This is a genomic window from Mycolicibacterium gilvum (genome assembly GCF_900454025.1).
Taxonomy (GTDB): domain Bacteria; phylum Actinomycetota; class Actinomycetes; order Mycobacteriales; family Mycobacteriaceae; genus Mycobacterium; species Mycobacterium gilvum.
The window spans coordinates 3,216,237-3,273,907 of record NZ_UGQM01000001.1; the positions used below are offsets into that span (position 1 = coordinate 3,216,237).

The window sequence follows — 57,671 nt, forward strand, 5'->3', positions numbered from 1 at the left end:
CGCGCGTCGGCACACTGCGGGTCACCTCACGCCTGGAACGGTTCGCCGAAGGCGGCGGCTCCACGATCGTGTTCTTCGACGTCGTGTGCACCCAGGACGACGACGTGGTGATGACCATGAAGACGGCCTTCGGCTTCTTCAGTCCCGAAGCTCTCCGGAACCAGGTCGGTCTGCGGGTGGAAACCGGTGCGCTGGAGGCGCTCTCGGCCCAGGCACCGGTCTCGCTGAGCTATCGTGACGAGACGCTGACCGGCAAGCCCTGGCTCACGCAGGGTCGACTCCAGGTCATCGACCGGGTCAACTTCTGGCCCTCGGGAGGCGAGGGCGGTCTCGGACGTCTGGTCGCCGAGTACGACGTCCGGCCCGAAGCGTGGTTCTTCAAGGCGCACTTCTTCCAGGACCCGGTGCAGCCCGGCTCCCTGGGTCTGGAGGCGATGCAGCAGGCAGCCCGTGCGGCGGTCAAACTGGCCGGTCTTGCCGCTGACGGATCCACGTTCGAGCCGGTCGCCGCTGACCAGTCGTTCAGCTGGAAGTTCCGCGGCCAGGTGATCCCGACCAACACCCGCACCCGCTCGGAGATCGAGATCACCTCGGTGACAAGAGAAGACGACAGTGTGCTGGTCGTCTTCAACGGCAGGTTCTGGGTCGACGAGCTGTGCATCTACGAGACGACGCAGATGGGTGTGCGGGTGCGCTGAGCCACAAGCGCGGTCAGCGCGGCTGCGCTCCGGGCGACGGAACGCTCACGATCGCCGCTTGGGCAGAGTGGCGACCGCTCCCTTCGGAATGGGAGCTGTGATGGAGTCGTCGAAGTCGGGCAGGTCATCGTCGTGACGGATGCGGGTGCCGGCGAGGTCGGCGGTGTGTCGCTCTCGCACCAGCGTGTGTGCGGCGATCGGACGCGAACTGACCGCGTGCAGCCGCGGGCTCGGCCGGGGCCGTACGACGATGGGCCACCAGAACCAGCGCCCGATGAGCGCGGCGATGGCGGGCGTCAGGAACGCCCGGACGACAAGGGTGTCGAACAGAAGCCCCAGTCCGATGGTCGTACCCACCTGGCCGATGACCATCAGGTCGCTGAACACCATCGCGGCCATGGTGAACGCGAACACCAACCCGGCGTTCGTCACGACCTTGCCGGTGCCGCCCATGGCGCGGATGATGCCGGTGTTGATACCGGCCCCGAGCTCCTCTTTCATCCGTGACACGAGCAGCAGGTTGTAGTCCGAACCGACGCCGAGAAGGACGATCACCGCCATGGGCAGAACCATCCAGTGCAGCGGGACACCGAAGATGTACTGCCAGATCAGCACCGAGAGCCCGAAGGACGCGCCCAGCGACAACGCCACCGTGCCGACGATCACGACGGACGCCACGAATCCCCGGGTGATGAGAAGCATGATCAGGAAGATGAGGCACAGCGCGCTCACCGCGGCGATCAGCAGGTCGTACTTCGAGCCTTCCTCGAAATCCTTGAACGTCGAGGCACTTCCGCCCATGTACACCTGCGCGCCGCGCAGCGGCGTCGTCTTCAACGCCTCCTGGACCGCATCCCGGATGGGTTGGATACCGCCGATGCCTTCGGGGGAGCCTGGATCGTTCTTGTGCGAGATGATGAACCGCACGGCCTTGCCGTCGGGGGACAGGAACGAACTCATGGCCCGTTGAAAATCGGGGTTGCTGAACACTTCCTGGGGCAGATAGAACGAGTCGTCGTTGTTCGCCGCATCGAAGGCCTGACCCATGGCCGTCACGTCCTGCGTCGAATTGTCCACCACACCGAAGGTGCCCTCCATCGTGCTGTGCATCGTCAACAGCATGGAACGCATGGACTCCATGATCTCGATGGTCCGAGGTAGCTGCGCGAGGAGCTCGGGCAGTAGAACCACGAAGTTCTCGAGATCACCCTGCAGCTCGTGCATCTTGGCGGCGATCCGATCGATCCCGTCCAGGGAGTCGAACACGCTCCTGATCGAGAAGCACAACGGGATGTTGTAGCAGTGCGGTTCCCAGTACAGATAGTTGCGGATCGGCCGGAAGAAGTCGTCGAAGTTCGCCATGTTGTCCCGCAACTCGTCCATGACGACGACCAGTTCCTTCACCAGCGCAACGGATCTCAGCGTCGTGTCGGTGAGTTGGCCCTGCAGGTCGTACATCCGCCTGGCCAATTCGATCTGTCTGGCCAGCATGTCGGCCTGTGCGCCCATGTCGTCGACACGGTCCTGCATGTGCTTCATCATCTGCTGCTGTCCGGCGTTCTGCATGCTGATGAGAAACGGTATGGAGGTGCGTTCCAGCGGCGTCCCCTCCGGCCTGGTGATGCTCTGGACGCGCGAGACACCGGGAACCTCGAAGATGGCCTTGGCGATCTTGTGCAGCACGATGAAGTCCGCCGGATTGCGCATGTCGCGGTCGGATTCGACGATCAGGATGTCCGGCATCATCCGGGCTTGCGAGAAGTGGCGGTCCGCGGCAGCGTATCCCGCGTTGGCGGGGACGTCTTCCGGAATGTACTGCCGATCATCGTAACTCGTCTGGTATCCCGGCAGCGCGACCAACCCGATCAACGTGACCGCCAGTGTTGCGACGAGAATCGGGCCGGGCCAGCGAACGATCGCCGTGCCGATCCGTCGCCACCGACGCACGTTGATCGCACGGGTGGGATCGAACAGACCCGCCCGACCGCCGAGAGCCAGCACCGCGGGAACCAGCGTCAGTGCCACCGCGACGGCGACGAGCATCCCGACCGCGCACGGCAGACCGATGGTCTGGAAGATCGGCATGCGGGTGAAACTCAGACACATCAACGCCCCGGCGATGGTGAGACCGGACCCGAGCACAACCGGAGCCACCCCGCGGTAAGTGGTGTAGAACGCCGTTTCGCGGTCCTCTCCCGCGTTGCGCGCTTCCTGATACCGGCCGAAGAAGAAGATCCCGTAATCGGTGCCGGCCGCCATCGCCAGCGCCACGAGCAGATTGATCGCGAATGTCGACAGCAGAAAGACTTCCTGATCGCCGAGAAACGCGACGATCCCGCGCGCGGCGAACAATTCGATGCCCACGGTGATCAACAGCGCGATCACGGTGATGACCGACCGGTAGACGATCATCAACACGACGAAGATGATCACTGCGCCGATCAGTGTCATCTTGAGGATGGAACTCTCGCCGCTGTGCTGCATGTCGGCCAGCAGCGGCGCGGCACCGGTGACGTATACCGAGACTCCCGGGGGCGGCGGCGAACGGTCGACGATGGCGCGCACCGCGGCGACCGATTCGACACCCGCCGACGAGCCCTGGTCGCCGACGAGGTTCAACTGCACGTAGACGGCCTTGCCGTCGGGACTCTGCGCACCCGCCGCCGTGAGCCGGTCGCCCCACAGATCCTGCACATTCTCGATGTGCGCAGAATCCTTCTTCAACTCGCCGACCAACTGGTCGTAGTACCGTCGGGCCGAGTCGTCCAGCGGCTCTTGCCCTTCGAGCACGATCATCGCGGTGCTGTCGGAACTGGACTCACCGAACAGCTGTCCCATCTGTGCCATCGCCTGGACCGAGGGCGCGTCCTTGGGGCTCATCGGCACGGACTGTTCGCGGCCGACCTGCTCGAGGGAGGGGACCGCGAAGGTGACGAGGAGGGTCAGCGCCACCCAGCCGACGATCGTCACCGGCGCGAGCATCCGCAGCGAGCGGGCGATCAGGGGCCGACCCTTGTGCAGCTGGTGGTTGCTCATGCGGTGTTCACCACGCGCGCATCCGAGCGGGCTCCGATCACTTCGGCGGTGGGTTCTGCAACAGGGCGCGGACGAGGGGCCTGGTTCCGGTGCTCCGCAGGAACGCGCTCGTGGGCCGCGGACGTACCTGCTGCGGCCACCAGAACCACCGACCCAGCAGCGCGGCGATCGCGGGGGTCATGAACGCGCGCACGATCAGGGTGTCGAACATCAGACCGAGGGCGATGGTCGTGCCCACCTGACCGATGCTGCGCAGGTCGCTGACCACCATCGAGCCCATGGTCGCCGCGAACACCAGGCCCGCCGTCGTGACCACCTTGCCCGTTCCGCCCATGGCCCGGATGATCGCGGTGTTGATACCTGCGCCGAGTTCGTCCTTGATGCGGGCCACCAGCAGCAGGTTGTAGTCGGACCCGACCGCCAACAGGGTGATGACGGTCATCACCAGGACCGCCCAGTGGATCTGGACGCCGATGACGTACTGCCACACGAAGATCGACACGCCGAACGCGGCGCCCAGCGAGATCAGCACGGTGCCGACGATCACCGTCGCGGCGACCAGACTTCGCGTCATGATCAGCATCACGATGAAGATCAGACAGATCGCCGCCACCACCGCGATCATGAAGTCGTATTCGGAGCCGACCACCATGTCCTTGGTGATCGCAGCAGTCCCCGTCAGGTAGATCTTCGAGCCCTCCAGGGGAGTGCCCTTGAGCGCCTCCTCGGCCGCACTCTTGATCTCCGCCACCCGGGCGATGCCCTCGGGTGAGGCGGGGTCGCCGTTCTGCAGCACCAGCATCCGAACCGACTTGCCGTCCGGCGAGATGAAGATGTCCATGACACGCTGAAAGTCTTTGTTCTGGAAGACTTCCGGCGGAATAAAGAATGTGTCGTCGTTCTGGGCCTCGTCGAACGCCTTGCCCATCGCGGTCGGACTCTCCCCGGTGCTGCTGTCCATCTGACCGAAGATGCCGGACATGGTGCTGTGCATGCTCAGCATCATGGTGCGCATGCTGGACATGATCGCGATCATCTCCGGGAACTGGTCGACGATCTGGGGCAGCAGCACATTGAGTTGGTCGAGATTCTCGACGAGTCCGTCGAGCTTCTCCGACACCTGGTCGACACTGTCGACCACCTCGAACACGCTGCGAATCGAGAAGCACAGCGGAATGTTGACGCAGTGCGGCTCCCAGTAGAGGTAGTTGCGGATGGGTCGCCACATGTCCTCGAAATTGGCGATGTTGTCCCGCAATTCGGCCGTGATCTCCTGCACCTCGTGGGTGGTGGCGACCATGTCGCGGGTGGTGTCGACCATCTGCCCCATCAGGCCGTGCATCCGCTGCATGATGGCGACCATCTCTTCGAGCATGTTCGCCTGGACCAGAAGATCGTCCATCCGCGACTTCTGGAACTGCATGTACTGCTGCTGACCCGCCTGCTGCATGCTCAGCATGTACGGGATCGTGGCGCGGGCCATCGGAATTCCCTCAGGGCGCGTCACCGCCTGCACGTTGGAGATGCCGGGCACCGCGAGGATCGCTTTGGCCAACCTGTTGAGCACCAGGAAATCGGCGGGGTTGCGCAGGTCGTGGTCGGTCTCGACCATCAGCACCTCGGGCGTCATCATCGCCGACTCCGGGAAGTGCCGCTTGGCCGCAGCCATGCCCTCGTTGGCCGGAATGTCATGAGGAAGGTACTTCTGATCGTTGTAGCTGGGTTTGAACCCCGGCAGTGCCAGCAGACCGAGCAGGGTGACCGCCATCGTCGCGACCAGGATCGGAGCGGGCCAGCGGACGATGGCGGTGCCCAACCGACGCCACCCACGAACCTGAAGGTTGCGTTTCGGGTCGAACAGGCCGATCCGGCTCCCCGCCACCAGAACCGCGGGGAACAGCGTCAAGGCGACAGCGACCGCGACCAGCACACCGATCGCGGTCGGCAGAGCCAGCGCGTTGAACAGCGGAAGCCGGGTGAAGCTCAGACAGTACAGCGCTCCGGCGATGGTCAGCCCCGACGCCAGCACCACCTTCGCCACGCCGTGGTAGGTCGTGAAGTAGGCCGAGATCCTGTCTTCGCCGGCCTGCCGGGCCTCCTGGTAGCGCCCGATGAAGAAGATCCCGTAATCGGTTCCCGCCGCGATGCACAGCGCGACGAGAAGGTTCACCCCGAAGGTGGTGAGCCCGAGCATGCCGTGATGGCCCAGCAGCGCGACGACACCGCGGGCCGCTTGAAGCTGAATGCCCACCACCAGGAGGAGCAGCAGGACGGTCCAGATCGAGCGATAGACCAGCAGCAGCATCACGAAGATCACCGCGACGCTGACAGCGGTGACGAGAATGACCGTCCTGTTGCCACTTTCGCCGACATCGGTGGCGATCGCCGACGGGCCCGTGACGAACGCCTCGACCCCCGACGGTGGCGGCGTGTTCTCGACGACATGCCGGATCGCAGCCACCGACGCGTTCGTCGATGCCTGATCCGATCCACCGGGCAGAGTGACCTGGACGTAAGCTGCCTTGCCGTCGGAGCTCTGGGCGGCGCCCCGCGTCAGCGGGTCGCCCCAGAAGTCCTGGATGTCCTGCACGTGCTCGGTATCCGCCCGCAGCTGGCGGATCATGTGGTCGTAGTACCGGTGAGCATCGTCGCCGAGCGGCTGCTGCCCTTCCAGGACGATCATCACCACGCCGCCGCCGTCGGCGGAACCGAATGCCTCGTTGATCCGTTCCGAGGCCTGGATCGAGGGTGCGTCAACGGGATTCAGCGACACCGAATGCTGTTGTTCGACCTGCTCCAGCGAGGGCACGCCCATCGTCAGGGCGACGACGACGGCCAACCAGGCCAAGATGATCAGCGCGGAGTACCGATGAATCGTCCGCGCGATGAGCGGACGACCGCTGTGCAGAGAATGGTTGCTCATGCGGCCTTCAGCAGACAAGCAGTGAATGTGCTCGCCTCGTGGGTGGCGATCTCCTCGGCCTTGATCTCATCGTCGACCAGGATGCGGCAGCCGAGGCTCTCGCTGTCACCTTGTGCCGCGATGCTTCCCACGCCCGCGGCACCGGTGATCGGAAACTCGAACGACCACGGTAGTGGCACCCCTTCCAGGAACTGCGGATCACCGTTGCCGTTGAAGAAGCTGATCTGGGCGACCGTCCCTGGGGGACCGAAGATCTCGTACCTCAACATCTTCGGGTTGACCGGTTTCGCCGTGTCGGTGGCGGTGTCACCGTAGGTCAGCGAATCGTCGGAACCGAAGACGCCGTGAAGCCGCGACACCGTGAACCCTCCCGCAGCCACCACGATCACGATCACAAGCGGGATCCACAACTTGCGCAGCAAGGTGAACAGCGCGAAACCCAACCCACGGCGACGCTGTCGCGGCACCGGTCCCGAGGAGGGCGGCTGCGGTCGCCGGTCGCGCGCGAAGAATCCTCGACGCGGCCCGTCGGCGTCGGGACGGTCTGTTCCGGCGACGTCTGACGGTGTCCGCTCGACCCTCGATTCCCCGGTTCGACCGTCTACGTCAGGCAAGCTGCCGCCGACCACCGGACCCACCTCTCACCTTCTTCCCGGATCGTCCCGCCGCCGCCGGGCCCAGAGGACTCACGCCGCAGTCCTCGACGTCGCCCTCCGCGTCCCGGCGAGCGGCCCACGTGACAGCGCGGCGACAGGCGACATACATTTGACGCCAGAGTCAATCATGCCGACAGCCACCATAGGGCGGTTTTCCGCAAACGCACAGGTGCCGTGCCGTACACCCCGGGCGAGTCGCCCCGTCCGTGACAGCCACCCGCCCCGACGCGGCGACAATCACTGGCGCCGAGGGGTGCTGAACTGCGAATATGCCCCGCAGTGCCACAGAGGGGACGCGGTCACCGCGGCCCCGCGGCGGACCGCAAGGCACCATTGCTCGGCGCCGGCGTCCGGTCGCCGCGCCCCTGACGCCGCCGGTGGTGGCAATGCCGAACGTCTACGCCCGAGGACTCGCACGACCCCTCGGGCGGGCCGCGTCAAAAAATATGCGTTGGCGTTATTTTAAGGGCCACCCGGTGACGACCAACTGCTACAGTCGGGCGCTACGGCGGCAGTACTCGACGCAGAGCGGGGCACACATCGATGTCGGCTGAAGCGACCGCGCTGCAGACACCAGGACGGTTACCTCCGGGTTGGCTGCGCTCTCGACACTTCCTGGGGCCGGTCCTCGCGATCGGTGGAGTCCAGTTGGTGGCGGCGATGGACGGTCCCGTCGCGGTGTTCGCCCTTCCCAGGATCCAGAATGAGCTGGGCCTCTCGGACGCGACGCGCGCGTGGGTGATCACGGCCTACCTGTTGACGTTCGGCGGCCTGATCCTTCTGGGCGGGCGTCTCGGCGACGCCTTCGGCCGAAAACGCGTATTCCTCGCCGGCGTCGCGCTGTTCACGTTCGCGTCGATACTGTGCGGCATCGCCTGGAATGGCCACTCGCTCGTCGTGGCCCGCCTGTTGCACGGCGTCGCCGCGGCGATCGTCACGCCCACGTGTACCGCCCTGCTGGCCACCACCTTCCCGAAGGGGCCCGCGCGCAATGCGGCGATAGCGGTGTTCGGTGCGCTGGCCAGTATCGGCGCCGTCCTGGGCCTCGTGGTGGGCGGACTGCTCACCGAGGTGTCCTGGAGACTGGCGTTCCTGGTCAATGTCCCGATCGGCATCCTGGTGATCTTCGTGGCCCGCCACATGCTCAGGGAGACCCAGAAAGAGCTGCTGCGGCTGGACGTCGCCGGGGCGGTACTGGCGACGTTGACGATCACGGCCACCGTCTTCGGCCTGTCGATGGGACCGGAGAAAGGGTGGCTGTCACCGACCACGATCGGCCTGGGCCTGGCCGCGCTGGTCGCGCTGACCGCCTTCGTGATCGTGGAGAGGACCGCGCAGAACCCGATCGTACCGTTCAGCCTCTTCCGGGACCGGGACCGGTTCGCGTGCTTTCTCGCTGTATTACTTTCCACGGGAACGAGTTTCACACTGACCGTCCTCGTCGCGTTCTACGTGCAGAACATCATGGGCTTCAGCCCCGCCCAGGCCGGCGTGGGCTTCATACCGATCGCTGTCGCGATGGCCCTCGGGACCGCGGTGTCCTCGCGGTTGGTGATGTCCCTGGCTCCCCGTGTCGTCGTGATCGCGGGGGCCACCCTGGTCCTCGGCGCGATGGTCTTCGGCGGGCTGACGCTGCACAGTGACATGCCGTACTTCCCGGATCTCGTCGTACCGATCGTGATCGGCGCCTTCGGCATCGGCATCGTGAACGTACCGCTCGGCCTGTCACTGATCGCCAGCGTCGGCCCTGACCGCATCGGTCCCACCGCAGCGATCATCGTGATGCTGCAGAGTGTCGGCGGCCCTACCGTGCTGGTCGTCATCCAGGCCGTCATCACCTGGCGCACAATCCAGTTGGGCGGTACCACCGGCCCCGTACCCGGAATGTCCGAACGTCAACTCGATGCGCTCGGCCAGAGTTACACGCACGGGGTGCTGTGGCTCGGGGGAGTCGCCGTCCTTCTCGCGGGGGTGGCGCTGTTCATCCGGTACACCTCCGCCCAGGTCGCGCACGCACGCCAGGTGCAGAAGGAATTCGACGACGGGGCCGCCGGCTGAGGGCTACTCGATCCTGCCCAGCAGCCCGAAGTCATCCGAGACCTGCGCGACGAGTGCGCTCAGGTCGGCCCTGGTGTTCACCACACCCGGCCGGAAGGCACAGACGTAGATGGTGACCATGTTCATCTCTGCCGCCGTGCCGTAGTAGACGTGCACCTGACTGCCGATGCGGTCGAGCCAGCGCTGGGTCAGGTGCTGGCTCGCGCCCCTGGCGAACGCGGCATCACACAGCGACCCGTCGGGGCGGATGGCCGCAGGTCCGGTGTCCCCGAGATTCGAACAGACCGCGGGCTGCTCGGGGGCGTCGCGCGCGTACTCCGCGAGCCGGCGCCAGGTCCGCTTCGGCGTGAACGGGGTGAGCGCGACCAGTTGTGTTGCGTCGTCGACTGTTTCCTGCGCACGCTGCAATGCGTCTTTGATGGCCGCGCGCGCAGGCTTGAGATCCGAGGTGACCCCTGCGGTGCAGATCCGTGCCCGGACGAATTTCACCGCGATCGCGCGCGCATCGTCCGCAGTGGTCCGGTCGTTGACCGTGAGGAGCACCGGCACACCGTCGGACCCACCGTGTTCACGACCCATACGTTCGTCGAGTCGTGCGGTGAACGCGGCGGCGAGCGTGCTGTGGCTGCCGCCCAGTGCAGCCGCCCGGGCGTTCCACTCGTCCTGCGGGAAACGGATCCAGACACTCGGTGCGATCACCGGTTGATCCGAATCGCGTTCTGCGACGGCCCGCGGGCGCAACGCTGTCGATCGCCCGTCCTCATCCCGGCGCCGGCGGGCCTCCCGGATCGCTGCCACGAACGCGTGCGCGACCGCAGGTATCTCGCGGGCGGCCTCGCGCGCGTCCTGGAACACCGCCTGGCGGCGGGTGCGGCTGCGCGGCGGCGGATAACCGAGATGGCGGGGCATGTCCAGGATCGCCTCGGTCACCGCGAGCGCACCGCCGATACCGTCGATCACATAGTGGGACAGGACCAGGCTGACTGCGGTGGAGCCGTCTGTCAGGGGCTGGACGTCGATACGAAACCCGGGGCCGGCTTCGGGGTCGACCGGCAGCTGTGTGCATTCGTCGAACCAGTCACCGACCTCCGCCCGTGCGCGAGGGCCGGCGGCGATGCGAATCGGCCGGGGCGCCGGCGCCGTGACCCAGCGATGCCTGCCGAACGGCAACGGCGAGCGCTCGATGAGACGCCCCAGCAAGCCGCCCGCGAGACTGTCCTGGAAGCGGCGCAGACGGTCGAGGTCGACGGGACGCTCGTAGACCCACCCGACCTGCATGACCTCTTTCTGGCCTGCGGCGCGGTGCCCTTCGTAGAAGGCCTGGTCCAGCAGCGCGAGTCGATTATCGGACAGTGTCTTGTCTCCCGACCCTCCGTCATCGAAACGTGAACGCGCCGAATGCATCCCGACTGCCACCAGCTAGCCTCCGATGCTCTCAAGATCTGCCCGTGTCGTCCGGACATGCGGCGGGCGGGGCGTACCGCCTGTCACGCCAGAGAGTAGCCGACCGCGGTCACGACCTCGGGTAAAATTTGCATTGCCGTCAAGATGGCCTACGGTAACGGTTTTCGTCTCACTACGCCCGGTTGCCGGGTTGCCTTGCCGAATGATGCGCGGTGTCCCTATCCTGTCGACGTGAGCAGGAGGGGACGCAATCTCGCGGGCGGCACCGCGGCGAACACCGTGGCGGCCGGGTGGACAGCGTATGGGACACCGCGGCACGCCGGCGCGCGTGACGCGTGTCGCTGACGATGGACCTGGAGAGTTCGAGCGTCCGACCCGAGACGCCGCCACGCCCCGTAGCACTGTTCGTCCTGGGATTCGGGCGGTCCGGGACATCGGCGCTGGCGCGGGTCCTGTCGCTGTGCGGCGCAGCGCTGCCGCCGAATCTCCTCGGCGCCACGGCCGAGAACTCACGCGGATTCTGGGAACCACGCGCCGCGATCCACCTGAACGAGGTGATCCTGCGCAGCAGGGGAATGTCGGCCTACGACCTGGCCCTGCGCCCCGGTGCGCAGCCGGCGTCGGGCCACGGAGACGACGCCGCGTTGGACAGGATCCGGGATTTCTTCGCCACGCTGCCCTCCGCGCCAGTGGTCGTGATCAAGGAACCGAAGATCACCGCGTTGATCGACCTCTGGTTCGACGGTGCGCGGCGAGCGGGATTCGACGTGGCTGCGGTGGTCGCGATGCGCCACCCGGAAGAGGCATCGGCCTCGATCGGCAAGCGCGCGAGTCGGCAGAATTACGTGCGGCCGTCGCCGGAGCTCAGCAGCGCCTGGTGGCTGAAGTACACGCTGCTGGCCGAAAGGGACACCCGCGACGTGCCCAGGGTGATCGTCGACTTCGCCAATCTGCTCGATGACTGGCGCCGCGAGATGAAGCGGATCAGCTCGGCTCTGCAGATCGATCTGGACCCGCAGGACGACGCCGCGATCGACGAATTCCTCACCCCGACTCTGCGTCATCATCGACATTGCGGATCCGTCAGCGAGCCGTTCGGCACCGACTGGGTGAATGCGGTGCACACCGAGCTCACCGCCGCGGCCTGTGACGATCCCTGGGATCCCGGCGTCCTCGATCGCGTCTTCGACGCATATCAGGTGTGCGAGCGGGGTTTTCGCACCGCCCTCGAGGATTCGCAGCGCTACCGCAACCTGAATCGGCTCATGGTGCCGGCGCTGGTCAAGGTGGGCCTTGAGGTCCTGGCGCTGGCCCACCTGCGTCGCGGCACCTGGGCCTAGGGCTCGGCCGGAGGAGTGTGGCCGTGAGGACACGATGAACATCGTGCTGGCGTTCTACGGAACCCGCGGCGATGTCGAGCCGGGGATCGCCCTCGGTCGCGAGCTCGTCCGCCGGGGGCACCGGGTCCGCATCGCCGTCCCACCCGATCTCGTCGCGTTCGCCGAGTCCGTCGGCCTCGATGCGGTCGCCTACGGACCGGACAACCAGGCCTGGCTGGAGTCGACACGAGACTTCTGGGCCCGCTTCTTCCGCAATGTCTGGCGGCTCGGCGAGCTCAGGGAACTGCTGCGGCAGGCCCGAGAGCCCGGCACCCGCGCGTGGGCCGACATGGGCTCGTTGCTCGCCGAACTCACCGACGGCGCCGACCTCCTGGTCAGCGGCATGAGCTATCAGGAGCTCGCGCTCAATGTCGCGGAGTTCCGCGCGATGCCGATGGCGACCCTGCTGTGGTTTCCGATCCGGGTGAACGGACACCTGCTGCCGCAGGTCCCGGCGCCCGTCGTCCGCGCGGCGATGACGGCCTACGAGTGGGTGGTGGGACGCGGCGTGAAGACCAGCGAGGACACCCAGCGCCGCACGCTCGGACTTCCCGCGACGACGCGGTCGGCCCCGGCACGGATCGCCGCCCGAGGGGGACTGGAGATCCAGGCCTACGACGCGGTGTGCTTTCCCGGCCTGGCAGCCGAGTGGGCGCAGTGGAACACCGCGACACCTCCGCGGCGACCTTTCGTCGGAACGCTGACCCTGGACCTGCCCACCGATGACGACGACGACGTCACCTCATGGATAGAGGCCGGGACACCGCCGATCTTCTTCGGCTTCGGAAGCATCCCGGTCCAATCGCCGACCGAAACGATCGCGATGATCGCCGCAGCCAGTGCCCGCCTGGACCGACGGGCGCTGGTGGGCGCCGGCTGGAGTGACTTCGACGCCACTTCGGTGCCGGAGCACGTCAAAGTCGTCGGCGCGGTGAACTTCTCGACGGTCTTCCCGGCCTGCTGCGCGGTCGTCCACCACGGCGGCGCAGGGACGACCGCCGCGAGCCTGCGCGCCGGTGTACCCACCCTGATCCTGTGGATGGCGGACGTCCAGATGGTATGGGGTGCAGCCGTCAAGCGGCTCGAAGTGGGCACCGCCCGGCGCTTTTCGAGCACCACCGAGAAATCTCTGGTTGCCGATCTGCGCACGATACTCGACCCCGGGTACCGCGTCCGCGCACGTGAGGTCGCCTCGCAGATCACGCCGTCCGCACTCAGCCGCGCGCAGGCGGCAGATCGGATCGAGGAGTACCTGCGCGTGCAGCGGTGAGGCAACCCGGCGCCAATTCCACCATTAATAACTTCTCCGTCAATATCAGAACGTAGACTGCGCCCCGTGTTCAAACTCTGCCCGGAAGCAGGGATGCGAGATAGGGGCGCCTCTTGACTGTGACCGACTACGACGTCCGATCGCTGTACCTGGATCTCCTCAGGCGCAACCTGACCCGATACGGGATGCACGAGCGTGTGCCGTCGCGGTGGCCACTGCGGAGGCGCCTCCTGTTCAAGGCCATCAACACCGTCAGCCCGCTGCGGCTGGGATTGAGCCCGTTCACCGAGAACAAGCGCGACCTGGGCCTGGACTGGCCGGCCGAAGCCGAGACGATGATCGGCATGAAGCGGCTCACGAATCTGCAGGAGTGCGTCGAGACGGTCCTGCACGACGACGTCCCCGGGGACCTCATCGAGTGCGGTGTCTGGCGCGGTGGCGCGTGCATCCTCATGCGTGCGGTCCTCGCCGCGTACGGTGACGAGACTCGTCAGGTCTGGCTCGCCGACTCATTCCAGGGCGTGCCGCGCTCCGACCCTGACAACTATCAGGCGGACAAAGGAATTCGGGCGGACTTCGCAGCAGGCATTCTCGGGGTCTCGGAGGACGAGGTGCGGGCGAACTTCGAGCGATACGGCCTCCTGGACGATCAGGTGCGCTTCCTGCCGGGCTGGTTCAAGGACACCCTCCACGACGCCCCGATCGACAGGATCTCGGTACTCAGACTCGACGGCGACCTCTACGAGTCGACGATCCAGGCGCTCGACGCCCTGTATCCGAAACTCTCGCCCGGCGGGTTCTGCATCGTCGACGACTACCGCGCCGTGAAGGCCTGCGAGCTGGCGGTCACCGACTACCGCGACAAGCACGGGATCACCGCCCCCATCGTCGACATCGACGGCACAGGAGTGTTTTGGTGCGCGTGAGAACCGACGCCGACCCGATGCGTGCCGGCCTTGCCTGAAAGCCGGACACCGATACGGGTCGGCATCCTCGGGGCTGCCCAGATCGCACCCATGGCCCTGGTCGCTCCCGCGCGGGACAACCCGGACATCGAGGTGGTCTCGATCGCGGCCCGCGACATCTCGCGCGCGAAAGCCTTTGCGGACAAACACGACATCGGCCACGTGCACGACAGCTACGAGGCGCTGATTGCGGATCCCGAGGTGGATGCGGTGTACAACCCGCTGCCGAACGGCCTGCACGGTAGGTGGACCCTGGCCGCACTCGACGCCGGTAAACACGTGCTGTGCGAAAAGCCGTTCGCCGCCAATGCCGCCGAAGCCCGGCACCTCGCCGAGGCGGCAGCCGCGTCGGACCGGGTGGTGATGGAGGCGTTCCACTACCGCTACCACCCGCTGATCCGGCGGGCGGAGGAGATCATCGCCTCCGGGGAGCTCGGGACGCTCACACACGTCGACGCGAACTTCTGCTTTCCACTGCCGCGGTTCTCCGACATCCGCTATGACCATGCGCTCGCCGGCGGTGCGACCATGGATGCGGGCTGTTACGCGATCCACATGGTCCGCACATTCGGTGGGTCGACCCCGAAAGTCCTCGCCGCGCAAGCGAAGTTGCGCGGACCGCAGGTCGACCGCGCCATGACGGCGACGTTGCGGTTCGCCCAGGGACACAGCGGACGGATCCGCTGTTCGATGTGGTCGACGAGCCTGCTTCGCGTGAGCGCCACCGTGGTCGGTGAGCGCGCGACATTGCGGTTGACCAATCCCGTGCTGCCGCATCTGTTCCACCGCTTGAGCGTGCGGTCCGCCGAAGGCCGACGGGTGGAACGGTTTTCTCGCCGAACGTCGTACGCCTATCAGCTCGACGCCTTCGCCGCAGCGGTGATCCATGGTGAACCGGTGCCGACGACAGCCGAGGACGCGGTCGAGAACATGTCCGTCATCGACGAGATCTACACCGCCGCCGGTCTCTCGCCACGCCAACCGTCATGACGGGATGTTGGCCCGAAAGTGTGATCTGTACGCCACTTCTGGCGAATCCAAACCGTGCCGTCGCTGCGGATCTACTGCTAGCGTCGATCCATGCCTGACAGCGTGGCGCCGGTGCGTATCGGCATTCTGGGCGCTTCGAGTTTCGCTCCGACGACACTGATCAACCCGGCTCGCGGCAACCGTGAGGTGGACGTGGCGGCGGTTGCGGCACGCGACGACGCCAGCGCGAAGGCCTTCGCCGCCAAGCACGGAATCGCACGCGCGTACGGAAGCTACGAGGCGCTGATCGACGACCCCGATCTGGATGCGATCTACGTGCTGGTGCCGACGAGCATGCACGGTCGATGGACCAGGAAAGCGCTCGAGGCCGGAAAGCACGTGCTGTGCGAGAAACCGTTCACCGCCAACGGCGCCGAAGCCCGGGAGATAGCCGACCTGGCGGCCCGGTCGGATCGGGTGGTGATGGAGGCGATCCAGTTCCGGCATCATCCGCTGACGCTGCGGGTGCAGGAGATCATCGCCTCGGGGGAACTGGGAACGCTCGAACTGGTCGACATCGCCCTGTGCGTGATGCTGCGACCCTTCACGGCGAACTGCTACAACTACTCTCTTGCCGGCGGCGCGATGATGGACGCCGGCAGCTACGTGGCCAACATGGCACGCACCTTCGGCGGATCGACACCGAAAGTCGTCTCCGCACAGGCGAAGCTGAAGGACCCTCGGGTGGATCGCGCCATGAGCGCGGAATTGCAGTACCCGGAGGGGCACACCGGCCGGCTGCGCTGCGCGTTGTGGTCGGCGGACCTGTTCCGGGCGCGGGCGAAGGTGGTGGGCGACAAGGGTGAGCTGCGGGTGCTGAGTCCGGCTGCGCCACATCTTTTTCCCCGACTCTCGATCCGCTCTGCGGCAGGAAGGCGCGTGGAGCGTTTCTCCCGGCGACCCACGTACAGCTATCAGCTCGACACTTTCGCAGGCGCGGTATTACGGGGGGAGCCGGTACGGACGACGCCGCAGGACGCCGCCGAGAACATGGCCCTCATCGACGACATCTACCGGTGCGCCGGCCTGCCTGTGCGCGAACCCAGCTGAGTCCGACAGCACCGCACCGCGGATCACTCACACCGCGAAATCGACCCGATCGATGTGATCGGCCACCCGTAACGCGTTGGCCGCGACGGTCAGACTGGGATTCAGTCCGGCGCTCGACGGGAAGAACGACGTGTCGACGACATAGAGGTTCTCGACGTCATGGGCCCGGTTCTGCGGGTCGAGAACACTGGTCGCCGGGTCCGTACCGAAACGGCATGTGCCACAGACATGACCGAGGTTGGCGTTGTTCCTGCCGCTACCCAGCGCACGGGTGCGAAAGGGTTCGAGCACCTGGGTGAACAGCCGCAGGAACTCGGCGTGCCGGCGGATCTCACCGGGGTGCAGGCGGTACTGGATGCGCATCCGCTGGCGGCCGTCGGACGCCGTCCGGCCGGCCGGTGTCACGCGGTTGTCCAGATAGGGCAGATCCTCCATCATCGCTGCCAGCACCAGGCCGCCGGTGAAGAATCTCTCGTAGATCTCGCGAACGATCGGTGCCATCAGCCGCAATGCCCTTGCCTGCGGACCAGGCCGGTTGATCACCCACTCCATGGGTGGGATGGCGCCGAACGACTGGATGGTGCCGTACTTCTGACCTTGCCAGAAGTAGAAGTCGTTCAGGCCGATCTCCTTGTTGGCGTGCGTGATCGCGGAGTCACGTTCCGGCCAGATCTCGATCGGGTCGAGCAGGTGGCGCATCAGATTCCGGCCGACCCAGTCCGAACCGTTGGCCAATCCGCCGGGCCAGTCCCCGGAGCGGGAGTTGAGCAGGATCAGGGGCGTGGCCAGCGCCCCGGCGGCCAGCACGACCACGCGGCCTTTCAGCGCAAGCGTGGTACCGCGATGCTCGCAGATCACAGTGCGCACCCGGCGGCGATCGGCATCCAGGTGCACCACGCGGCACTCGGTCAACAGCCGGGCGCCGTGCTCGGTGACAGCGGGCAGCACGCAGTTGCGGGCCGCCTCGTTCTTGCAGGGCCGGTCACACAGGAATGTCTGGCACGTCATGCACCCGTCGGTGTAGTCACACGCCATCGGGAGGTGGTAAGGGTTCAATCCCCGATCGGCCAGATGGGCGACGAGAGGGCGGTTGTCGGGGGAGAACGGCGGTGCCGAAGGCAAACCGACAGCAGCTGATTCAGGTCGGAGGGGATCTGCTTGGCCCCGTACCTTGAGCAGTCTTTCCGCCTCCGAATACCACGGCGCCATCTCGTCATAACTGACCGGCCAGGCGTCCGGGACCGTGGAATCGCCGGGATCGGTGAAGTTCTGTCGGGGTGTGAAGTCCTGAGCGAAGAAGCGTTCGCACACCATTCCGTAGAGCGCCGAAGACCCGCCGGTCCCGCTGCCGATGAACGGCACGAAACGTTTCGGACGCCGACCGCTGATGTCCTCGACTTCGTCGGTGGATCGCCCCGCACGGGCGAGCGCGTCGAAGTAGGTCTCGGCGGATCGGCCGGCGCGAGGCTCGGCCAGTTCCGGAACCGCGGCGCGAATCGTTCCGGCCGTACCCGGCAGCGTCGACCGCCCCTTCTCCACGAACAGCACGCGACGACCCGCGCGGGCCAACCGATGGCCGAGGACGCCCCCACCCATGCCGGCGCCGATGACGATCACGTCCCAGGTGGCGGCTTCGGCTTCGCGCGCGTCCACCTCGGTGTCAGGCACGTCCCACTCCTCAGCGGTCAGGCCCAAAGAGGCGCACCGCCTGGGCAATTCGGGATCCTATCAACGTCGGGGCGCCGGCCGCCGCTGAACACTTACCTGGACGTCAAAAACCGGTCATAATGACCCCGACGTGCGTGCGCACGCGACCGAGAGGCCGGAAACCGCGATGAACCGGGAAAGACTGACATGAGATTCGTGATGTCGAGCTACGGAGGCCGGGGAGACGTCGAACCCGCCGTCGTCGTAGGGCGGGAACTGCAGCAGCGCGGCCACGATGTGCTGATCGCCGTTCCGCCGAACCTCGTGGGTTTCGCCGAGTCGGCCGGCCTCGCGGCAGTGGCGTACGGCCTGGACTCCGGTCCTGTCCTGGAACTGCAGCGGCGGTACTTCACGTGCTATTCGCGGACGCCGTGGAAGCTCAGGGAGATCAGCAGGATGGCCCGCGAGACCGAAGCGTTCGCCGCCGAATGCTGGACGGAGATGACCAGAACGCTGCATTCGGTCTGCGCCGACGCCGATCTTCTGCTCACCGGACTGATCTTCGAACAACCCGCCGCCAATGTCGCTGAGGCACTGGATATCCCACTGGCCACCCTGCAGTATTTTCCGTGCCGCCCCCACGGGCGGTTGCTGCCCTTCCTCCCGCCGTTGTTGAGCCGGCTGGCCATGACGGGTAACGACTGGGCGGCGTGGCGGGGGACACGCACGGCCGAGGACACCCAGCGCCGCGAACTGGGACTGCCCGGCAGCACCGGCCCCGCACCGCGGCGCATCGTCGACAGGGGGGCGTTGGAGATCCAGGCTTATGAGCAGGTGTGTTTCCCGGGCCTGGCCTCGGAGTGGGCGGATTGGAACAGTCGACGCCCGCCGCGCAGACCGTTTGTCGGCGCTCTGGCGATGGCGTCGCCCACCGAGTCCGATGAACAGACCGCGGCGTGGATTGCCAGCGGGGAGCCGCCGCTGTTCTTCGGATTCGGCAGCGTCCCCCTCGGATCCCCGGCCGAGACCGCCGCGATGATCGCGGGGGCCTGCTCGGCGCTGGGGCTGCGCGCCGTGGTCGGCGCCGGCGGTACGGATTTCGGCGGGGTGCCCGAGTACGACAACATCAGGCTCGTCGGACAGGTGAACTACGCGACCATCTTCCCGATGTGTCGCGCCGTGGTGCATCACGGGGGCTCCGGTACGCTCGCCGCCTGTCTGCGTGCCGGGGTCCCGCAGCTGGTTCTGTGGACCCTGCCCGATCAGCCGTTCTTCGCAGCACAGCTCAAACGCCTCCACGTGGGCACCGGCCGCCGCTTCTCCGCCACCACGGAGAAGACCCTGATCAAAGATCTGCGCCGGATCCTGGCGCCGGAGTACGTCGCAGGCGCGCGCACCCTCGCGGCGCAGACGAGCACACCGGCCCAGAGCGCGGCCGCCGCGGCCGATCACGTCGAGGAGTTCGCCCGCCTGCGCAGCGCCGTCTGACGTCTCGGGCGTCCATCGCGCCGCGGACGAAGTTTGCCAGAATTGCGTACCGCGGCGGAGGACGTGAGCTCTAGTTGCGGATCAGAAAACCGTTCGGAGCGAATGTGAATCCGAACTTGTCCTCTCGCATCACATCGTGGGTGTAATCGTCGGGAAACTCATTTTCGTACGCCTTGATGGCCTCGTAGGGCCCGGGCCCCCATCCTGGGAGGACCGGATGGCCGTTCACGCACGAATCTTCCACCAGTAGGTAATCGCCGGGGGACAAGAGCGGCCGGAGAAGCTTCATCTCCGCCAGCACGTGATCCTTGGAGTGGTCGCTGTCGAGAATCGCGAAGATCCTGCCCGGGAACTCCTCTTTGAGTTGCGCTATGCGGTCGGCCACAGCCGGGACGATGGACGAGGATTCGACGAAGACGATGTCAGGGTCGTTGGTGGTGGCGGGGTCGAGGCGCTGATGGCTGATGTCCACCGACAACACCTTGAACGGTGTGCCTACGCGCTGCATGATGTGGGCGAAGAACAGCGCCGATCCGCCGCGGTTCGAACCGAATTCGATGATCAGCGACGGCTTCAGGTCGAAAAGGATCTCCTGGTAGTTCCACATGTCGGCGACCGATTTCCAGCATTCCACACCGAGCCACGTGGTCTTGTTCCACACAAAGGTGTTGTAATACCACTTGTGGTATTCCTCGCCCTCGGAACCGGTGGGCTGATAAAGCACTATGGACAGTGCCGAATTCATCACTCGTCGCAATGATTTCGCGGTAGCGACGGCAAGTTGGCCGATCGATTTCCGATCTTTGTCGTTCGGGCCGTAGGAAGGTAACTCGCGGCGTAGCGCAAGGTTGGTGCGGCCCTGATTCCGCTCTTCGTTGTTTTGACGCCTCTGCACGGGCGCAGAGTAGCAGCCAAAAGTCTTGTCGAGCGGCCGTCTGGACGAACTCCGATCCCGCGGGAATCCGGTCGATCCACCGCCGCGACGAGGCATGCGCCGTGGACACCCGATGTTCGCGAGAATTCGCAATACCGAACGGATTGACGTTCGCGTTAGTTAGACTGCGGCCGAGGTGAGTGGTGGGAGGCCCTCGCTGTCGTCGTCGCCGGAACTTCGCAGGGGGACTGAAAGGGCTTGGTACCGCATGGCTAGGGGAGCGTTCGTACGCAGCGACGCCGAGATCGATCTGCTGGTCCGCGGTATGCGGTCGGGAATCGCGGTCGTTGGCTTCGGTTACATCGGCACCGTCATCGGAGCAGTGCTGGCCGACCGCGGATGGCCCGTGACCGGGATCGACGTGCGCCGCAGCGTTGTCGACGACATCAACCAGGGCCGGACGTCGGTCGCCGAACCGGGCCTCGGCGAAATGGTCGCCAACACCGTGCGGATCGGCCGGCTCCGCGCCACAACGGATTTCGGGGCCATCGCGGACACCGATTTCGTCATCGTCAACGTCGGCACGCCGCTGGGTCCCGACTACGAGCCGATCGTCGACGACATCAAGGCCGCCGCACGAGCTGTCGGAGAACACCTGCAACCCGGGCACGTCGTGATCCTCAAGAGCACGGTTCCGCCGGACACCACCGAGACCCTGGTCCGACCGATCCTCGAAGAGGCCTCGGGCCTGCGCGCCGGCCTCGACTTCGGGTTGGCGTTCTGCCCCGAACGCCTCGCCGAGGGTCAGGCCATCCACGAGCTGACATCGATTCCGGTCGTGGTCGGGGCCGTCGACGAATGCAGCGCCAGGGCATGTGCCTCCCTGTGGCGACATGCCCTGGGAGTCGAGTCCGTGATCGTCGAGGATCCGAGAACCGCCGAGATGGTCAAGCTCGCCGACAACGTGTGGGTGGACCTCAACGTCGCGCTGGCCAACGAGCTCGCGAAGGTCTGCGATCGACTCGGAATGGATGCGCTCCAGGTCATCGAGGCGGCCAACACGATGCCCAAGGGTGGCCATCCGGTCAACATCCTGCGGCCGAGCATGGGTGTGGGCGGTTACTGCCTCACCAAAGACCCGTGGTTCGTCAACCATCTCGGGCAGTCCCTCGGACTCGAGCTGTCGATTCCGCGGACATCACGGACCGTCAACGACACCATGCCCGGCTACACCTACGGTCTACTCGGACAACTTCTGGCCGATCAGGGAAAGACCATCGAGGGCAGCAAGATTGCCGTGCTCGGGATCGCGTTCAAGAACAACACCGGCGACTGCCGGCTCACCCCGACCAAGTACATCGTGTCGATGCTCGAAGATTCGCGGTGCCAGTTGTCGATCCACGACCCGTGGGTGCACGACGACGAAGCCCTCTCGGTGACCACGATCCCGTTGACCCCGGACATCGAGTCGGCGATCAAGGACGCCGACGCACTGGTGGTTCTGGCGGGGCATCGAGAGTTCCACCAGGTCCCGTTGACCCGGCTGGCAGATCTCACTGCCGACGGGTGCGTGTTCCTCGACGGGCGCAACAGTTTCGACCCCGCAGCCGTGCGGGCCGCCGGCTTCGTCTACAAGGGCATCGGCCGTTGACCGGGGCCTGAAGCCCTTCGAACACCCAGAGGAAAAGAGAGCAACCATGTCCAATGTCGTCGTGACGGGTGGCTACGGCTTCGTCGGTTCACATCTGGTCACCGCACTGCTCGACCGCGGGGACACGGTCACGGTGTTCGACTACGCGAAGAACACCCATGACACGAGCATCGAGTTCGACCGGCACCCCGGCTTCCGGTTCGTCCAGGGTGATGTGACCGATCTGGCCGCACTGGAGGCGGCGATAACGCCTGATGTCGACACCGTCTTCCACCTCGCGTCGGTGGTCGGGGTCAACAAGTATGTCGAGGACCCGATGCGCGTCGTCGACGTCAGCGTGATCGGCACCCGGAATGTGTTGACGCTGAGCCACCGTCACGGCGCCCGCCTGGTTTTCACCAGCACCTCGGAGGTGTACGGGAAGAATCCCGGCGTCCCGTGGAAAGAGGACGACGATCGCGTGCTCGGATCGACACGTACCGCCCGCTGGAGCTACAGCACGAGCAAGGCGATGGCCGAGCACATGGTCTTCGGTATGCACGACGCGTACGGCCTACCCGTCACCGTTGTCCGGTTCTTCAACGTGTACGGACCGCGCCAGAACCCGATCTTCCTGTTGTCGAAGAGCATTCACAGGATCCTCAACGGTCGCGAACCGCTGCTCTACGACTCCGGCGACCAGACCCGGTGCTTCACCTACGTCGACGACGCCGTGGCGGGCACCCTCCTCGCCGCCGACAGCGACGCGGGAATCGGTGAGGTGTTCAACATCGGCAGCATGACCGAGACGACGATGCGCGACGCGGTCGATCTCGCGATCAAGATCGCCAAGGTGGATGCCGTGTCGAGCACTGCCGCGTTCGACACTGTCGAGCGTTACGGCGCCCGCTACGAGGACATCCCGCGCCGCGTTCCCGACTCGACGAAGGCGCAGCGGATGCTGGGCTGGCGACTCGAGGTGGACCTGGAGGAGGGGATTCGCCGCACCATCGACTGGGCGCGGGCCAATCCCTGGTATCTCGACTGAGGACCCGGACACGCCGACGACGCAGCGGCGGCACGGATTCCGTGCCGCCGCGGTGTCGTTTGAGCGTCAGGTGCCCGCAGGCACGCGTTCCGTTAGTTGCGGATCAGGAATCCGTACGGCGCGAAGGTGAATCCGAACTTGTTCTCCCGAGCCACATCATGGGTGTAGTCGTTCGGGAACTCTTCCTCGTATGCCTCGATGGCTTCGTAAGGGCCCGGCCCCCATCCGGGAAGGTTGGGGTGACCGTTGAGCATGGAGTCCTCCACGATCAGGTAGTCACCCTTCTTCAGGAGCGGCCGCAGCAGTTTCATCTCCGCGAGCACGTGTTCCATCGAGTGGTCGCTGTCGAGGATCGCGAAGGTCTTGCCCGGGATCTCGTTCTGGAGGCGCCGGATGTGCTCGGCCACGGCGGGTACCGTCGAGCGCGACTTGACGAACTGGACGTCGGGGTCGCGCTGAGCGATCGGGTTGAGCAGTTGGTGGGTGACATCGACGGAGAGAAGGTTGAACGGTTCGCCGATGCGCCGCATGGTGTCGGCGAAGAACATCGCGGATCCGCCGTGGGCGGTGCCGAACTCGATGAACAGGGACGGCTTCAGGTCGAACAGGATCTCCTGGTAGTTCCACATGTCGCTGACCGACTTCCAGCAGTCGACCCCCATCCATGTGGTCTGCTTCCACACGTTCGTGTTGTAGTACCACTTGTGGTACTCCTCGACCTCCGCGCCCGTCGACTCATAAAGGAAGGGCGCCAGCACACCGCTCGCCAGCCTTCTGCCCAGACCTGACGGAGTCGGCCGTTGCTCGTAGAGGGCCGTAGCGATGCGAAGGACTGAATTCCTGTCCACGAAACTGGCTTTCGGCGCGGAGTCCTCGCGGCTCAGCGTTCCCAGATTCCGGTCCCCGTGTTCTTTCTGCACCGCAGCAGGCTAGCTGACCGGCCGCTCACCCGGAGGAAGAATTGACATATACGTTATTTAATTTCTCACCGGGTCAGGACGCCCAGATCGCCTGATCTGAGCGTTCTTTCGCCGGCGTCGTCGACCCAGTCGAGAAGAGCGAGCAAACCGTCCTCGAGTCGCCACTTCGGGCGCCACCCGAGGTCGTCCTCGGCGGCGCTGACATCGCACTTCGCCGCACGCACGTCGCCGTCGCGGAACTTGCCGACGATCACCGGATCGGGAGCGTCGCACAGACGCGCCGCCATGGTGGCCAACTCGTGGATGGTGGTCGAGGCGCCGGACCCGATGTCGAGGCAGCGTGCCTTCGCCCGGGGTCGCTGCAGGGCGGCGAGCAGTGCGTCGACGACGTCGTCGATGTACACGAAATCGCGAAGTATCCGTCCGTCCTCGTAGACCTCGAGCGGTTGCCGGGCACGGGACAGCCGAGCGAAGAGCGCGACGATCCCCGTATACGAGTTGGTCAGCGACTGACCCGGGCCGAAGACGTTCTGGAGCCGTAACACACTCAGCCGGGTGTCATGGGCGGCGGCCCACGATGCCAGGATGTGCTCCTGCGCAAGCTTTGTCGACGCATAGATGTTCGTAGGCCGGGGTTCTGTACGGTCCGCCGCACTCGCAAGGGGCAGCAGCGCAACCCCGTCCGGGCCCACGGGATCCCAGTTGCCTGCCGCCAGTTGCGCATGGGTACGCGGCGGTGGATAGACGACACCGGCGCCGGTGTCCCACGCCCCTTCGCCGTACACGGCTCGCGACGACGCCAACACGAGGTGTTCGGGCACGAAGTCGGCGCGGCCCAACGCGTCGACGAGTTGGGTCGTACCGACCACGTTCACCGAACCGTGCCGTGTCGCCTCGGAAAGGGATTGTGCCGTACCGGTTTCGGCTGCCAGATGCACGATCTGGGTCGGCTCGAACAGGCGCAGGACAGCGTCCCAGTCCGGAGCGTGGGTGACGTCTCCGGTGAACAGCCGGACTTCGCGCGGGAGCTCGACCACACACGGCTTGCGATGCACCTGCGGATGGAGAACATCCATTACCGCCACGTCGTGGCCGGCGTCGACGAGTCTGCGCGCGAGCGCGGATCCGATGAACCCCGCCCCGCCCGTGATGAGAACCGATGTCGTCAACTGCCATCCCTCCAGCGCCTGCCCGGCCGCGCGCCGAAGGATCGGAGGTCGGCAGCAGCCACCGCGACTGCGCGCAACCCCTCGATTCCTGCGCGCAATCCCGATGGCACCAGACCTGTGTCCACCAGCCCCGCAGCGCGTATGACGTTGTCGGCTGAGCGCAAGGTCACCACCCGGGGACGAAGAACCGTTCGGTCGGGGAGAAAATTAGCACATACGTCAGTATTGCGTCCGGACTGGGACAAAAGTCAGGTCCGACGCCCTAGTCTGCTAGCCGAGACCCAGAGGAGAACTGGTGAGCGTAGTCGACGGACACACGGCAGATCGCACACGTGGGCGCGCGGTGGACAGGACCACACTGCATCGGGTGTGGCATGCGGGGCTTGTCCTCATCGCGGCGGCCGTGGTGACGGCGTGCTTCTTCGCGCCCGTGGTGGCTGCCGTCCTCGGCGCCCTCGCGCTCCTGCTCGGCGCGGCCCGCCTCGCCTACCGCGGCCGCGACCGGTTCATCCCGAACCTCTACGCCAGAGACACCAGGGTCTACGACGACGATTACCGCGCCTTCATCACCCGCTCGCTGAAAGAGCTGCGGCAGTGCAGGATCCCGGATCACACCCTGTTGCGGGAGGCGTCGCGACTCGCCCCGCCGACCGGCGAAGAGACCGACGGGCTGGTCCTGGACCTCGGGGTGTGGATCGGGTGGTCGACGAGGCTGACCGCCGACGCCAGCGGCCGCCCGGTATACGGCTTCGACACCTTTGAAGGCCTGGTCGAGGACTGGCAGGTCGACGATCAACTCGTGATCAAGCGCGGCACCTTCTCACTGACAGAGCCGCTCGCCCAGCGCTTCATCACCGACACCGGTGTCACACTGCGCGACGGCCTCCCCCCGGCGCTCGGGCGCCCCGTCGAGTTCATCAAGGGCAGTACCTACGACACGCTGGAACCTTTCCTTGCCTCCAAGCCCGCGGCGCCGATCGCGCTGTTCCACATGGACCTCGACACCTACGAGAGCTGCCTGCACGCACTGGAGACGTGCAAGGACCGGTTCGTCGAGGGGTCGATCCTGGTGTTCGACGAATACCTGGTCACCAACGGCGAGATGCTCGCGTTCTACGAGTTCCAGCGCAAGTACGGACTCCAGTACCGGTACCGCGCCTGGGGCCTGGAGATCTGGGAGATGAACGTCGAAATGGTCGCCTCACGCTGGAAGCGTGTGGCGTACTACCTCATCCTGATCGCGGGCTACTGGTCGCTGGGCGACGGCCGGTACGCGTGGGCGTTCCTCGGGAAGCGGTTCTGGCGTTTCTGGCTCGGCGCACCGTTGGGCGACATCGCATTCATGCTCGGCGCCGCGGGGCAGCGTAAGTCGGTCAGCCTCGAGATCACCGGGCTCGGCGAGCTCGGTCGCCAAAGGTCCTGAGCCGCACGGGTTCACGCATGGTCGCCGATCCACGATGCGGTGAAGTCCAGCACCGATGGGATGTTCTGGGCCAGATCGGCACCGATGGATTTCTCCAGGTTTCCGCCGACCAACGGGATCCGCACCGTCACCCGGCCGGCGAAACGCAGCTGCGATCCGTACCCGGCCGGCCGCAGCCATGTCTGCGCATCACACGAACCCAGGCCTCCCGAGACCGCGACGGCGATGTTCCCGCACACCCGGCCCTCGCGGTCGGGCACCCAGGTCTCCGTGTACTGCATCGACACTCCGCCCCGAACGAGCTTCGCGACCGGCCCGGGCAGCAGCTGACGCCCCAGATCCAGGGTGTAGCGCACCGTGAGGTCTCCGCCGGGGCCGACGTCCAGCGAATCCAGGACCGTCACCACGCCTGAACCGGTCGCCAGCCGGTCGTGCCAGTAGTCCTCTCGACCGAATGCGGCGTGGATTCCCTCGACGCTCGCCGTGGACTCCGCAGTGCCGGTGAACGAACGGGCCATCCGCTCTCTCCTCCTCCGCAACGCTTCGCGCGCCGGGTCACGATTCTGGCAACGTCGCGCCGCTCCCGCGAACGAGTTGGCGCGTTTTATAGGCGCGATCGTCAATTTAAGGCAGGATCGTCGCGTGGGCATCAACGACGGGCTGGTGATGTTGGCGGACGCCTTGCCGGGCATGAACCGGATCAGGGCTGTGCAGCGGGCGCTGGAGCAGCGCGTCGACCCGGTCTACCTGGAGATCGGGGTGTCGAAAGGGCAGGCGTTCCAACGGATCAGCGCGGACGTCAAGATCGCCGTCGACCCCGCCTTCCGGCTCTCACCGCGGACGCGCGAGCTCGCCGACGCCAAAGGCCGCGAGACGTACTACTTCGAGACCACCAGCGATGCGTTCTTCCGGAACGAGGCGGCACTGCTGGAGCGCCATCCTGTCGACGTCGCGCTGATCGACGGCCTGCACACCTATGAGCAGGTGGTCCGCGACGTCGAGTACACCGTGCGCCACCTGCGCGAGGACGGTGTCATCTTCCTGCACGACTGCAATCCGCCGTTCGAACTGGCGGGCCGCCGGGCGGACTCGTGGGAGGACTTCATCGCCGAGCAGAAGGGGCCGCTGGTGATCGGGCTCTGGAACGGTGACGTCTGGAAGGCGATCGTCCATCTGCGCAGCACCCGCCCGGACCTGATCGTCGGCGTCCTCAAATGCGACCAGGGCGTCGGCTTCGTCCGGAAGGGCACCCCCGATTCGATGCTGCCCTACACACCCGATCAGGTCGCGGCGCTCACCTACGCCGATCTCAAGGCCGACCGCCGACGACTTCTCAACCTCAGGCCACCTCGATACGTCGACGAATTCCTCAGCGCCGGCGCGTCTCGCCGGTAGGAGCTTCCGATGAAATTCGTGTTGGCGACATGGGGGAGTCGCGGGGACATCGAACCGTCCGCAGCCGTCGGCCGCGAACTGGTGCGGCGCGGCCATGACGTGCGGATGGCCGTTCCACCCGATCTGGTGGAATTCACCCGGGCGGCCGGGATCGAGACGGTCGGCTTCGGCCCGGACGCGCAGAGCATCCTCGACGCGCACCGCGATTTCTGGACCTGCTTCTTCCGCACACCCTGGCGGGTGCGGGATCTGATCAGATCGCGCGTCGAGATCGCCGGACCGCTCCTGCAGGGCTGGCAGGAGATGAGCTCGACGTTGACGACGTTGGCCGACGGCGCCGATCTCATCTTCACCGGGATCAACTTCGAGGACGCCGCCGCCAACGTCGCCGAGTATCTCGACGTTCCGCTGGCCACCCTGCACTACTTCCCCTTGCGGCCCAACGGCCAGATCCTGACGGCGCTGCCCGCCGCGCTCGGCCGCGCGGTGGTGCGAGCGTTCTGGTGGCTGTCGTGGCGGGTGACGAAGAAGGTCGAGGACACGCAGCGGCGGGGGCTCGGGCTACCGGCGTCGACAGGTTCCGCGCCGCGGCGGATCACCGAACGGGGGTCGCTCGAGATTCAGGCCTACGACGCCGCGTGCTTCCCCGGCCTCGCCGCCGAATGGGGCGAGTACGCAGATCAGCGGCCCTTCGTCGGCACGCTGACGCTGGAGTTGAGCACCGACACCGACGAGGAGGTCGCCTCGTGGCTCGCCGCCGGAACGCCGCCGATCTACTTCGGGTTCGGCAGCATTCCGGTGGAGTCGCCGGTCGACACCGTCGCGATGATCAGCGCGGCCTGCGCGCGACTGGGCGAGCGGGCCCTGATCGGCGCCGCCGGGACCGATTTCAGCAAAGTGGCGGTTCCTGAGCACGTGAAAGTGGTCGGCACGCTCAACTACGCCGCGGTGTTTCCCCGCTGCCGCGCCCTCGTCCACCACGGCGGCTCCGGGACCACCCCGATCGGGATGCGGGCCGGCGTGCCCCAGCTCATCCTCTACTGGGACATGGTGCATGCGATCTACGGCGCCGCCGTCAAGCGTCTGGGTGTGGGAACCGCGCGGCGCTTCTCGACGGCCACCGAAACCACCCTGGTCGACGATCTGCGCACGATTCTCGAACCACCGTGCGGGGAGCGGGCGAAGGTGCTGGCCACCCACATCACCGAGCCCGCGGACGCTGCCGCCGCCGCCGCCAACCTGCTCGAGCAGCACGCCCGTTACGGACCGGGCCAGGGGCGGCGCCACCCCGCAGACAGGGGTGACAAGAGTCACACCCAGTGACAGAGGTCACACGCAGAAGTAGAGTTGGCAAATAGTTACAGGTGCGTCAATAACATGATGGAGAACCGTTGAGCATCAATCCGTTCGACGACGAACAAGGCAGTTTCTTCGTCCTGGTCAACGACGAGGGCCAGCACAGCCTGTGGCCGACCTTCGCCGAGGTGCCGGCCGGCTGGCGCGTGGTGCACGGCGCAGCCGATCGCGTCGAGTGTCTGAGCTACATCGAACAGAACTGGGCGGACATCCGCCCGAGGTCTCTGCGCGAACGGCTCGCAGCGGGTGGGGTTTCCGATAACTAGACCGTGCAGCTCAGGGAGACCGATGGAGCGTAGAGACCGCGCATATCCACTGACGCGCGCACAACTGGACATCTGGCTCGAGCAGGAGATGGGCCACTTCGGGGCGGAGTGGCAGTTCGGCCTGCTGGTCGACATCGACGGCCCGGTCGAGCTCGACGCGCTGCAGTGGTCGATCGGGCGGGTCATCGGCGAGGCCGAGCCGGTACGGGTCGCCGTCTTCGAAGAAGACGGGCGGGTCTATCAACAGGTGATCGAGCATCCCGACGTCGAGCTCGAGTTCCACGACCTGAGCGACGCCCCCGACCCTGGGCGCGCCGCGCGGGAGCTGGCGCTGACCATGCAGCGCACACCCATGCCGTTCGAGGGCCCTCTGTTCCGATTCGCGTTGATGCAGACCGGATTCGACGAGTACTCGTTGTTCGCGTGCTTCCACCACATCGTGATCGACGGGGCCGGGCTCGGACTGATCGGCAACCGCATCGCAGCGGTCTACTCCTCGATCGTCATCGGAGAACCGGTCCCCGCCGCGTTCTTCGGCTCGCTGCAGGACCTGGTCGACTGCGAGAGCGACTACGAAGCCTCCGGCGACTACCGCGCCGACGACGCCTACTGGTCCTCGCATCTGCCCGGCGCTCACGGATCCGCTGTGCAGCAGGCTGCCGACTACGGTGATCCGAACGCGATCTCCACCCCCGTACAGTTCGACCCCACGGTCATCCGGCGGGTTCAGGAACTCGCCGACGTCTGGAACATCCCCCGTGCGTCGGTTCTGACCGCCGCCTGCGCGCTGATGATGCCGGGCGGACGGGCCGCCGATGCCGAGGTCGTCCTCGACCTGCCCGTCAGCAGGCGGGTGCGCCCGGAGACGAAAACCCTGCCCGCGATGGTCGCCGGTGTCGTCCCGCTGGTGTTGACCGTGTCGGCCGGATCCTCGGTCGCCGACTTCTGCGCGCACACCGACAGTCAGATCCGAGAGGCGTTGCAGCATCAGCGATTCCCCGTCCATGCGCTGGAGCGCAAGGTCGGCGACGCCGATCAGCGGGCAGGCCGGCTGGTGCTCGACTTCCTGCCGCACTCGTTCTCCCTGGACTTCGGCGGAGTCGCGGCAACGGCATCGATGACGAACTCGGGCTTCGTCGGCGGCTTCGGACTGATCTTCTCCGGTTCCGGGGACGAGCTCTTCCTCAGCACGCTGGGCGCCGGCCGGTTGTTCTCCGACTCCGACCCCGCCGCCCTCGTGCGACGGTTGGAACGCGTCCTGGTCTCGATGGCGGCCGACCCAACCCGTCGGCTGTCGTCGATCGATGTCCTCGACACCGCCGAGCACACCGAAGTCGCGGCATGGGGCAACCGCGACGCGTCGTCCGAGGGCGGCGCGTCGACGCTGGCCGCGGCGTTCCGCGCTGCGGCGGCGCGCACCCCCGATGCGGTGGCCGTCACCTTCGACGGCACATCTGTGACGTATGCCGAGCTGGACCTCATGTCGAATCGTGCCGCGGCCGCTCTGGCCGGCCGCGGCGTCGGTCCCGGTGACCGGGTGGGTCTGCTGATGCCGCGCTCGGCCGAGGCGGTGGTGGCGATGGTCGCGATCGTGAAGACCGGTGCGGCCTATGTGCCGATCGATCCGGCCGTCCCCGAGGCGCGACGGGAATTCGTGCTCGACGACGCCGCGCCGAGCGCGGTGGTCACGACGGCAGAACTGTGCGCGAGAGTCGACGGCCGCAACCGCGAGGTCCTCGACATCGCCACGCTGACCACCGAGGACTCTTCGGGGGACTCCCCGGTCCCGGTCGCCGCGCCGACCCCGGATGACACCGCGTACGTGATCTACACCTCGGGCACCACCGGCACCCCGAAGGGGGTGGCCGTGCCGCATCGCAACGTGATCCGACTGCTCGCCACCCTGGACGCGGAAATGTCGCTGTCCGAACAGGTCTGGTCGCAGTGCCACTCACTGGCCTTCGACTTCTCGGTGTGGGAGATCTGGGGTGCTCTGCTCTTCGGGGGCCGCGTCGTCGTCGTCCCCGACGCCGTGGTGCGGTCGCCGGAGGAACTGCACGCGCTGCTGGTCACCGAGGAAGTCGGCATTCTGAGCCAGACGCCGTCGGCGTTCTACGCACTGCAGGCGGCCGACGCCCTGGCGCCCGACCTGGGCCGCCGTCTGCGGCTCGACGCCGTGGTCTTCGGCGGCGAAGCGCTGGAACCGCACCGTCTGGCGCCGTGGATGGCCGCCCACCCCGACGCACCCCGGCTGATCAACATGTACGGCATCACCGAGACGACGGTGCACGCATCGTTCCGGGAGATCACGCCCGCCGACCTCGAGCACACGGTCAGCCCCATCGGCGTTCCGTTGGCGCACTTGAGTTTCTTCGTCCTCGACGCCTGGCTACGTCCCGTGCCGGCCGGGGTGGTCGGGGAACTGTACGTGGCAGGGGCCGGCCTGGCCGACGGCTACATCGGGCGATCCGCGCTCAGCGCAACGCGATTCGTCGCCTGCCCGTTCACCAGGCCGGGTCACCGGATGTACCGCACCGGCGACCTCATGTGCTGGGGTCCCGACGGCGAGCTGCGCTACATGGGCCGCAGCGACGAACAGGTCAAGATCCGGGGCCACCGCATCGAACTCGGCGAAGTCCAGGCCGCGTTGGCCGCACTCGACGGAGTCGATCAGGCCGAGGTCATCGCCCGTGAGGACCGGCCCGGCGACAAGCGCCTGGTCGGGTATGTCACCGGCGCTTCCGCGCTGAATCCGGCCGCCCTGCGCGCAGCGCTGACCGAGCGGCTACCCGCCTACATGGTGCCGGCCGCGGTGGTGGTGATCGACACGATCCCGCTGACGGTCAACGGCAAGCTCGACACCCGCGCGCTGCCCGCACCCGAGTACCAGCACTCCGCCCTCTACCAGGCTCCCACCGACGCCGTCGAGGAGATCCTCGCCGGGATCTACGCCCAGGTACTGGGACTCGAGCAGGTCGGGGTCGACGAATCCTTCTTCGAGCTCGGCGGCGACAGCATCCTGTCGATGCAGGTGGTCGCCCGTGCACGCGCGGCAGGAGTGCTGTGCCGGCCGCGCGACGTGTTCGCCGAACAGACGGTGGCCCGGCTCGCGCGCGTCGCGCGGGTGGCCGACGGCGAGACCACCACGACCGACGACGGAATCGGTCCCGTTCCCGCGACGCCGATCATCCACTGGCTCCGGGAAGCCGGGGGAGCGGTCGACCAGTTCAACCAGACCGTCGTGGTGCAGGCACCGGCCGGGGCCACCGAGGCCGATGTGGCGGTGCTGTTACAGGCGTTACAGGATCGCCACCCGATGCTGCGACTGCAGGCCGGTGGCAGCGGGGACGACTGGACCCTACGCGTGCCCGAAACCGATGAGACACAGGCACAGTCGTGCCTCATCACCGTCGACGCGCTGACCGACGACGCCATCGCCGCGGCTCGTTCGGAGCTGAATCCGGCCACCGGAACGATGATCCGTGCGCTGTGGGTGCCCGCGACCGGCCGGCTGGCCGTGATCGCCCACCATCTGGTCATCGACGGTGTGTCCTGGCGGATTCTGTTGGAGGACCTGAACCTCGCCTGGTCCCAACATCGGGCGGGCCGGCCGATCACGCTCCCCGAACCCGGAACGTCGTTCGCCCGGTGGGCGGCACTGCTGTCCGACCACGCGCACCGACCGGACGTGGTCGCCGAGGCCGATCTGTGGCGCCGGATCGCCGATACGCCCGCGGAACTGCCTGCGCCGAGCCCCGATACGGACACCTACGACACCGCGGGCACCCTGTCGGTCGAGCTGGATCCCGGCAGCACCGAGATGCTGCTCGGGGAGGTCCCGACCGCATTCCACGCCGGCATCGACGACATCCTGCTGATCGCGTTCGGTCTTGCGTACGCAGAGTTCCTCGGCACGCTCGGTGTGTCGCCGACACCGGTCTGCGTCGACGTCGAGAGCCACGGACGCCACGACGAGCTGGTGTGCGGGCTCGGCGACGGCGCGGCCGACGACGGTGTCGACCTGTCCCGCACCGTGGGCTGGTTCACTGCGAAGTATCCGGTCGCGGTCGAGGTCGGCGGCTTGACCTGGGCGCAGGTCGTCGCTGGCGATGCACGCGTGGGGGAGGCCGTCAAGTCGGCCAAGGAGCAGCTCCGCGCACTACCCGCCGGATTGAACTACGGGGTTCTGCGCTATCTCAACGACGACGTCGACCTCGACCTTCCGGATCCACCGATCGCGTTCAACTACCTGGGCCGCCAGGGGGCGACGTCGGGGCAGGCGGACGGGGCCTGGGCGATCCGGCAGGACGGTTGGTCGGTCACCGACGCCGCGGCCGCCGTACCGATGCCGCTGCGGCACACCGTGGAACTCAACGCCGCAACCATCGACACGGGCGACGGACCGCGACTGCGTGCCGGCTGGACGTGGGCGTGCTCGATCCTCAACGAGGCCCAGATCAGCAGGTTGTCCGGTCTCTGGTTCGACGCGCTGACCGGCATCTGCACGCACGTCCGGTGCGGCGGCGGAGGACTGACACCGTCGGACATCGCGGTCGGCCTCAGCCAGCAGCAGATCGACGAGCTCCAACGGCAATATGCGGATCGCTGACGTCCTGCCCCTGACGCCACTGCAGCAGGGGCTGCTGTTCCTTGCCGGCACAGCAGAGCGCGGCGACGACGTCTACGCGGTGCAGCTCTACATCACGTTGTCGGGTCCGCTCGACCCCGAGCGCTTGCGCGCCGCGGTGCAGACGGTCGGCACCCGGCACCCGCATCTGAGCGCGCGGTTCTCGCAGCAGTTCGCCGAGCCCGTTCAGATCATCCCCGCCGATCCCGAAGTACCTTGGCGCGCTGTGGATCTCACCGGGTCCGGCACCGGAGCCGACGCGGATCTCGAGCGGATTTGCGCCGAGGAGCGGGCCGCCGTCTGCGATCTGGCGGAACAGCCGGCCTTCCGGGCCGCCCTGATCCGCACCTCGTCCGACGAGCACCGCTTCGTGCTGACCAACCACCACATCGTGCTCGATGGCTGGTCGCTGCCGATTCTGCTCGGGGAGTTGTTCGCGGCCTACCTCGGACGGCGACTGCCCGCGGCGGTACCGTACCGGCGCTTCGTCAGCTGGCTGACGGGCCGCGACCTCGACGCCGCGCGCAGCGCGTGGGCGGAGGTCCTGGCCGGGTTCGAGACCCCGACCCTGGTGGGTCCGCCCGGTCAGGTCAGGCCGGGGCCCCGTGAGGTCGCCACGTTCGGCATCTCCGAACAGACCACCGTCGCGGTCGGGGAGCTGGCCCGCACGAGTCACACCACGGTCAGCACGGTCCTGCACGCGGCCTGGGCGCGGGTGCTGATGTCGGTGACCGGCCAGCGAGACGTCACCTTCGGCACGACGGTGTCCGGTCGGCCCGCCGAGGTGTTCGGCGCGGACTCGATGGTCGGCCTGCTGATCAACACAGTCCCCGTCCGGGCCCGGATCACCGCGACCACATCGACGGCCGATCTGCTCGACCAGCTGCAACACACCTACACCCGCACGCTCGACCACCAGCACCTGGCGCTCAGCGAGATTCACCGGGTCACCGGTCAGGACCACCTCTTCGACACGTTCTTCGTCTACGAGAACTACCCGGTCGACGCGGCCGCGCTGCCGGCGGACGACGGCCTGGCCGTGACCGGGTTCGCCCACCGCGAATACAACCACTACCCGGTGGCAATCCAGGCTCTGCCGGGCAGCGAACTGGGATTCCGCGTCGAATTCGACACCGAGGTCTTCGACGCGACCGCCGTCGCGACCCTCATCGGCCGGCTCGAGCGGGTCCTGGCCGCGATGGTCGCTGATCCCGAGCGGCCGCTGTCCTCGGTCGACGTGCTCGACGACACCGAATGCGACCGCCTCGACGCGTGGAGCAATCGCGCAGCGCTGACGCTACCGAGCCGCGCACCGGCGACGATCCCGGCGATGTTTGCCGCGCAGGTGGCGCGCGACCCGCACGCGGTGGCACTGACATGTGGCACGCGGTCCTGGACCTACGAGGAGCTCGACGACATCACCACCCGGTTCGCCGAACTCTTGTGCGTCAGGGGGATCGGTCCCGGAGAACGGGTGGCGCTGCTGATGCCGCGCACGGCCGAGGCGATCATGGCCATCCTCGCGGTCCTCAAGACCGGGGCCGCGTACGTACCGATCGATCCCGCCGCTCCTGACGCGCGGATGCGGCTGGTCCTCGGCGATGCCGCACCGGCTGCGGCGATCACGACGTCGGAGCTGGCATCCCGGCTGGACGGCCAGGGTCTGCAGATCGTCGATGCCGACGAGATCCTCTCTGGCTCCGAGAGCCCCGTGTCGATGCCGACCGGACCTGCTCCCGACGACCTGGCGTACCTCATCTACACCTCGGGGACCACAGGCGTGCCCAAGGGGGTGGCGATCACCCACGACAACGTCGCGGCCCTGCTCGGAGCGCTCGCGGACCACGTCGAGCTCGCGGGTCAGGTCTGGTCACTGTGGCACTCGCTGGCCTTCGACGTGTCGGTGTGCGAGATGTGGGGTGCGCTGCTGCACGGCGGACGTCTGGTGGTGGTACCCGAGTCGGTGGCGCGGGTGCCCGAAGAGTTCCACGCGCTGTTGGCCGCCGAGACGGTGACCGTGCTCAGCCAGACCCCGTCGGGGTTCTACGCACTGCAGACCGCGGACACCTTGCGGCCCGACACGGGTCGCCGGCTCACCCTCGAGGCGGTCATCTTCGCAGGGGAAGCGCTGGAACCGCAACGCCTTCGAGCCTGGCGAGAGAATCACCCCGACGGGCCCCGCCTGCTCAACCTGTACGGCACCACCGAGACCACCGTGCACGCGTCCTTCCGGGAGATCTGCGACGACGACCTCGGCCGCGACGTCAGCCCGGTCGGCGGCCCGCTGCCCGGCCTCGCGTTCTTCGTCCTGGATCAGTGGCTGCGGCAGGTGCCGGCCGGCGTGGTCGGCGAACTGTACGTGGCAGGACCACAGGCGGGCCTCGGCTACTGGCGCCGGCCCGAGCTGAGCTCGACACGTTTCGTCGCGTGCCCGTTCACCGACCGGCCGGGCGAACGCATGTACCGCACCGGGGACCTGGTGTGGTGGGGGACCGACGGGCAATTGCGGTACGTCGGGCGGGCCGACGAGCAGGTCAAGATCCGCGGCTACCGCATCGAGATCGGCGAGGTGCGCGCGGCGCTGGCCGCCGTGGACGGCGTGGCGCAGGCGGTGGTGATCGCCCGCGAGGACACCCCCGGAGACAAGCGGCTGGTCGGCTACATCACCCCGACATCGGCTGCGCCGGATCCCGCCGCGGTGCGCGCGGCGTTGGCGCACCGACTGCCCGAGTACATGGTGCCGGCGGCGATCATGGTGATCGACGAGCTGCCGCTGACCGTCAACGGCAAACTGGACCGCCGGGCGTTGCCGGCGCCGGAGTATCAGGGCAACGACGCCTACCGCGCACCGACGACCGCGATCGAGGAGATCCTCGTCGGGATCTACTGCCGCGTACTGGGTGTCGAACGCGTGGGCGTCGACGACTCGTTCTTCGATCTGGGTGGGGATTCACTGTCGGCGATGCGTCTCATCGCCTCGGTGAACTCCGGTCTGAACACCGGACTTTCGGTGCGGACGCTGTTCGAGGCGCCCACGGTGGCCCAGCTCGCTCCGCACATCGGGTCGCACGCGGGCGGGCTGGCCGCGCTGACCGCCGTCGAACAGCGACCCGACGTGATCCCGTTGTCGTTCGCGCAGAACCGGCTCTGGTTCCTCGACCAGCTCCAGGGGCCGTCGCCGACCTACAACATGCCGGTCGCCCTGCGCCTTCACGGGCAGGTGAATGTCGAGGCCCTCGGCGCCGCGCTGGCCGACGTCGTGGCACGGCACGAGAGCCTGCGGACACGCTTCACCGCACCCGACGGGGTACCGCGACAGGTCGTGATCCCCGCCGCGGAGGCCGATTTCGGCTGGGAGGTCGTGGATGCGGCCGGCTGGTCGGACACCGACCTGGACGACGCCGTCGGTGAGGTCGCACGCCACCCGTTCGACCTGTCCACCGAGGTTCCCATGCAGGCCCGGCTGTTCCGGCTCAGCGACGACGATCACGTCGTGGTGGCGGTGGCACACCACATCGCCGCGGACGGCCTGTCGGTGGGTCCGCTGGTCCACGACCTCGGGGTGGCCTACCTGTGCCGGCTCGCCGGTCTGGACCCGGTGTGGACCGATTTGCCGGTGCAGTACGTCGATTACACGCTGTGGCAGCGAGCCCAGTTCGGCGACTTCGACGATGAGAACAGCCTGATCGCCGGCCAACTGGCCTACTGGCGGGATGCGTTGGCGGGCATGCCGGAACGGGTGCAGCTGCCGACCGACCGCCCCTACCCGCCGGTGGCCGATCAGCGCGGGGCCGGGCTGTCGTTCCGCTGGCCCACAGACGTCCAGCAGCGCATCGCCGAGGTGGCACGCGAGCACAACTCGACGAGCTTCATGTTGGTGCAGGCCGCGCTGGCGGTCCTGCTGTCCAAGCTCAGCGCCAGTTCCGATGTGGCCGTGGGCTTTCCGATCGGCGGTAGGCGCGACCCCGCACTCGACGAGTTGGTCGGTTTCTTCGTCAACACCCTGGTGCTGCGGGTCGATCTCTCCGGCGACCCGACCGTCGCCGAGCTTCTCGCGCAGGTCCGTCAACGCTCACTCGCAGCCTACGAGCATCAGGACGTTCCGTTCGAGGTGGTGGTCGAGCGGCTGAGCCCCACGCGGTCGCTGACCCACCATCCGCTGGTGCAGGTCATGCTCGACTGGCGAAATCTGCCCGCCGAAGCCAGTGACCAGATAGTCCTGGCGCTCGGCGATCTGCAGATCTCGCAGATTCCGTTGGCCACCGACACCTCCCGGGTCGATCTGGCCTTCTCCCTCAACGAGCGCTGGACCCGTGCCGGTGAGCCCGCCGGGATAGGAGGTGCGGTCGAGTTCCGTACCGACGTCTTCGACAGCACGACCATCGAAACACTGGTGCAGCGACTGCTGCGGGTGGTGACGGCGATGATCTCGGACCCGAGCCGTCGGCTCTCGGCGGTCTCGGTCCTCGACGACGCCGAGAGCGCCCGACTCGACGCGATCGGCAACCGGCAGGTGCTGACCGCCCCTGCGCCGCAACCGGTGTCGATACCGGAGCTGTTCGGGGCACGGGCCGCCGCGTCCCCGGATGCCGTCGCGGTGACCTGTGGTGACCGGTCTTTGACGTACGGCGAACTGGAGACTTCGGCGAACCGGTTCGCCCACCTGTTGATCGACCGTGGGGTGACTGCAGGCAGCTGCGTGGCGTTGCTCCTGGAGCGCTCGGCCGAAGCGGTGGTGGCGATGCTGGCCGTACTCAAGGCCGGCGCGGCATACCTCGCGATCGACCCGGCGCTGCCCGCCGCCCGTGTCGGGTTCATGATGGCCGACGCCACGCCCGTCGCCGTCGTCACCACCGCCGGTCTGCGGTCTCGGATCGCCGGTCACGACGCGACGATCATCGACCTCGACGATCCCGCTGCAGCAGACAGTTCCTGTACGCCGCCGCCGGCCCCGTCCGCTGACGACATCGCGTACCTGATCTACACCTCGGGGACCACCGGCACCCCCAAAGGTGTCGCACTCGCACACCGAAACCTGGCACACCTGGCCGACTCGCCGCCCGAAGGTCTTCCCGCGCATCAGGTGTGGACCCAGTGTCACTCGTATGCGTTCGACTTCTCGGTGTGGGAGATCTGGGCCGCGCTGCTCGGCGGCGGGCGCCTCGTGGTGGTTCCCGACCCCGTGGTGCGTTCCCCCGAGGAGTTCCACGCGCTGTTGGTCGACCAACAGGTCAATGTGCTGACCCAGACGCCGTCGGCGGTGGCGGCCCTGCGCCCCGAGGGCCTGGAGTCGGTGGCGCTGCTGCTCGGCGGCGAGGCCTGCCCGCCGGAGGTGGTGCAGCAGTGGGCACCCGGGCGGGTGGTGATCAACGCCTACGGCCCGACCGAGATCACCGTGTACGCGTCGATGAGCGCGCCGCTCACGGTCGGAGCGGAGGTGCCGATCGGCGCACCGCCGCCGACCGCGGCACTGTTCGTGCTCGACGAACGGCTGCAGCGGGTGCCCGAGGGGGTCGTCGGCGAGCTCTACGTCGCGGGCCGCGGCGTCGGCGTCGGCTACGTCGGCCGGACCGGGCTGACCTCAGCACGTTTCGTGGCCTGTCCGTTCGGTGGCGCCGGCACGCGGATGTACCGCACCGGCGACCTTGTGCGGTGGCGGGCGGACGGCCAGCTCCAGTACGTCGGGCGCGCCGACGAACAGGTCAAGATACGTGGCTACCGGATCGAGCCGGGTGAGGTCCAGGCTGCGCTGGCAGCCCTCGACGGCGTCGAGCACGCGGTGGTGATCGCCCGCGAGGACAAACCCGGGGACCCGCGTCTGGTGGGTTACCTCACCGGCACTGCCGATCCGGCCGCTGTCCGCGCCGCACTGGCCGAGAAGCTCCCCGCCTACATGGTGCCCTCTGCGGTGGTGTCGCTGCAGGCCCTGCCGCTGACGGTCAGCGGAAAGCTCGACCGCCGCGCACTCCCCGCGCCCGACTACCAGGATGCCGGAAACTACCGTGCGCCCAGGACTCTCGCCGAGGAGGTGCTGTGCGGCATCTTCGCCGGTGTGCTCGGCGTCGAGCGCGTCGGCGCGGACGATTCGTTCTTCGATCTCGGTGGCGACTCCTTGTCGGCGATGCGTCTGATCGCCGCGGTCAACGCCGACACGGGCGCCGCACTGACCGTGCGATCGGTCTTCGAAGCTCCGACCGCCTCGCAGCTGGCCTCCCGGCTCGGGGCGGGTGAGGGTCACCTCGAACCGCTGACCCCCCAGGAGCGGCCGGCCGTCGTTCCGCTGTCCTTCGCCCAGAATCGGCTGTGGTTCGTCGACCAGTTGCAGGGGCCGTCCTCGGTGTACAACCTGGCGGTGGCGCTGCGGCTTCGAGGTCCGCTCGACGCCGACACGCTGGCGGCAGCGCTCGGCGATGTGGTGGCCCGGCACGAGAGCCTGCGCACGCGGTTCGCCGCACCCGACGGGATTCCGCGTCAAGTCGTGGTTCCCGCCGAGGAGGCCGATTTCGGCTGGGAGGTCATCGACGCACAGGGTTGGCCGGCGTCCCGGGTGGAGCAGGCCGTCGAGGGGACAGCGACGGAGAGCTTCGACCTGGCCACCGGGATTCCGCTGCGGTCCAAGCTGTTCCGGCTGGCGGCCGACGACCATGTGTGGGTGGCGTTGGTCCACCACATCGCGGCTGACGGCTGGTCGATCGGTCCGTTGGTCTCCGATCTCGGGATCGCCTACGCGCAACGGTGCGCCGGCCGTGCGCCGGGATGGCCCGACCTGCCCGTGCAGTACATCGATTACACGCTGTGGCAACGTGCGCAGTTCGGTGAGCTCGCCGACGCCGACAGCCGGATCGCCAAGCAGCTGGCCTACTGGGAGGAATCGCTGGCGGGTCTGCCGGAACGGCTGGCTCTGCCGACCGACCGGCCCTACCCCCAGGTCGCCGACCAGCAGGGCGCGACCGTCACCGTGGACTGGCCGGTCGAGTTGCAGCGCCGGGTCGCCCGCACCGCGCGACAGCACAGCGCAACCAGCTTCATGGTGGTCCAGGCGGCCCTCGCCGTCCTGCTCGGCAAGCTGAGCGCCACTTCTGATGTGGCGGTGGGCTTCCCGATCGCCGGCCGGCGCGATCCGGCCCTCGACGGACTGGTCGGCTTCTTCGTCAACACGCTGGTGCTGCGCGTCGATCTCGACGGCGACCCGAGCGTCGCCGAGGTGCTCGACCAGGTGCGAACCCGGTCGTTGGCCTCCTACGAACACCAGGACGTCCCCTTCGAGGTGGTGGTCGAACGGCTCAATCCCACCCGGTCGCTGACCCACCACCCGCTGGTGCAGGTCCTGCTCGCCTGGCAGAACCTGCCCGCCGACAGCAGCGATCCGTCGACCGCGGGGTTGTCGCTCGGCGATCTCGAGGTCACCCAGATGCCGGTCAACACCGGGGCCGCGCGCGTGGACCTGTCGTTCTCGCTGGCCGAGCGGTTCAGCGGCACCGGAAATCCCGCCGGCATCGGCGGGTTCGTGGAGTTCCGCACCGACGTGTTCGACGCGTCCACGATCGAGACGATGGTGCACCGGCTGCAGCGGGTGCTGCTGGCCATGACCGACGACCCGCAGGACCGGTTGTCGACGATCGATGTGCTCACCGGCGACGAGCGTGCCCGGCTGGACGCTTGGGGCAACCGCGCGGCACTGGCGGCGAATGTGGCTGCGACACCGTCCATCCCGGCGGTCTTCGCCGAGCAGGTCGCCCGCACCCCCGACCTGACGGCGATGTGCTGCGGATCGCGGACGTGGACCTACCGTGAGATCGACGAGGCGTCGACCCGGATGGCACATGTGCTCGCCGGTCGCGGTGTCCGCGCCGGCGACCGGGTGGCGTTGCTGCTGCCCCGTACCGGAGACGCCGTCATCGCGATCCTGGCGGTCGTGAAAGCCGGTGCGGCGTACGTCCCGATCGATCCGGCGGTGCCGGCGGCGAGGCGCGAGTTCGTGCTCGCCGACGCCACCCCGGTCGCGGTCATCACCACCGCTGCCCTCGCCGACCAGCTGGGTTCTCCCGACCTGCAGGTCATCGTCGCCGACGGACCGGACGCCCACGATGTGGTGCCTCGGTCCGCCGCTCCGCTTCCGGTGCCGGACACCGACGACATCGCCTACATCATCTACACATCGGGCACCACGGGCACCCCGAAAGGTGTTGCCATACCGCACCGCAACGTGACCCGTCTGCTCAAAACCCTGGACGCGGAGATGGGCCTGGCCGGACAGGTCTGGACTCAGTGCCACTCCCTGGCGTTCGACTACTCGGTGTGGGAGATCTGGGGCCCGCTGCTTTTCGGCGGTCGCCTCGTCGTGGTGGGCGATCCCATCGTCCGCTCCCCGGAGGACTTCCACGCACTGCTCGCCACCGAGCAGGTGACGCTGCTCAGCCAGACGCCGTCGGCGTTCTACGCGCTGCAGGCCGCCGACGCGTTGCACCCCGGACGACGACTCGCGCTCGAGGCCGTGGTGTTCGGCGGGGAAGCGCTTGAGCCACAACGGCTCACGCCGTGGCTGGAGTCGCACCCCGACGCGCCGCGCCTGATCAACATGTACGGCATCACCGAGACGACGGTGCACGCGTCGTTCCGGGAGATCTTCGCCGCGGACGTCGAGAACACGGTCAGCCCCATCGGGGTGCCGCTGGCCCACCTCGGTTTCTTCGTCCTCGACAGCTCGCTGCGGCCGGTGGCCCCCGGTGTGGTCGGCGAACTCTACGTCGCCGGCGCGGGGCTTGCGTACGGTTACGTCGGCCGTCCCGAGTTGAGCGCCACCCGATTCGTCGCGTGCCCGTTCGGCACTCCCGGACAGCGCATGTACCGCACGGGCGATGTGATGTGCTGGGGCAGCGACGGGGAGCTGCGCTACCTCGGACGCGCCGACGAACAGGTCAAGATCCGTGGTTATCGCATCGAGCTGGGCGAGGTGCAGGCAGCCCTCGCCGCGCTCGACGGTGTCACTCAGGCGGAGGTGATCGTCCGCGAGGATCGGGCCGGCGACAAGCGTCTGGTCGGCTACATCACCTGCGGCGACACCGCCGTGGACCCCGCCGAGGCTCGTGCGGCCCTCGCGGATCGACTGCCGGAGTACATGATTCCCGCCGCCATCGTGCCCATCGACGCGATGCCGCTGACGGTCAACGGCAAGCTGGACAAGAGAGCGCTCCCCGCGCCGGAGTACCGGGACCGTGACGTGTACCGCGCTCCTGCCACCGAGGTCGAGGCGATCCTGGCAGGCATCTACGCCCAGGTTCTCGGGTTGGCGCGGGTCGGGGTCGACGAGTCGTTCTTCGAATTGGGCGGCGACAGCATCCTGTCGATGCAGGTGGTCGCCCGCGCACGCGCGGCAGGAGTGCTGTGCCGGCCGCGCGATGTGTTCGTCGAGCAGAGCGTGGCCCGGCTGGCCCGGGTGGCACGGGTCGCCACCGGCATCGGCGCCGCGGTCGACGAGGGGGTCGGCGCGCTGCCGGCGACGCCGATCATCCACTGGTTGCACCAGGTACAGGGACCGGTGGACCAGTTCAACCAGACCGTCGTGGTGCAGGCCCCGGTCGGGGCGGACGAAGCGGACGTGACCGCGGTGTTGCAGGCGGTCCTGGATCGCCACGCGATGCTGCGGCTCCGGGTGCACGACGACGGCGCCGGCGGCTGGTCGCTCGACGTTCCCGAACCGGGCGCGGTGGACGCCCGCTCCTGCCTGGTGACCGTCGACATGCTCACCGACGACACGGTCATCGCGGCCCGGGCGCGATTGAACCCCGCCGCGGGGGCGATGGTCAGCGCAGTGTGGGTGCCGACCGCCGGTCAACTCGTGGTGATCGCCCACCATCTCGTCGTCGACGGGGTCTCGTGGCGAATCCTGGTGGAGGACTTCAACCTTGCGTGGGCACAGCGCCGCGGCGGCCAGCCGGTGGAGTTGGCGGCGCCGGGGACCTCGTTCGCCCGGTGGTCATCGGTGCTTGCCGAGCACGCCCGTCGCCCCCAGGTCGTGGCCCTGGCCGACGCGTGGCGCGCGATCACCTCCTCGCCGGCCTTCCTGCCGCCGGTCCGCCCTGACGTCGACACCTATGCCAACGCCGGAAGTCTGGCGGCAGAACTCGACGCCGAGACGACCCGGCTGTTGCTCGGGGAGGTTCCCGCCGCGTTCCATGCCGGCATCAACGACATTCTGCTGATCGCGTTCGGGTTGGCGCTCGCGGAGTTCGCCGGGACGCTGGCCGAAGGTACGGCGCCGATCGTCATCGACGCAGAAGGCCACGGTCGGCAGGAGGAGCTGGACCCCGACGTCGATCTGTCCCGCACCGTCGGATGGTTCACGACGAAGTACCCGGTGTCGATGTCGTTCGGGGACGGGCTGACCTGGGACCGGGTCCAGGCCGGGGACGAGATTCTGGGCGCTGCGGTCAAGAGCGCCAAGGAGCAGCTGCGCCGTCTTCCCGACGGTCTGACCTATGGCCTGCTGCGCTACCTCAACGACGACGTCGACCTCGACGGCGCCGATCCGCCGATCGGTTTCAACTATCTCGGACGGCTCGGATCCGGCGTCGGCGAGACGTCCGGGGACATCTGGGAGATCCGGCAGGACAGCTGGTCGGTGACCGGCGCCGCCGCCTCGATCCCGATGCCGTTGATGCACAGCGTGGAACTCAACGCCGGCACGGTCGACACCGGCGACGGTCCGCGACTGCGCGCCGGGTGGTCGTGGGCGCTGTCGGCACTGGACCATTCCGCGGTCCACCGGCTCAGCGAGTTGTGGTTCGACGCGCTCGTCGGCATCAGTGCCCACGTCCGAGGCGGCGGTGGCGGCCTGACCCCGTCCGATGTTCTGCCGGCCAGGCTGACCCAGCGCCAGCTCGACGATCTGTGCCGGTCCTGCGCCGTCGCCGATGTGCTGCCGCTGACACCGCTGCAGCAGGGACTTCTGTTTCACGCCGACGTCGCGCACCACACCGGCGACGACGTGTACGCCGTGCAACTGGACGTCACGTTGAGCGGGCGACTCGACCCGCACCGGCTCCACGACGCGGTGCGCCAAGCGGTGCAGCGCCACCCCAACCTGGTCTCCAGGTTCTGCAGCCGCTTCGACGAGCCGGTACAGATCATCGCCGCCGAACCCGAGACACCCTGGCAGTACCTGGATCTGAGCGGCGAGGAGCGAGTCGGACAGACACTCGCCGAGGTCTGCGCCCGTGAACGCGCGGCGGTGTGCGATCTGACCCGCCAACCTCCCTTCCGGGCGACCCTGATCCGCACCGCACCCGACGAGCACCGTTTCGTGCTGACCAACCACCACATCGTGCTCGACGGATGGTCGCTACCGATCCTGCTCGGCGAGATCTTCGCCGGGTACTACGGACAGTGGCTCCCCGCCGCGACGCCGTACCGCAGATTCTTCAGCTGGCTGCACGATCGCGATCTGGATGCCGCCCGCGCCGCATGGGCCGAGGAGCTCGCCGGTCTCGACTCCCCGACGTTGATCGGACCGCCTGACCGGTTGCCGCCGGGTCCGCGGCGGGTCGGGTCGTATCTGCTCTCTGAGCAGACCACCCAGGCGGTCGGCGAGCTGGCGCGTGCGCATCAGACCACCGTCAGCACGGTGCTGCAGGCCGCATGGGCTCTGACGCTGGGGCGGCGGACCGGCCGCCGGGACGTCTCGTTCGGCGCCGTGGTCGCAGGGCGGCCCGACGAGGTCGTCGGGGTCGACTCGATGGTGGGTCTGTTCATCAACACGGTGCCGGTCCGGGCCACGCTCACGCCGGCGACGACCACGGCGGATCTGCTCGACCGGTTGCGCAACAGCCGCAGCCGCACCCTCGACCACGAACATCTGGCGCTCAACGAGATTCACCGGCTGTGCGGACTGCCGCAGCTGTTCGACACCGTGTTCGTCTACGAGAACTATCCGACCGACGCGGCGAAGCTCTCCGGTGACGGGGGATTGGCGGTCACGGCACTCGCCAGCCGGGACCACTACCACTACCCGCTCGCGATCCAGGCGGTGCCCGGAACCGAACTCGATCTGCGTGTCCAATACCGCTCGGATGTGTTCGGCGACGCGGAGATCGAGGAACTGATGGGTCAGTTCACGCGGGTGCTGGTGGCCATGATCACCGATCCGAGCGCGCCTCTGCTGTCCTCCGATCCGTCCGCCGGCATCGAACGCGACCTGCCGGCGCCCGGAGCACCCGTCGCCCGCACGTACGGCACCGGCGAGAGTCGCGCCGCGGCAACGCCTGTCGAGCAACAGCTGTCGCGCGTGTATGCCGAGGTGCTCGGGGTCGAGCACGTCGACGTCGACCGCTCGTTCTTCGACCTCGGCGGCGACTCGCTCGCCGCGATGCGTGCGATAGCCGCGATCAACGCGACGCTCGGCGTGGACCTGTCTGTCACCGCGGTGTACGACGCCCCGACGGTCGCGATGCTCGGCCGTGCGGTGGAGTCAGACGGCTGACGACGGCACGACCGTCACCACACACACGGCACGAGGCGGTATCGCACCTTGCGGGTGTAGTCGCGATAGCCCGCCAGCTCCTGTGCCAGCAGAGTTTCCTCGTCACGGATGCGTGACGCCAGCACGAGCAGACCGGGGACGACGAAGACCAGCGCCCAGTACGATCCCAGCGCGAGCGGGATCCCGAGCAGCATGATCACGTTGGCGGTGTACATCGGGTGCCGCACAAGGCCGTAGAGACCCGTGGAGACGACGTTCTGCCCGGCCTCGACCTGCACGGTCGTGGACGCGAAGTGATTCTGGGTGATCACCAGCACCACCGCGCCGATCCCGACCGCCACCAGAGCACTGCCGAACACGCACAGCGCTGCCGGCACCGTCGACCAGCCGAACCGGTGATCGAGACCGCTGACCACGCACATCGCCCCCAGCGACAGATACAGGCCGGCCATCACGAGCTTCTGCACGGGCCGGGCCTCTGCGACCGGTCCGCCCCGCATTCGCCGTTGCAGCGCTGCGGGATTGGTCAACTGCAGACAGATGCTCGGCAACCACGCCGACAGCGCGAACACCGCCAGGAACAGCCATGCCTGCCAATAGTCGAAGGTGCCCGCGGGCCCGAACACCAACAACCCGAGCGCCAGTGTCTGGACCAGCCCGGACACCAGCACTTTAGAGACGGCTTTCATGATCCTCCTGCTCGGGTGCGAGCCTGCCGCACAACAGTTCCGCCAAGCCACGGATGGTCCCGACGGCCAGATCTCCTGCCGCCAGGCGGATTCCGGTTTCCGCTTCGAGGCGCGTCCGTAGCTCGAGCGCGGCCAGCGAGTCCACCCCGTATTCGGCGAGGGGACGGTCCGGGTCGATGCTGCGGCGCAACACCAGGCTGATCTGATCCGAGATCAGCCGTCGAAGCCTGGTCGGCCATTCCTGCACCGGAAGATCACCGAGTACGGCCAGCAGTTTGCCGGCACCGGCGTCACCGGGTCCGACAGTGCGGAACGCCTCGGCGAACGGGCTACGCCGAGCGACACCGCCCAGTGACGCCGATCCGGTCACCGACGCGTACCCGCTGTAGGTGCGGTCGTGGCGCAACAGCATCTCGAACGCGTAGGCGCCTTCGTCGGGTGAGATGTCGGCGTCGGCTCCGCCGACCGCTCCGCGGGTTCGACCGAGCGGACGCCATGTTCCCCATGCGATGACGGTCGCCGGTCGACCGGTGGCACGCCGCCACCTCGCGAACGAGTCCAGCCAGCTGTCGGCCGCCGCACCGGCACCCCGCCCCGGCGCGCCGAGTAGTGCGTCGGTGGACGAGAAGCAGCAGAACCAGTCCAGCGGTTGCCCGGCTGTGGCGGTGTGAAGGTTCCAGGCCCCGAACACCCTGGGCGCCCAGGCCTGTGCGATCGACTCGTCGGCGAGTTTGGGCACAGGGGCGTCGGCGGTGGTCGTCGCCGCGTGCAGAACCCCGCGGACCGGCAGGCCGGTGGAGGTGGCGACAGCGACCACCTCCCGGGCGGTGTCCGGCTGGGCGATATCACCGCAGTGCACGACGACGTCTCCGCCCATCACCCGGATCAACTCGATCGTCTCGAGTGCTTTGAGAGTGGGCTGCGTGGGGGAGGCCAGCACGATACGTCCGCAACCCGCGTCGACGATCTTCTCGGCCATGAACAACCCGAGATCACTGAGACCGTCGGTGACGATGTACGCACCGTCGGTCCGGAAGACTTGGGCCTGCGCCGGTGGTGTGACCGCATCGCTCTGACCGGTTCGAGGGACGTCCAGGACGAGCTTGCCGGTGTGCTGGGCCGCGCCCATCTCCCGCAGCGCGACCGCGGCGTCGGCCAACCGGTAGTCGGTGTACCGGGCGGGAGGGAGTTGACCGTCGGCGACCATCCGGTACACCGTGCGCAGCAGCGCCCCCGCGCGGTGCGGCTGGCTGAGCGCCATCAGGGCCAGATCGACGTAGAAGAACGACAGATTGTTGCGGAACGGGAACAGGTCGAGACGGCTGTTGCCGTACACATCGCGTTTGCCGATCTCGATGAAGCGCCCGCCGATCGCGAGCAGTTCGACACCGGCGCGCTGAGCCGGACCCGCCAGCGAATTGAGCACGACGTCCACCCCGTACCCGTCGGTGTCCTCGCGGATCTGCGCTGCGAATTCTATTGACCGGGAATCGTAGACATGTTCGATTCCCATGCTGCGCAACAGATCCCGGCGCTCTTCGCTGCCGGCAGTGGCGTAGATGTCCGCGCCGGCGGCACGCGCGATGGCTATGGCCGCCTGACCGACACCGCCGGTGGCCGAATGGATCAGGACGCGGTCCGTCGGGCCGATCCGGGCCAGATCGTGCAGGCCGTACCAGGCCGTCGCCGTCGCCGTCGCCACAGCGACCGCCTGATGGTCGGACAGGCCGGGCGGAAGCGGCACGGCCAGGCGGGCATCACAGGTCACGAAGGTTCCCCAGCAGCCGGCGGGGGAGAACCCGCCGACCCGGTCCCCGACCTGGTGGTCGCTGACATCGGGACCCACCGCGGTCACCACCCCCGCGAAATCCATTCCCAGCTCGGGCATCTCGCCGTCGACGTTGGGGAACCGGCCCATCGCCACCAGAACGTCGGCGAAGTTGATTCCGGACGCGGCGACGGCCACCTCGATCTCACCGGGGCCGGGTGAAGTCCGGTCACACGTGACGAGTTCCAGCGTCTCCAGGTCACCCGGGGTGCGGATCTGCAGGCGCATCCCGTCGCTGTCGTGATTGGCGACCGTGACCTGCCGCTCGTCGGGACGCAGCGGTGCGGCACGCAACCGGGCCGTGTACCAGACAGCATCGCGCCACGCCGTCTCGTCCTCTTCGGAGTCGCTGAGCAGTTGGCGGGCCAACGACGCCGCCTCGGCCGCCCCGTGCACATCGATCAGAGTGGTGCGCAGATGCGGATACTCCGCGCCGAGAACGCGCACCAGGCCACGAAGTGCCCCGAACGCCAGGTCCGGTACGTCACCCGGGAGCACGGTCTGCGCACCGTGGGTCACGACGGCCAACCGGGGGAGCCGGCCGTCGATCGCGGTCACTTCGCGCGCGATGCGCAGCAGGTGCTGAGCCTGCCGGAGACCCTGCACGGTGCAGTCTTCCTGCGGCGCAGCCGTCGTCGTTCCCGTCATCACGACCACTCCGGCGAACTGCCTGTCGCGCAGACGACTTCGCAGGTGTTCGGTGTTCGCCGCCTCGTCGGTACCGCACGTCCAGAACACCGAGGTGCACTCCGCACCGTGCCGCAGCAGCGCATCCGCCAGCGCGGCCGTCGGCACCGCGGCGGTGTCGTCCGCGCCGATCAACAGCCACGCGCCGGCGACGTCGGCTTCGGGTTCCGGTGGACGGCTCTGCTGCCACTCCACGGTCAGCAGCCGCTCCGCGAGCACCCGGTCCCGGTGGGCGCTGTCCGACGAACCCGCACCGAACGACAGTCCCTGCACGCTGATCAGGACCGCGCCGTCGCCATCGAGGACGTCGAGGTCGGCCTCGACACCGGAGCTGTCGACGCGCGTCACGCGGGTATAGCAGTACTGCGCGTGGCGGGGCGCGCCGTGCACACGAAGCCGCTGCACACCCAACGGCATTCCGAGGACGTCTTCGCCCAGGGCCTGCACGTGGGGGCTCGCCGCGACCGACTGGAAACATGCGTCCAGCAGTGCCGGGTGCACTCGGTAGGCGGACTGCTCACCTCGGAGTCCACCGGGCAGCGCGAGCTCGGCCAGCACGGAACCCGTTGCACTGGTGCTGATGTGAAGATCGCCGAGACCGGCGAACGCCGGGCCGTACTGCACACCGAGCCGGTCCAACCGGGCACGTACCTCGTCGCCCGCCGTCACCTGCGGATGGGCGCGCAGCAGTTCGGCGAGCTCGTAGCCTTCCGGCGCCCCGTCCTGCATCGCGCGAAGCACCGCGGTGGCCTGCCGCGCGTGTTCGCCGTTCTGATTCGTCTCGACGACGAAGTCGACGGCGTCGGCGCCCGCCGACGACGTCGACACCCCGAGCGCCGTGTGCTCGTCGAGCGGCAGCGCCTGGACGAACACGAGGTCGCAGACCTCGGCCGGCCCGAGCGCGACTGCCCCTGCCGCCAGGGCCATCTCGCAGTAGGCCGCACCGGGAAGCACGGCGACATCCCGGATGCGATGCTCGGCGAGCCAGCGGTGGGTCGCGGTGCCCACCTCGGCCTGCCACACATACTGTTCGGGCTCCCGCTGCAGACGCACATGCGGCCCGAGCAACGGGTGCGCCGCGACGCTGTAGCCGGTCGGCGTCCGGGATTCACCGGTTTCGTCACTGAGCCACAGGCGACGGTGCGTCCATCGCGGGAGCGGCGCATCGACCAAGCGGCCGCCGGGATAGAGCACGCCGAAGTCGACATGGGCGCCCGCACAGTGGACCTCGGCGACGACGTCGGCCAACCCCTGGCGAGCGACCTCCTCACCGACACCCGCCGGCGTCGCCACGGACACGTCCAGGTTCGCCGCGGTCTGTTCCACGGCGTCGGCCAGGGACCGTCCGAACGGCAACTCCACGAAGACCCGGAACCCGTCCTCCACCGCCGCGCGCACCGCTGCGGCGAACCGCACCGTGCGGCGCAGCGCCTGAACCCAGTACCTGGCATCGCAGAACGGTTCTTCGCGGGGATCGAAACCGGTCGCCGAATAGAACGGCACCGTCGGGGTACGGGGATCGACCGCACCGAGCAGTCCGGTCAGCTCCTTGAGGATCGGATCGAGTTGCGGTGAGTTCGCCGCCACCTCGACCTCGATCGTCCGCGCCTCGACACCGCGCTCCCGCCACTGCGCGACCATCTCGTGGACCCGCTCGGCCGCGCCGGAGATCACCGTCGACTCGGGTGCGGACACCACCGCGATCACGACATCCTTGATCGAGCGCATCGTCAGCTCGGAAAGCACCTGCTTGGCAGGAAGTTCCACCGATGCCATGGCGCCGGCGCCGGCGACGCCCGCCATCAACCGCGAGCTACGGCACACGACCCGCACGCCGTCCTCCAGGGACAGCGCACCGGCGACCACCGCCGCGGAGATCTCACCCATCGAATGGCCGATGACCGCGCCGGGGCGCGCGCCCCCGGCGGTCAGTGCGGCGGCCGCGGCCACGCCGATCGTGAACACCACCGGCTGCACGCGGTCGAAACCCGTGACGTCCAGGGGCCGTTGCAACGCGTCGGTGACCGAGAACCCGGCTTCTGCGGCGATGAGTGGTTCGATCTCGGCGACCGTCGCCGCGAACACCGGATCTGACCGCAGAAGGTCGGCGCCGAGCGCGGCGAACTGTGAACTCTCCCCGCTGAACACCCACACCGGCCCCCGGACACCGTCGCCGACAGACCGGCACCGGCGGAACCGACCTTCGGCGACACCGCGCAGCGCTTCGCGCAACTCCGACCTGTCGCGGGCGAGCACCGCAGTGCGGACCGGACGGTGCGCACGCCGCCGCGCCAGGGTGTACCCCAGATCGGGTAGGGCGACGTCGTCGTGCGCGTCGACCCAGGCGGCCAACCGGTCGGCGGTGCGGGCGAGCTGCTCGTCCGAGGTCGACGACAGCGGGAAGACCAACGGTGCCTGATCAGCTGCGGAATCCCTTGCAGGCGTGGCGTTCTCGTCGCTGTACCCACGGGTGGGTCCAGGAGCCTGCTCCACGATCGCGTGCACGTTTGTACCCGAGGTCCCGTACGCCGACACCGCGGCCCGCCGGGGCAGGCCATCGGTCTCCGGCCACGCGCTGGTCGATTGCGGCACAAAGAGATTCGTCTGGATGCCGGCGACGGTATCGGGCAGCCGGGTGAAGTGCAGGTTTTGCGGGATGGCACCGTGGCGCACCGCGAGGACCGCCTTCATCAGACCGAGGATTCCCGAAGCCGACTGGGTGTGACCGACATTGGTCTTCACCGAGCCGAGCGCGCAGGGTGCGCCCGTCCCGTACACCTCGGCCAGGCTCGCGTACTCGATCGGATCCCCGTCGGGGGTGCCGGGTCCGTGCGCCTCGATCAGACCGATCGTGTGCGCCTCGACTCCCGCGACATCGAGCGCGGCGCGGTACAGCGCGGTCTGCGCGGTCTGCGACGGGGTGGGGAAGTCCCCGCTGCCGCCGTCGTGGTTGGCCGCGGTGGCGCGGATGACGGCGAGGACCCGGTCGCCGTCGCGCAGGGCGTCGGGGAGCCGCTTGAGCAACACGACCGCGACGGCCTCGCCGGTGACGTATCCGTCGGCCTCGGCATCGAAGGCATGACAGCGGCCGGTGGGAGACAGGTAGCTCTGGGCGGTGCCGGCCACGAACTTTCGCGGCTCCAACATGATGAAGGCGCCACCGGCCAACGCCAGGGCGCTCTCACCGTCGTGGAGACTGCGGCACGCCATGTGCACCGCGGTGAGGCCGGACGAGCAGGCGGTGTCCAGCGTCAGTGCCGGACCTCGGAGCCCGAGGGCACGCGATATCCGCCCCGAAGCCATGCCGAGCGTGTTGCCCTCGAACCCGTACGGGCCGGCCATCGCGTCGGAGTCGGCGTTGACCAGCTGATAGTCGAAGTGGCTCAAACCGACGAACACACCGGTCGGAGATTCGGTCAACGACGCCGGGGTCAACCCGGCGTGCTCGACCGCCTCCCACGACGTCTCGAGCAACAGCCGATGCTGCGGGTCGAGCGCAGTGGCCGCCTGCTCGTCGATCCCGAAGAATTCGGCATCGAAGCCCGCGACGTCGTCGAGGAAGGCACCCCACTTCGATGCCGTCCTGCCCGGCACGCGGGGTTCGGGGTGGTAGTACTCGTCGGCGTCCCAACGGTCGCGGGGAACGTCGGTGACCAGGTCCTCGCCGCGAAGCAGCGCCTCCCAGAGGAGTTCGGGCGAGTCGATGCCACCCGGCAGCCGGCACGCCATGCCGATGACGGCGACGGGGACGGGCGCTTCGCGGGTCATCGCGTGGGAACTGGTCGCCGGACGGTGGAGTTTGCCCGAGGATCGGGCAGACCGAATGAAGCCATGTCGTCTCCTCACAACAGCGAGCGTGAGGTTCGCTGTTTCGCCGCGTCCGGGCGCAGATCAGGAACCCGGCATCAATTGACGCAGACGTAGGTTACCCGGTCAAGTGCTGGAATGGCCGCAAGTCGGCACCCGTGGGCCGACGTCAGGCCCGCCGCCGCGGGCAACTTTCGTGTTCAACGGTGCGGGATTGACGCCTGCGGTAATTTGCATCGCGTGACAGAGGTGGTTGAGACATCGATCCCGGCGTTGTTGCGCGAACGCGCCAGCCTTCAGCCGGACGACACGGCGTACACGTTCGTCGACTACGAGAAGGACCCCGCCGGCATCCCGGAGAGCCTCACCTGGCCCCAGCTGTACCGGCAGGTGTCGAACGTGGCTCGCGAGCTTCGGCTGTGCACCTCTCCGGGCGATCGCGCCGTGATCTCGGCTCCGCAGAGTCTCGACTACATCGTCGGGTTCCTCGGCGCGCTGGAGGCCGGGCTGATCGCCGTGCCGCTGTCGGTGCCACAAGGCGGCGTGGCCGACGAACGGGTCGACTCGGTACTGCGGGACGCTGCGCCGACGGTCGTGCTCACCACCTCCGCCGTGGCCGGTGACGTCGCCGCACACGTATCGGCCAGGCCGGGGGAGTCAGCGGCGTCCGTCGTCGAGATCGACCTCCTGGACCTGGAGGCTGCGGGGCGGTCGAGCTTCGGGTTCACCGACCCGGACGACCAGGGCATCGCGTACCTGCAGTACACCTCCGGGTCGACCCGCAGTCCGGCCGGGGTGATGATCTCCTACAAGAACCTGTTGACCAACGTGCAACAGATCACGACCGACTACGCCGTCGACGTCGGCGGGGTGGCGCCCCCTGACATGACGGTGGTGTCGTGGCTGCCCTTCTACCACGATCTCGGGTTGATCATGGGCGTGTGCACGCCCGTGTACGGCGGTTACCACACCGTTCTCACCAGCCCGCTGGCGTTCCTGGAGCGGCCGGCACGCTGGATGCAGATGTTGGCGGACAACTCCGCGGCGTTCTCGTCGGCACCGAACTTCGCGTTCGAGCTGGCGACCCGCAAGACCACCGATGCCGACATGGCCGACCACGATCTCGGCGACGTCTTCATCATCCAGAGCGGCGCCGAGCGCGTGAATCCCACCACGCTCAAGCGGTTCACCGACCGGTTCGCGGCCTTCAACCTGGACGAACGGGTCATCCAGCCGTCCTACGGACTCGCCGAGGCGACGCTCTACGTCGCGACGGTCAGGCCGGGCCTGCCGCCGGCCATCGTCGACTTCGAACCCGACCAACTGTCAGCCGGCACCGCCACGAGGTCCGTGAATAGCGGGGGCACCCCACTGGTCGCCTACGACACTCCGCTGTCGGAGCTCTCCCCGACGGTGCGGATCGTCGACCCCGAGACCCGGACCGAGTGTGCCGACGGATCCACGGGCGAGGTCTGGGTGCACGGCGACAACGTCGGTCTGGGCTACTGGCGCAAACCCGAGGACAGCGAACGGGTCTTTCGGGCCACGCTGGTCGAGCCGTCGGCGGGCACCCCGGAAGGACCATGGTTGCGCACCGGTGACCTGGGCTTCATCTCCGAAGGGCAGCTGTTCATCGTCGGCCGGATCAAGGACCTGCTGATCGTCTACGGCCGCAACCACGCACCCGAGGACATCGAGGCGACGATCTCCGAGATCACCAAGGGCCGCGTCGCGGCGATCTCGGTCCCGCTCGACGGTGTCGAGCAGCTGGTCGCGATCGCGGAGTTCAAGAAGCGCGGCGATTCCGCCGAGCAGTTCACCGACGCCACCCGGGACATCACCTCGGCGATCTCCACGGCGCACGGACTCTCGATCGCAGATCTGGTGCTGGTGGCCCCGGGCTCCATCCCGATCACCACCAGCGGCAAGATCCGCAGACAGTCCTGCGCCGAGGAGTACCGCCGAAATCGGTTTGCCCGCTTGAACTCCTGAGGCGCGGCCCGCGAAAGCCCGGGCTCAGCAGTCGGCCTCGATACGGAACGTCGCCGACACCGCCTCGCTCGGCCTGTCGTCGAACGCGCCGTCGGCGGTGCCGGAGATCGTGAACGAGCCGCCGTCGGTGGTGACCTCGGCGTCGCCGATGTTGTCGGCCCAGAAGGAGCCGGTGAATCCGCCGAAGCCACGGAAGTTCACCGACTCCGCCGTGACCGTCTCGCCGGTGGACACCACGGCGACGAAGCCGCTGTCCTCTTCCGGCGTCTCGATGAACCACGACCATCCCGCCTGATGGCAGCGGACCACGTGTTCACCGCCGGTGTCGTCACCGTCGATCGAGACGGTCGCGGTGGTGCCACCGAGCGCGGGCTCGGGGGTCGAACAGCCGGCAACGCCGAGGACGAGGGCACTGCCGGCGACGGCCACCATGAGATGTCGGGTCAACATGCCGCCCGACTTTATTCGCTCGGACGCCCGTGTCCGGCCGGAATGCCCGGGTTTGCGGCGCGGGTCCCGGACACCGGCGGGTGCCCGCTCATCGCAGCAGGGCGGCAGTCGCATCGTCGGCCGGGAGGAAGGCCTCGACGCTGAGCTCGGCGGCGGTGAGGTCCAGCGCGGTTCCGAACGTCGTCACCGTGCTCAGAAACCTCAGCGTGCGACCGCCGGCGATCCGGAGCACGAGAGGCACGGCAACCCCACCCAGATCCGGTGAATCCTCGAATCCGCCCGGATAGGACTCGATTTCGGCGAGCAGCTCACTCAACTCCGCACATCCGTCAGCCGCCACTTCCCGGCGCAACCTCTCGATCAGATGGGTGCGCCACTGCGCGAGGTTTCCGATCCGCGGGGCCAGCCCGTCGGGGTGAAGCGCGATGCGCAACGCGTTGGGCCGCTCGAGCAGATGCGCAGCGACGCCGTCGAGCAACACCCCGGCACCGGCATTGGTCTGCAGAATCCACCATCCGCGGCTGACGACCACACACGGGAACGGCTCGTAGGCGTCCAGCACCCGCGCAACACCCGCCCGCACCGCGGCCATGTCCGGCGAGTCGAGGGGTCGCTCGGTGTACGCGGGCGCGAAACCGGCGGCGATCAACATCCGGTTCTGGTCGCGCTGGGGCACGCCGAGCACCCATGCCAGACGTAACACCATGGCGCGGCTGGGTTTTGCGCGCCCCGTCTCGACGAAGCTGATGTGGCGCGCCGACACACCGGCGTCAAGAGCCAGCTCCAGCTGACTGAGCCGCCGACGCTGCCGCCAGCCGCGCATCAGGGTGCCGAATCCGATGTCCGCTGCGGTCACGCCCACGAGTCTGCTGCACGCGCTGCGGTCAGACCACTACCTCGGAGGTAATTGCGGCGCATACCTGACGGCCGCACCCTGGAGTGGACAGGGGAGAGAGGCACACCATGTTCTCGAAATCGGCGATGACATCGAAGACAGTGCACCCGACCACGGCGGCGATCCCGCGATGGCTGCGAGTCGTCCTTCGGTGCGATCGCGCGGGATCGTCCTGGTACATCGGGCTGGGATTCTTCTTCGCCCCCGCGCTGATCGTGGTGTCGCCGTGGCCCGCGCTCACCGCGGCGCTGTGGGTGGGAATCGCCCTGGCGGGGCTGTGGCTGGGCGTGCTCGGCGTCGCGATGGCGACCGGGTTGGCGATCGTGCTGCGGGCCGGCCAGGAGATCCCCGAGGACTACTGGCGGTCGATCCTCGACTATCCCGGCGTCACGACTGATGCACCTGGTGCGCAACCGGGCAGCCCTGCCCGCTGTAGTCGACCTGCCAGTGTTTGATGCCGTTGAGCCAGCCCGACCGGAGCCTGTCGGGGGTGCCGATCGCGCTGAGATCCGGCATGTGGTCTGCGATCGCATT

Annotated in this window: 32 protein-coding genes (2 of these 32 cut by a window edge); 18 read left to right on the forward strand and 14 right to left on the reverse strand. The window is 67.7% G+C overall.

Features of this window, described 5'->3' with window-relative positions; translation table 11 throughout:
* On the forward strand, positions 1-698 hold the final stretch of the coding sequence (locus DYE23_RS15095) for a beta-ketoacyl synthase N-terminal-like domain-containing protein (protein ID WP_172527781.1). The gene continues 5,710 nt to the left of window position 1, outside the view; 698 of the gene's 6,408 nt are visible here — the last part of the coding sequence; its start codon lies off the left edge, out of view; the stop codon is at positions 696-698.
* 45 nt (positions 699-743) lie between these two features.
* On the opposite strand, the gene DYE23_RS15100 is transcribed toward DYE23_RS15095, so the two are convergent.
* From DYE23_RS15100 to DYE23_RS15110, 3 genes are read right to left on the reverse strand one after another with little or no spacing between them, the layout of a single operon-like run.
* Positions 744-3,734 carry an MMPL/RND family transporter gene (locus DYE23_RS15100; protein WP_115327540.1) on the reverse strand — a complete coding sequence of 997 codons (2,991 nt, stop codon included), beginning with the start codon at positions 3,732-3,734 and terminating at the stop codon, positions 744-746.
* 37 nt (positions 3,735-3,771) lie between these two features.
* Positions 3,772-6,657, reverse strand: a complete 2,886-nt coding sequence (locus tag DYE23_RS15105; RefSeq protein ID WP_115327541.1) for an MMPL/RND family transporter — start codon at positions 6,655-6,657, stop codon at positions 3,772-3,774.
* Positions 6,654-7,076 carry an MmpS family transport accessory protein gene (locus DYE23_RS15110; RefSeq protein WP_115328980.1) on the reverse strand — a complete coding sequence of 141 codons (423 nt, stop codon included), beginning with the start codon at positions 7,074-7,076 and terminating at the stop codon, positions 6,654-6,656. Before DYE23_RS15110 ends, DYE23_RS15105 begins: the two co-directional genes overlap by 4 nt.
* Before the next feature lie 780 nt (positions 7,077-7,856).
* Here DYE23_RS15110 and DYE23_RS15115 point away from each other — a divergent pair.
* Complete coding sequence (locus tag DYE23_RS15115; protein ID WP_115327542.1) at positions 7,857-9,371, forward strand: MFS transporter; 1,515 nt, start codon at positions 7,857-7,859, stop codon at positions 9,369-9,371.
* 3 nt (positions 9,372-9,374) lie between these two features.
* On the opposite strand, the gene DYE23_RS15120 is transcribed toward DYE23_RS15115, so the two are convergent.
* Positions 9,375-10,787: a hypothetical protein gene (locus DYE23_RS15120; RefSeq protein WP_147292287.1), complete on the reverse strand. Its 1,413-nt coding sequence runs from the start codon at positions 10,785-10,787 to the stop codon at positions 9,375-9,377.
* A gap of 335 nt (positions 10,788-11,122) precedes the next feature.
* Here DYE23_RS15120 and DYE23_RS15125 point away from each other — a divergent pair, with 335 nt between their 5' ends.
* The 5 genes from DYE23_RS15125 (at position 11,123) to DYE23_RS15145 (ending at position 16,468) form a co-directional block, all read left to right on the forward strand.
* A complete protein-coding gene (locus DYE23_RS15125; RefSeq protein WP_115328981.1) occupies positions 11,123-12,115 on the forward strand; it encodes a sulfotransferase family protein in 993 nt (330 codons plus the stop codon).
* Positions 12,116-12,149: 34 nt separating this feature from the next.
* A complete protein-coding gene (locus DYE23_RS15130; RefSeq protein ID WP_115327544.1) occupies positions 12,150-13,424 on the forward strand; it encodes a glycosyltransferase in 1,275 nt (424 codons plus the stop codon).
* A 119-nt stretch (positions 13,425-13,543) separates the two neighbouring features.
* Positions 13,544-14,350 (forward strand): TylF/MycF family methyltransferase, encoded by an 807-nt coding sequence (locus DYE23_RS15135; RefSeq protein ID WP_172527922.1) that lies wholly within the window; start codon positions 13,544-13,546, stop codon positions 14,348-14,350.
* 30 nt (positions 14,351-14,380) lie between these two features.
* On the forward strand, positions 14,381-15,379 hold the full coding sequence (locus DYE23_RS15140) for a Gfo/Idh/MocA family protein (RefSeq protein ID WP_264033060.1): 999 nt from the start codon (positions 14,381-14,383) through the stop codon (positions 15,377-15,379).
* Positions 15,380-15,469: 90 nt separating this feature from the next.
* On the forward strand, positions 15,470-16,468 hold the full coding sequence (locus tag DYE23_RS15145) for a Gfo/Idh/MocA family protein (RefSeq protein ID WP_115327547.1): 999 nt from the start codon (positions 15,470-15,472) through the stop codon (positions 16,466-16,468).
* A 27-nt stretch (positions 16,469-16,495) separates the two neighbouring features.
* On the opposite strand, the gene DYE23_RS15150 is transcribed toward DYE23_RS15145, so the two are convergent.
* A complete protein-coding gene (locus tag DYE23_RS15150) occupies positions 16,496-18,136 on the reverse strand; it encodes a GMC oxidoreductase (protein WP_115328982.1) in 1,641 nt (546 codons plus the stop codon).
* Positions 18,137-18,322: 186 nt separating this feature from the next.
* Here DYE23_RS15150 and DYE23_RS15155 point away from each other — a divergent pair, with 186 nt between their 5' ends.
* A complete protein-coding gene (locus tag DYE23_RS15155; protein ID WP_115327548.1) occupies positions 18,323-19,603 on the forward strand; it encodes a glycosyltransferase in 1,281 nt (426 codons plus the stop codon).
* A gap of 70 nt (positions 19,604-19,673) precedes the next feature.
* Here DYE23_RS15155 and DYE23_RS15160 read toward each other — a convergent pair whose 3' ends face one another.
* Positions 19,674-20,348: a rhamnosyl O-methyltransferase gene (locus DYE23_RS15160; RefSeq protein WP_115327549.1), complete on the reverse strand. Its 675-nt coding sequence runs from the start codon at positions 20,346-20,348 to the stop codon at positions 19,674-19,676.
* Positions 20,349-20,745: 397 nt separating this feature from the next.
* Here DYE23_RS15160 and DYE23_RS15165 point away from each other — a divergent pair, with 397 nt between their 5' ends.
* Positions 20,746-22,128, forward strand: a complete 1,383-nt coding sequence (locus tag DYE23_RS15165; protein ID WP_115327550.1) for a nucleotide sugar dehydrogenase — start codon at positions 20,746-20,748, stop codon at positions 22,126-22,128.
* A gap of 46 nt (positions 22,129-22,174) precedes the next feature.
* Positions 22,175-23,155, forward strand: coding sequence for an NAD-dependent epimerase/dehydratase family protein (locus DYE23_RS15170; protein WP_115327551.1), 981 nt, complete (start codon positions 22,175-22,177; stop codon positions 23,153-23,155).
* A gap of 92 nt (positions 23,156-23,247) precedes the next feature.
* Here the strand turns inward: DYE23_RS15170 and DYE23_RS15175 are convergent, their stop codons facing one another.
* Positions 23,248-23,937, reverse strand: a complete 690-nt coding sequence (locus DYE23_RS15175; protein WP_372516251.1) for a rhamnosyl O-methyltransferase — start codon at positions 23,935-23,937, stop codon at positions 23,248-23,250.
* 203 nt (positions 23,938-24,140) lie between these two features.
* Positions 24,141-25,244, reverse strand: a complete 1,104-nt coding sequence (locus DYE23_RS15180) for an NAD-dependent epimerase/dehydratase family protein (protein WP_115327552.1) — start codon at positions 25,242-25,244, stop codon at positions 24,141-24,143.
* Between the two features lie 295 nt (positions 25,245-25,539).
* On the opposite strand from DYE23_RS15180, the gene DYE23_RS15185 reads away from it, so the two are divergent.
* Complete coding sequence (locus DYE23_RS15185; RefSeq protein ID WP_235660411.1) at positions 25,540-26,667, forward strand: class I SAM-dependent methyltransferase; 1,128 nt, start codon at positions 25,540-25,542, stop codon at positions 26,665-26,667.
* Between the two features lie 11 nt (positions 26,668-26,678).
* Here DYE23_RS15185 and DYE23_RS15190 read toward each other — a convergent pair whose 3' ends face one another.
* Entirely contained in the window at positions 26,679-27,185 is a 507-nt protein-coding gene (locus DYE23_RS15190; RefSeq protein WP_115327553.1) for a DUF2505 domain-containing protein, read from the reverse strand.
* Positions 27,186-27,309: 124 nt separating this feature from the next.
* Between DYE23_RS15190 and DYE23_RS15195 the strand changes: the two genes are divergently transcribed.
* The 5 genes from DYE23_RS15195 to DYE23_RS15210 all read left to right on the forward strand — a co-directional run bounded on the left by DYE23_RS15195 (position 27,310) and on the right by DYE23_RS15210 (position 46,789).
* Entirely contained in the window at positions 27,310-28,062 is a 753-nt protein-coding gene (locus tag DYE23_RS15195; protein ID WP_235660412.1) for a class I SAM-dependent methyltransferase, read from the forward strand.
* A 9-nt stretch (positions 28,063-28,071) separates the two neighbouring features.
* On the forward strand, positions 28,072-29,385 hold the full coding sequence (locus tag DYE23_RS15200; protein ID WP_115327554.1) for a glycosyltransferase: 1,314 nt from the start codon (positions 28,072-28,074) through the stop codon (positions 29,383-29,385).
* A gap of 68 nt (positions 29,386-29,453) precedes the next feature.
* Complete coding sequence (locus DYE23_RS15205) at positions 29,454-29,684, forward strand: MbtH family protein (RefSeq protein ID WP_115327555.1); 231 nt, start codon at positions 29,454-29,456, stop codon at positions 29,682-29,684.
* Between the two features lie 22 nt (positions 29,685-29,706).
* Positions 29,707-34,293 (forward strand): non-ribosomal peptide synthetase, encoded by a 4,587-nt coding sequence (locus tag DYE23_RS30875; protein ID WP_172527782.1) that lies wholly within the window; start codon positions 29,707-29,709, stop codon positions 34,291-34,293.
* Positions 34,280-46,789, forward strand: coding sequence for a non-ribosomal peptide synthetase (locus tag DYE23_RS15210; protein WP_172527783.1), 12,510 nt, complete (start codon positions 34,280-34,282; stop codon positions 46,787-46,789). Before DYE23_RS30875 ends, DYE23_RS15210 begins: the two co-directional genes overlap by 14 nt.
* A 14-nt stretch (positions 46,790-46,803) precedes the next feature.
* On the opposite strand, the gene DYE23_RS15215 is transcribed toward DYE23_RS15210, so the two are convergent.
* Both DYE23_RS15215 and pks2 read right to left on the reverse strand, forming a co-directional pair.
* Positions 46,804-47,478, reverse strand: a complete 675-nt coding sequence (locus tag DYE23_RS15215) for a methyltransferase family protein (RefSeq protein WP_115327556.1) — start codon at positions 47,476-47,478, stop codon at positions 46,804-46,806.
* Entirely contained in the window at positions 47,462-53,761 is a 6,300-nt protein-coding gene (gene pks2, locus DYE23_RS15220; protein ID WP_115327557.1) for a sulfolipid-1 biosynthesis phthioceranic/hydroxyphthioceranic acid synthase, read from the reverse strand. The genes DYE23_RS15215 and pks2 overlap by 17 nt, the downstream gene beginning before the upstream one ends.
* A 288-nt stretch (positions 53,762-54,049) precedes the next feature.
* Between pks2 and DYE23_RS15225 the strand changes: the two genes are divergently transcribed.
* The gene (locus DYE23_RS15225; RefSeq protein ID WP_115328986.1) at positions 54,050-55,792 is read left to right on the forward strand and encodes an AMP-binding protein; all 1,743 of its coding nucleotides are present in this window, start codon (positions 54,050-54,052) and stop codon (positions 55,790-55,792) included.
* A 24-nt stretch (positions 55,793-55,816) separates the two neighbouring features.
* Here the strand turns inward: DYE23_RS15225 and DYE23_RS15230 are convergent, their stop codons facing one another.
* Together DYE23_RS15230 and DYE23_RS15235 are read right to left on the reverse strand one after the other, a co-directional pair.
* Positions 55,817-56,242 (reverse strand): lipoprotein LpqH, encoded by a 426-nt coding sequence (locus tag DYE23_RS15230; protein WP_115327558.1) that lies wholly within the window; start codon positions 56,240-56,242, stop codon positions 55,817-55,819.
* 88 nt (positions 56,243-56,330) lie between these two features.
* A complete protein-coding gene (locus DYE23_RS15235; RefSeq protein WP_115328987.1) occupies positions 56,331-57,065 on the reverse strand; it encodes a helix-turn-helix domain-containing protein in 735 nt (244 codons plus the stop codon).
* Between the two features lie 158 nt (positions 57,066-57,223).
* Between DYE23_RS15235 and DYE23_RS15240 the strand changes: the two genes are divergently transcribed.
* Entirely contained in the window at positions 57,224-57,592 is a 369-nt protein-coding gene (locus tag DYE23_RS15240) for a hypothetical protein (protein WP_115327559.1), read from the forward strand.
* On the opposite strand, the gene DYE23_RS15245 is transcribed toward DYE23_RS15240, so the two are convergent.
* A protein-coding gene (locus DYE23_RS15245) for a cytochrome P450 (protein ID WP_115327560.1) crosses the window boundary here: on the reverse strand, positions 57,525-57,671 show its final stretch. 1,122 nt of this gene lie beyond the right edge of the window; 147 of the gene's 1,269 nt are visible here — the last part of the coding sequence; its start codon lies off the right edge, out of view — the gene reads right to left on this strand; the stop codon is at positions 57,525-57,527. The two genes, DYE23_RS15240 and DYE23_RS15245, sit on opposite strands and share 68 nt — an antisense overlap.

Bases quoted from the DNA above. Each gene is read 5' to 3' on its own strand.
- DYE23_RS15100 (WP_115327540.1), bottom strand. From the start codon at position 3,734: ATGAGCAACCACCAGCTGCACAAGGGTCGGCCCCTGATCGCCCGCTCG.
- DYE23_RS15105 (WP_115327541.1), bottom strand. From the start codon at position 6,657: ATGAGCAACCATTCTCTGCACAGCGGTCGTCCGCTCATCGCGCGGACG.
- DYE23_RS15115 (WP_115327542.1), top strand. From the start codon at position 7,857: ATGTCGGCTGAAGCGACCGCGCTGCAGACACCAGGACGGTTACCTCCG.
- DYE23_RS15125 (WP_115328981.1), top strand. From the start codon at position 11,123: ATGGACCTGGAGAGTTCGAGCGTCCGACCCGAGACGCCGCCACGCCCC.
- DYE23_RS15130 (WP_115327544.1), top strand. From the start codon at position 12,150: ATGAACATCGTGCTGGCGTTCTACGGAACCCGCGGCGATGTCGAGCCG.
- DYE23_RS15145 (WP_115327547.1), top strand. From the start codon at position 15,470: ATGCCTGACAGCGTGGCGCCGGTGCGTATCGGCATTCTGGGCGCTTCG.
- DYE23_RS15155 (WP_115327548.1), top strand. From the start codon at position 18,323: ATGAGATTCGTGATGTCGAGCTACGGAGGCCGGGGAGACGTCGAACCC.
- DYE23_RS15160 (WP_115327549.1), bottom strand. From the start codon at position 20,348: ATGAATTCGGCACTGTCCATAGTGCTTTATCAGCCCACCGGTTCCGAG.
- DYE23_RS15165 (WP_115327550.1), top strand. From the start codon at position 20,746: ATGGCTAGGGGAGCGTTCGTACGCAGCGACGCCGAGATCGATCTGCTG.
- DYE23_RS15170 (WP_115327551.1), top strand. From the start codon at position 22,175: ATGTCCAATGTCGTCGTGACGGGTGGCTACGGCTTCGTCGGTTCACAT.
- DYE23_RS15190 (WP_115327553.1), bottom strand. From the start codon at position 27,185: ATGGCCCGTTCGTTCACCGGCACTGCGGAGTCCACGGCGAGCGTCGAG.
- DYE23_RS15200 (WP_115327554.1), top strand. From the start codon at position 28,072: ATGAAATTCGTGTTGGCGACATGGGGGAGTCGCGGGGACATCGAACCG.
- DYE23_RS30875 (WP_172527782.1), top strand. From the start codon at position 29,707: ATGGAGCGTAGAGACCGCGCATATCCACTGACGCGCGCACAACTGGAC.
- DYE23_RS15210 (WP_172527783.1), top strand. From the start codon at position 34,280: ATGCGGATCGCTGACGTCCTGCCCCTGACGCCACTGCAGCAGGGGCTG.
- DYE23_RS15215 (WP_115327556.1), bottom strand. From the start codon at position 47,478: ATGAAAGCCGTCTCTAAAGTGCTGGTGTCCGGGCTGGTCCAGACACTG.
- pks2 (WP_115327557.1), bottom strand. From the start codon at position 53,761: ATGACCCGCGAAGCGCCCGTCCCCGTCGCCGTCATCGGCATGGCGTGC.
- DYE23_RS15230 (WP_115327558.1), bottom strand. From the start codon at position 56,242: ATGTTGACCCGACATCTCATGGTGGCCGTCGCCGGCAGTGCCCTCGTC.
- DYE23_RS15235 (WP_115328987.1), bottom strand. From the start codon at position 57,065: ATGCGCGGCTGGCGGCAGCGTCGGCGGCTCAGTCAGCTGGAGCTGGCT.
- DYE23_RS15240 (WP_115327559.1), top strand. From the start codon at position 57,224: ATGACATCGAAGACAGTGCACCCGACCACGGCGGCGATCCCGCGATGG.